The sequence below is a fragment of the Lysobacter olei genome, from assembly GCF_054777355.1.
On record NZ_BAAHAT010000005.1, the window covers coordinates 201893 to 259563 of the forward strand.

Consider the following 57671-nt stretch of genomic DNA (forward strand, 5'->3'; position numbering starts at 1 on the left):
ATGCCGTAGCCCGCGGCCGCAGCGGCACTTTCCGAGGTCACGCTGAGGGTGGTGGTACCACTGCCACCCGGGGCGAGGCTGAGGCTGCTGGCAGCCAGAGTGCCCGTCCAGCCGGTGGGCACCGATCCCGCCAGCGCAAAGTCAGTGCTCGCACAGGCAGCACTGTCGTTGTTCTGCAGATCGACGGTGTAGACCACGGTGCTGCCGGCAGGAACGGCGGCACTCGGGCCGCTCAGTGAAATGGACGGCTCGGCGCGGATGCAATTCGGGGAAGGTGCCTGAACTTCGTAAGCGCCGATATCACTTGCAGGGCCATAGGGGCGAGGCTGCAGCAAGAAATCACTGGTGACATCCGCCAGCGGCTGAACTCTGTCGATTACGGGACTGGCCGAGAGAGGCTCAGCGTGAAAGGTGGCCAAGGCCATGTCAGCCAGCTTGGGGTCCTGGCCGCAGGTGCCGCTGGCAGGGCAGTTGCGAGTGTTCCAGCCGAGGTTGTCCAAGACAAACCTGGCGCCTGGGGCGCCGCCGCCGCTAAAAAGAGAGAACACGCTCGGATCGCGGAAATAGGGAAAGCCGACCACGGTGTTGTTCTGGATGTAAATCTCGTCGGTCGAGTTCCCCTCGGTGTAGCCGATCTGCACATCGCCCTCGCCAGCAATCGTGTTGTGGCGCACGACTGCGATGTCGCCTCCTGTCATCGCCAACAGCAGGCTGCTGCCAGCAGCACGGCAGTTGTCGGCGTCGAGCATGTAGTACTTGCCCTTGAAGAAGGTGCAATGGCCGACCAGTACCGAGTTCTCGATCAGCGAATTGCCGCGGACCTTGAGTTGGTTACCGGCATTGGCGACCGAATGGATGCGACGCAGGGTGACGTGGGTCGTGTCGGCACCGTCCATGAAACGGAGGTCGAGGCCATCGGAGGTGTTGTGATGGACGAAAGCATCTTCGATCAACCAGGTGCCGGCGGTGTAGTAAGTGCCGAAGCCGTCGCCGTAGCCCCCCGACTGCGCGGCCCAGCAGGCCCACGGCTCGCCAGTCGCGAGGCGCTCACCGCAGCCATTCCAGCCGATCTCGATGTCGCGCATGATGATCTGGCCGGCGTTGGAACTGACGCTGCCGGAAGTGCCGACATTGCCGTCCCAGCCGGCGCGGCCGTTCTTGTTGATCTTGACGCGGTCGAGCGTCCAATCAGTGAGCCCGCCCGCATGGAAGCCGCTGTGGCCAATGCCATGGACGTTGACGTCATGCATCCACACATTGCTTGAAGCGCGCGCATACACTCCCATCCTTGCCCACTGACCGGTACCGGTGGCGGGACATGCGGCAACGGCTTGGGTGTGGCTGTAGACGCAGTCGCTCTGGTCGGTGATCTCGAGGTTGCCGATCTCAACGTTCGCGCTGCCATCCAGGTTGATGATCCTGCTGACACCTGCGGTGCCCCATAACCTGGGAGGCGAAGCGCTGGAACTTCCAAGTATCCGTGTCTTGTCAACAGCGTTGGTGCCACTCGGAATGGGCTGCATGTAGCAGACGCCAGGCGAGCACGTGTCGGCCTCCGGGGCGCCTTGGCCCATCATGTAGCTGCCGCTGCCGATAATCAGCGTGTCGCCGCCGGCAATTCGCGCCACGCCACTGGGCGGCAATGCATGAAATGGGTGCTGCCAGGCGCAATCCTGGGCAAGGCCCGTGCCAGGGTAGGGCGCGTCCACCAGGCCGTTGCACTCGGTCGCGTCACCGCCATCGACGCGTATGTAGTAAGTGGTTCCGCCATCAGCGGAGCTCGACGTTGCGGCGGCCAGGCACAGCAGCAGTGGCAATGCGAACTTCCTGCGTGGGGAAGTGCCGCGCAGTGCCCGCAGGCAGCGCTTCGCGAAAAATATGTCGCGGTCCACATCCTGTGGAGTGCCTCCCCCGGCACAGCCGCGTCGCGCGACTCTTGCTCTCATTTTTCTTGACGGCCAATCGCCAGGGGGCGTTCGCACGTGTAGCGTCGCACGCCGCCGTTCTCGCGACTCTCCCCCGGTCGGGCGTGCTTCGGATCGAATTCGTCATTGCAGCATTGATGTGTTGTTGGCCTGACGATGCGGTAGACACTACTCACCGCAAAAAACGGGCCTGCATGTTGGCAGGCCCGTTGCTTGGTTCATCGCGCGGTAACGTGAAAACCTGGACTAAGCGCCGATCTCATCCGGCCTTGCGCATCGGGACTGGAATCGACGCCAACGCCCCAGCGATGGCATCAGTCCGATGCTGCGGCGAATACGCCACGCCTTCGGCACGCACGAACTCCACGTCGGTGATGCCGAGGAATCCCAGCACGAAGCTCAGGTACGGCTCCTGGAAGTCGCTCGGTGCCCCGGTGTGCAGCCCACCGCGGCCGCTAGCCACGATCACCTTCTTGCCGCCGACCAGTCCTTCCGGACCGTTCTCGGTGTAGCGGAAGGTCTTGCCCGCCACCGCAACGCGGTCGATCCATGCCTTCAGCGTGGAAGGAATGCCGAAGTTATACATGGGCGCGCCGATGACAATGACGTCCGCGGCGAGGAACTGTTCCAGGATCGCAGCGGCGTCGGCAGCCTCTTCAGCATTGGCGCCAGCCAGTGAACCGCCGGTGAGGTGGGGCACCGGATTGGCGTCCAAGTCGCGGTAGTGGATGGCAACGCCGGGAACAGCGTCCTGCCAGCGGGCCACGATGGCGGCGCTCAGATCGCGGGTGACGGAGTTCGCGCCCAGGGCGCTGGAGTCGATGTGCAGGAGCTTCATGGCAGGCCTCGTTGGTGGGGGAGGGGCGGCCAGTGCCGCCTCGTTGGAACCCACCTTAGGCCGTTGCGAATCTGGGATAAACCTGATCCAATGTCACGAAACGTTCTGAATATGGAACTCTCGCCGTGAACGACCTCAACGATCTGTACTACTTCGCAGCGGTGGTCGACCATGCCGGCTTCGCAGCGGCCGAGCGCGCACTGGGCATTCCGAAGTCGCGACTCAGCCGCCGCATCAGCCAACTCGAGGCCGACCTCGGCGTGCGCCTGTTGCAGCGGTCCACGCGAAGGTTTGCGGTGACCGAAGTCGGGCAGAGTGTGTACCGCCACGCGCAATCCATGCTCGCCGAAGCACAGGCCGCCCGCGAGGTGGTTGATCGACTCAGCGCCGAGCCGCGTGGCGTGATTCGTGTCAGCGTTCCCGTGGCGCTGGCGCAACACCAGATGCCCAAGCTGCTGCCCGAGTTCCTGGCGCGCTACCCGCAGGTGCGCGTGCAGATGCACGTAAGCAACCGCCGCGTGGACATCATCAACGAAGGCATCGACGTCGCGTTGCGCGTGCGCTCCAAACTCGACGACGACGGCAGCCTGGTGATGCGCAGCTTTGGCACGACGCAGGAGTTGCTGGTCGCCAGTCCCGGCTACCTCAAGGGCATGGGCCGGCCGAAGGTGCCCGAGGACCTGTCCGAGCACGTCACCCTCAGCGTCAGCGAGGATGAGGCCCGCCAGCGTTGGGAGTTGCATGGGCCCGACGGCGAGGTGCGCCGCGTCGAGCTGCGCCCACGCGTGATGGGCTTCGATTTCCCGATGATGATGGCGCTGGCGGAGCAGGGCGTTGGCATCACCCTGTTGCCGGAGACGGTCTGCCACGAAGCGGTCCGCAGCGGTGCGCTGGAAGTGGTGCTGCCAGAGTGGCGACTGCCCCAGGGCATCATCCACGCCGTGTTCGCCTCGCGCCGAGGGCTCCTGCCGGCCGTCCGCGTGTTCATCGACTTCCTGGCCGAGAAGGTGCCCGGCCTGATCGAGGCCGTGCGCCTGGAATGTGGCGATGTCACGGGGATTCCGTGCCCGGGCGTGACCCGGCCGGGTGCCGTGGAAAAGTCGAAAAAGCCGCGCAAAGGCTAGGGTTGGCGCGCGCCACGTGCGAGAATACGCGCCGCGTGCGCGTGTCCAGGCGCACGGCTTGCTTCCCGGACAGGTGGCCGAGTGGTTTAAGGCAGCGGTCTTGAAAACCGCCGAAGGTTAATCCCTTCCGTGGGTTCGAATCCCACCCTGTCCGCCAGTTTGCTGCCCATGGCGGCTGGCTGGGAATGTTTCTCTATGTGATTGAAGAGTCGTCACGACTCCTTCACGCTGTCCACGCTGGTGCCGTCCCCCGAAGCGGCAATCGGGGGCCACTAAGGATAGTGGACTCCCGAACCAGCACCTCATCGCCCCCCGGACAGTGTCGCTCTTGCGCACTGTCCGGGGGTTGCTTAGTCTCCCCCCACAATCCATCAGCGGGGTTAGGGATGACCATCCGTGTTTTCATCGTGGACGACCACGCGCTCGTCCGGGCCGGCATGCGCATGATCCTGTCGGCCGAACTCGACATCGACGTTATCGGGGAGGCGGACAGCGGAGAGTCCGCGCTGCCGCAGATCCGGAGCTTGACCCCGGATGTCGTGCTTTCTGATCTGCACCTGCCTGGCGCCAGTGGGCTTGATCTCACCGAGCGTCTGGTGCGGCTGGAGTCGCCACCCAAGGTGATCGTCGTTTCAGTGCTGGACGATGGGCCGCTGCCTCGTCGCGTGCTGGAGGCGGGCGCGTCTGGCTATGTCGGCAAGGGCGGCGATCCGCGTGAGTTGGTATCGGCCGTTCGCGCCGTGGCCATGGGCAAGCGCTTCCTTGCCAGTGCTGTTGCACAGAACATCGCGTTGGCGGGTCTGGGCGTTGATTCCGCGCTGGAAAGTCTGTCTCCGCGAGAGACAGAAGTCGCGTTGTTGCTGGCGCAGGGACTGAAAAACGAGGAAATCGCCCGGCAATTGTGCTTGAGCGGCAAGACGGTCAGCACCCACAAGCAGCGCCTGTTCGAGAAGGTGGGGGTTCGCGATACCGTGACCTTGGCGAGGCTATTGCGCCAGCATGGTTTCCTCGATCCGGCCGAGGCGATGCCCTGACCGAGTTTGCAGTGCGGACGCGCTCGCCCCCTTGGCGGCGGCCCGGGTCACTTGAGCTGACTTCGCATTGACGGCTGGGCGGATCGTCCATCGCAACAAGAAAGGGCCGCGATCAACGCGGCCCTTTCTCATGACGCAAATGCGGGGTTGGCAGGGCGTCAGGCCTTGCCTTCCTCCGACTTTTCCACCTTGCCTTCGTCGTCAGGCGCAATGGCTTCTGGCGCCTCATCGGCCGGCGGCACGGTGTCGAAGAGTCCACCCGTCTGCTGCAGCGTCGACGGTTTCGCAGCGGCTGGTTCGGCGACCGGCTCAGCCGCGTCAGCCGCCGCTGGGGTGGTCGCCGTGTTGGTCACCGGTGCCACTTCCGACGAGGACAGCGTGGCCGTGGCATCCACCGCTTCGACCACAACCGCTTCGATCGGCGTCTGCACGAAGGCCTCGGGCTGGACAACCGTCGGCTCGACAACTTCCGGCGCGACGACCACCGGTGCCACCACTGCTGCCGGCACCGCCGCAACCACTTCCGGCTCAGCCATCGGGGCGTCGGTCTGAGGAATGGCGACCGTGTGGGTCGGGGCGGCTTGGGCCTCGGCCGTGGACTCGGCCGGTGTTGGCTCCATCGGCGCGGCAGCCATTGCAGCGGCCACCGACGTTGCGGCGACGGCTGCCGGGGCCGGGGCCGGGGTCACAGCCTTGGCCGGAGCGTCCACGACATCGTCGAAATCGAACTCCGGCTGGGAGCGGTCAGCGGCGATGGAGATGGACTCGCCGCCGGCACCGGTGTCGGTGTCGTCTTCGTCCCCCATCAGGAATTCGTCGTGAGCGGCGTCCTCGTTGCCAGCGGCGGCGCCCTCAGCGCCACGGCGGCGACGGCGACCACCACGACGGCCCCGGCGACGGCGACCTGCGCCTTCTGCGGATGCCTCGCCTTCGGCGGTCGGAATGGCAATGGTATCTGCCACCGCTTCGATAGCCGTCGTGACTTCCGTGAGCTTGACCGACTCATCACCAGTCACCAGCGCGGTGGCCGCGCCAGCCACGGCGGCTGCTTCGACCGCCGGTTCGGCCTTCGGGGCTACCGGCTTCGGTGGCTCGTTGCGCGGCGGACGCTGGCCCTGCGGTTGGCCGTCCTGGGGCTTGCGCTCCTCGGCCTGCGGCTTGGGCTGCTTGGGGGCGTTCTGCTGCTTCTGCTGGCCCTGCTGCTGGCCCTGCTGCTGCCCCTTCTGCGGCTGCTGCTTCTGGCCCTGCGGTTGGTTGGCCTGTGCGTTGGCGTTCCCGCCCTGCGGGTTGCGACGCTGCTCGTCACGACGACCCTCGCGGCCCTGCTTGCCGCCGCGCTCGCCACGCTCGCCGCCACGGCCGTCACGCTGGTCGCGGCCTTGCTTGCCGCCACGCTCGCCACGGCTGTCGCCGCGGCCACCACGGTTGTCGCGACCGGCAGTGGGTGCCGGCTCAACCGTGATCGGCTGGCTGCCGCGGAAGAAGCGCAGGATGCGCTCCACCACGCCAATGGAATGCGTCGGTGCGACCACCGGTGCGGGCGCGGGCGCAGCGACCGTCGGCGCGGGGGCCGGGGTCTCACGCGGCTCGCGCAGCGGAGCAGGACGGTCGTGCTTGACGTTGGTCACCGCCGGCGCCGCCGGGATGTTGAGGTTGGCCTTGGTCAGCGCGTGCGTCGGCAGCTTGCGCGGCGTGCCACGGTGGTAACTCGGCTTGTTGCTTTCCTCGCCCAACTCGTTCTCGCGGATGCGCGTGACTTCGTAGTGCGGGGTGTGCAACTGCTCGTCCGGCACGATCACGATCGGCGCGTCGTGGCGCTTCTCGATTTCGCTCAGCGCACGGCGCTTCTCGTTCAGCAGGTAGCTGGCGATCTCCACCGGGGCCTGCACCAGCACCTGGCCGGTGTTGTCCTTCATGGCGTGCTCTTCGGCCAGTCGCAGGATCGACAGCGACAGCGATTCGACGCTGCGCATGCGGCCATGGCCTTCGCAGCGCGGGCACACCAGCTGGCTCGATTCACCCAGCGACGGACGCAGGCGCTGACGGCTCATTTCCAGCAGGCCGAAGCGCGAGATGCGGCCGATCTGCACGCGCGCACGGTCCTGCTTCAGCGCATGCGCCAGGCGGTTCTCCACCTCGCGCTGGTGCTTGTTGGACGACATGTCGATGAAGTCGATCACCACCAGGCCGCCCAGGTCACGCAGGCGCATCTGGCGGGCCACTTCCTCGGCGGCCTCCAGGTTGGTGTTGAATGCGGTTTCCTCGATGTCGCCGCCCTTGGTGGCGCGCGCCGAGTTCACGTCCACCGCGGTCAGCGCCTCGGTCTGGTCGATGACCAGCGCGCCGCCCGACGGCAGACGCACTTCACGCTCGTACGCGTTCTCGATCTGCGATTCGATCTGGAAGCGGTTGAACAGCGGCACGTCGTCCGTGTAGTGCTTGAGCTTGCGCTTGTTGTGCGGCATCACCTGCTCGACGAACTCCAGCGCCTCGGCGTACATCTCCGGCGTGTCGACCAGAATCTCGCCGATGTCCGGGCGCATGTAGTCGCGCAGGGCGCGGATGATCAGGCGGCTTTCCTGGTAGATCAGGAACGGCGCCGGCTTGCTCAGCGCGGCGTCGGTGATGCTCTTCCAGACGCTCAGCAGGTAATCCAGGTCCCACTGCAGCTCTTCGGCGTCACGGCCCACACCCGCGGTGCGAATGATCACGCCCATGTCGTCGGGGATGTTCAGCGCGTCCATGGCGCGCTTCAGCTCGGCGCGGTCCTCGCCCTCGATGCGGCGCGAGACGCCGCCGGCGGTCGGCGAGTTGGGCATCAGCACCATGTAGCGGCCGGCCAGCGAGATGAAGGTGGTCAGGGCGGCGCCCTTGTTGCCACGTTCTTCCTTGTCCACCTGCACGACCACTTCCTGGCCTTCGCGCAGCAGTTCCTTCAGGCCGGCCTTGTTGTGGTCCACGCCCGCCTGGAAGTAGTCGCGGGAGATTTCCTTCAGCGGCAGGAAGCCGTGGCGGTCGCCGCCGTATTCGACGAAGGCGGCTTCGAGGGAGGGCTCAAGACGGGTGATCTTGCCCTTGTAGATGTTGGACTTCTTCTGTTCCTTGGCCGGCTGTTCGATGTCGATGTCGTACAGGGTCTGGCCGTCGACAATTGCCACACGCAGTTCTTCCGCCTGCGTGGCATTGATTAGCATTCGCTTCATTGTTGCGTTCCTCGCGCGCTTCACCCCACCCGAAGGCAGGCACGCGGAACGCCATGGCGTTTCGCCTCTGGAACTCCGTTCCCCCGTCGCGGCGTTGCGTCCTGCAAAGCGGACTGCACCTTGCGCGCCGACGGAACCTAAAATTTCCAGCGCTTCCACACCACGGCATGCCGCGGGAGCGCTTCTTGTTGCATTCCAAGTTACGGGCCGGCGACGCGAGCGTCGCACGGGGCGGCCGGCGACAGCGGGCGGCCGGAGCCGCTTGCGTCGCACGGGACGTGTTCACTTCCACCGGTATGACCCGGAGGGCGAGGGCGGGTTCCGCCGGGCCGACGCTGCTAACATGGCTGCCCCGAGGGCAGTGGTCAGGCACGGACCGGAATCGCCGGGAGGGGCTTTCGGCCCCAGACTGCCGCAGTTGGCCGGCGCGCATTTGCCCGGCTCTGCAACTCCCTGCGAAATCAAAACCTTATCTCGCTTCGCGAGTGTATCAGATAACCCCTGCCGATGACCCATCCCAAGTTCCCCAAAGTCCCGGTCGCTGAGGCCGGCGAGGCCCGTGCTGCCGCCCGCATGGTGCGCGTGCCCGAGGATCGTGAAGGTCAGCGACTGGACAACTTCCTGCTGGGGCAGCTCAAGGGCGCGCCCAAGTCATTGATCTACAAGCTGGTCCGCTCCGGCCAGGTGCGGGTCAACGGGGGGCGCGGCAAGCCCGAGCGCAAGCTCGCGGGCGGCGACGAGGTGCGCATTCCGCCCTTGCGCCTGGCCGAGGAAGGGGAGAAACCGACACCGCCCACGGGCTTTCTGGACGCGATGGAAGCCTCCATCGTGTTCGAGGACGCTCGCCTGCTGGCCATCAACAAGCCCTCCGGAGTCGCCAGCCATGGCGGCAGCGGAATCAGTTTCGGCGCCATCGAGACCCTGCGCGCGCTGCGTCCGGGGCAGACGCTGGAATTGGTCCACCGCCTGGATCGCGATACCTCCGGGCTGCTCATCGTGGCCAAGAAGCGTTCGGCCCTGAAGGAGATGCAGGGGTTGATGCGCGAGGAGGGCGGGATCGCCAAGCGTTACTTGGCGCTGCTGGCCGGTCGCATGCCCGATGGCGTCATGACGGTGGACGCGCCGCTGCACATCGGCCTGCGCCAGGGTGGCGAGCGCCACGTGCAGGTGCACCGGGATGGCAAGGCGTCGCTGAGCCACTTCAAGGTCCTGGAGCGCCGTGGCGGCCAGTCCTACTGCGAGGTGCGGATCGAGACCGGGCGCACCCACCAGATCCGCGTGCACGCCCAGCACATCGGCCACCCGGTGGCGGGTGACGACAAGTACGGCGATCCGGTCGTCAACAAGCGGTTGCGTGAGCAGGTGGGGCTGAAGCGCTTGTTCCTGCACGCGTCCACGCTCGAATTCGCGCTGGATGGCGGCAAGGCACCTTACGCGCTGACCGCACCGCTGGCACCCGAGTTGCTGGATGTGCTCGATCGGCTGGCATGAGGGCCGGCCGGGCGCGCCCGGCGACCGTTCCCCGCACCATGACAAGCCGCCGGAAACGTGCCGGCCACGCAATGAGGCTCTAAAGGCGCCGGGGACGGCGCCCGCGATGCGTGTTTAGAGGCTGCCGCCCTCGGTGCCCGGGCAGTCTTCGGGCATCTCCGCCGGCGGTGTGAACTTCACCGGCACCTGCAGCTTGGACGTGGTCGGCTGGCCATTGCGCGTGGCGGCCTTGAACTTCCAGTTGCGCACGGCGGTCTGCGCCGCGGCGTCCAGCGCCTCGACCTTGCTGCTACGCGCCACCTGGATGCCGGTCGGCGCCCCGTCCGGCCCCACCGTCACCAGCAGCTCCACCGTGCCGCCCACCTGCGAGCAGGCCAGGTCGAGCGGGTAGTCAGGCGGCGGGGTGTCCACGGCCATCAGGGCGGTGGGCGGAATGAAATTCTCGTCGACCTGGTGCGACGGGCGCTGGCACGCGGCCAGCAGTGCCGAGAAGGCCACCAGGCCCGCGACGGCGGCGTTGTTGGCGAACTTGCGGTTCATGGCTTGCCTCCTTGGTGTGGCCTTGTCGCCGCCCCCTGCCGCTCAGTCAGCAAGGGCTTCGGCCTTGGCCGCGCAGATGAAGTCGTTTTCGCTCAGCCCACCCACGTCATGGGTGGAAAAACGCACCACGCAACGGTTGTAGTGTACGCCCAGGTCCGGGTGGTGGTCCTCGCGATGGGCGACGAAGGCCAGCGCATTCACGAAGGCCATCGTCCGGTAGTAGTCCTCGAAATGGAACGTCTTCACCAGGGCGTGGCCGTCCTCGGCGAGTTCCCAGCCGGGCAGCTGCGGCATCAACTCACGGACGCTGGCGGGCGGCAGGCGGTGCTCGACGCCCTGGCGCGGGATGCAGTGGGCGTTGGCGAGGGGGACGAGGTCGTTCATGCGGGCTCCTTGCAGCGTGCGCCATGTGAACCAATCACATCGCGCAGGGTCATAGCGGATCACGGGTGACATACCGGCCACCGGACGCCGTTAGAATAGCCGCATGATCCAGATTTCCGAATCCGCACAGACCCACTTCCGCAAGCTGATCGAACGCGAGTCCCTGCCGGGGCTGGGCGTGAAGCTGTCGGCGGTGCATCCGGGCACGGCCAAGGCCGATGTCCGACTGGAGTTTGCCGAGCCCGCCGACCTCGGCGGCGACGAGTGGGCGGTCGACTGCGAAGGCTTCACCCTGTGGCTGGACGCCGCCAGCGTGACGTTCCTGGACGGGGCGGAGATCGACTACGAAACCCAGGCCACCGGCGGCCAGCTGCAGATCCGCGCGCCCAAGATCAAGGGGCAGGCGCCGACGGCCGGCGCGTCGCTGGTCGAGCGCGTGCAGTGGGTGGTGGAGCACGAGATCAACCCGCAACTTGCGATGCACCGCGGCAACGTCGCCGTGCAGGAGGTGACGGCCGAGGGCGTGGTGGTGCTGCGCTTCGGTGGCGGTTGCCACGGCTGCGGCATGGCCGACGTGACCCTCAAGCAGGGCATCGAGAAGACGCTGCTCGAGAAGGTGCCCGGCGTGACCGCGGTGCGCGACGCGACCGACCACGACACCGGCGCGGCCCCGTATATCAGTCGCGAAAGCGCGACGTGACGCTGGCGCGGCGCCGTTGACGAACTCCGCCGCCGCATTCATCGAAGCCCTGCATCGCAGGTGGCGGCTCAACGCGCATCGCACTCGGCCACCCGGGGAGTTTCCTGACGGCTGGCGTACTTGGCTGGAGTCGATGACCCAGCGCGTGGGCGCGGTGACCGGCGCGCGCGTGGAGGACATCGTTGGCATCCTCGTCGCACGCTCACTCCCAGCGCCACGCGGGCGCGATGCGCTCTTGAACCGCTGGCAGGCGTTTTCGACGCTGTGGCGGCAGCAGTGGCAGGCGGCGCCGCGCGAAGAACGTTACGTGCGCTGGGCGGCTGCCACGTTTTCGGTTCTGGTCAACCTGTTCTTCGCCTTTGCACTGATTTGGCTGATGTACCTGCAGTTCCTGGGGCTGGAGCCCCCGCCGCAGGGCGAGGACGTCGTGCAGGTCGAATTCCTGGGTGCGGGTACGCCGGAAGAGGTAGGGGGCGGAAGTTCGCCCGAATCGCCTGTCGATGCGCCGAGTGAGGCCGGGGCGGTCCCGTCGCCCGAGCCCGTGCCCGAGGTGGCCCAAGCATCCGATACCGAGGCGGCCACCGAGGCGTCGTTGCCCGAAGCGCCTGCGGTGGCCATCGACCGGCCCATTTCCGCTCCTGAGCTGGCGGGCACGCCGTTGGCGGTGCCCGAACGCGACGTTGCCACCCCGTCGGTGTCGGCTGCGCCCCAGGCGCAGGCCGTGGCGGTGAGCGAGCCCACGCCGGATACCACGGACGTGTTCGTCCTGCCCCCGACGCGATCAGTGGTGGTCACGCCCCGGCTTACGCCGCGTGAGCAGGAGACCAACACGCCGCAGATTCAGGAGCGCGATGTCACCGCGCCCGTGCGCGCCAATGTCCCGATCGTCGAAACCCAAGCGCCGAGTACGCGCCCGCTGTCGGCCCGCATGCCACAAGTGATGGAGCGCGACGTGGCGGCGCCGGTGCGGGCACCTACGGCACGCGAAATCGCGACGCGCTCGCCGTCCGTGCGGGACATCGCCCTGCCAACGCAATCCGTTCGAGAGCGTGACGTGCGGGCGCCGGCGATGGCCCCAACTGCGGCGGCCGCTCAGCAGGCGCCTTCCACCGCTCGCGTGCCGGCTAGTGCGCCCAACCGCGCCGCAGCCACCTCGACTGCATCCGCGACGTCTTCCTCCAGTCCGGCCGCGTCGGCTGCCGCACCGGGCGCCGCTCCAGCCGCGCGCGCGCCGTCGGCTTCATCGTCGGACCAGCCGGGCGCCGGCCCGAAAACGCAGCCTGCACCGGGCGCCTGGGCTACCCCGGCCCGTGGCGATGACTGGGGCGCATCAGCGCGTAATACGCCAGGGGCGCAAAGAGGCGTAGCGCCGGGCGTATTCAATGCCGATGGCAGCGTGCGGGTGCCCGAAGGGCCGGGCTCGGCGTCTCCGGGGATGCCGCCGGGCACCGTCACCCAGGAGATTGCCAATCTTGATCGCGCGGGCACCTGGCTCAAGCGCAAGCCAACGGATTTCGAGCCGACGGCGTTCGACAAGTACTGGGTGCCCAACGAAACGCTGTTGGCGGAATGGGTGCGAAAGAGCATCAAGGAAGTGCTGATCCCGATTCCTGGCACCAGCAAGCGCATTCGCTGCGCCGTGGCGCTGCTGGCGCTGGGCGGGGCCTGCGCGATCAGTGATCCCAACCTCAACGAACAGCCGGCGACGGCCCGTCCCCCGCCTGACGTGCCCTTCAAGCCCCACTTGCAGGACGACAATGGCAGCGTGCGGCCTGGCATGCCGCCCGGAGGTTGATGTCCAAGGGTGGAACAATCGGTTGCCAGCACACGCATTGATGAGGGTGGTGACGGCAACCAGACTGTGACCCATCGCGCGGGCCCCCGACGCCTCCACCCCGGAGCCGACCCCGTCGCATCGTCGCTCGAGGTGCCAACATGGGCCATCTGTATCTGTTGCTGGGCCGCGCCGGCCTGGCGTTCCTGTTCGTGCTGTCTGGTCTGGGCCGGCTTGTGCATTACACGGAGGCCCAGCAGTCGCTGGAAGGGCTCGGGCTGCCCGCGGCGCTGCTGCCGGTGGTGATCCTGCTGGAACTCACCGGTGGCCTGGCGATCCTCGCGGGCGTGTTTACCCGGATCGTTGCCGGCGCCCTGGCAGGGTTATCACTGCTCGTCGGGCTGGTCCTCTATGGCGACTTCACCGACCAGGTCCAGTTCATCGAGTTGAGCAAGCATGCCGCGGCGGCAGGCGGCCTGCTGATGCTGGTTGCCACCGGCGGTGGTGATTTCAGTGTGGACACGTGGCGCCGGAAGCCACCACCGCCTGCCATGGATGACTGCGTGATCTGCGGCTAGCGCGCACGGGTGTCCATTGCCCCAGGTCAGGTGCAGCACACCGCCGATCTGCGGATGGCTGAAACGACAAGAGCCCGCGAAGGCGGGCTCTTGTGCGTCGGCGTGACGGGCAGGATCGCCCGTGCCGGATTTACTGCAGGCCTTGAAGGTCGCGCAGTTCGCCCTTGCGGGACGCGAAGTAGGCGCCCAGGTCGGCAATCTGCTGGTCCGTCAGGCCCTTGGCCTGGCCCGACATCAGTGCGTGCTCGCGGTCGCCGCTGCGGTACTGGGTCAGGGCATGGGCCAGGTAGTCAGCGTACTGGCCGGCCAGCTTGGGGTAGCTCGGGTCGATCGGGGCGTTGCCTTCGGCGCCGTGGCAGTCAATGCAGGACTGGCCGGACGCACCCTTGGTCTTGGCCAGTTCTTCGCCGGCGGCCACATGGCCGTCGGGGAGGCCAGCCGAAGAGGACTTCGCGGCTTCGGCGGCATGCGCGCCTTCGGCGGGAGCGTGTGCCTCTTCCTTCTTGGCGCAGCCGACCACGGCGACGCTGGCGAGCAGGGCAATGGCGAGGGCGCCTCGTGCAATGCGATGGGTCGTCATGTGCGTCAGCTCACTCACTTCAGGGTGGAAAGGAAAGCGGCGATGTCAGCGATCTGCTGGTCGCTGAAGCTTTGCGCCTGCGCCTGCATGGTCGGGTGCTTGCGGCTGCCCTTCTTGTATTCCTGCAGTGCGTTGCCCAGGTACTCCGGCGACTGGCCGCCGATCTTGGGCACGTGGAAGTTCGGATAGGCGTTCTTGTAGCCGGTGATGCCGTGGCAGCCCATGCAGGTGTAGGCGAGGGCGCGGCCGGCTTCGGCGTTGCCCTTGACTGCGGCGGGAGCAGCGGCAGCGGCGGGCGCCGCGGCGGGGGTGGCTTCGGGCGCGGCTGCGTCCTGGGCCATGGTCGCGAAGGCGACGGTGGTGAGGGCGAAGCAGGCGGCGATCGTCAGCGGTCGCATCATGTCGTAGTCCGCAATCTCGTGTGGCTGGCAGGGTTCAAAGCTGGATGGGCGGGGCCCATGGCCGCGCACAAGCGCTGAAGTATAGCCGCTACCACTGGTTTGACTGAAGTCATGGCGAAAGGGTCGCCACATCGATCCATGGCGACGGTCACCATGACCTTCGGCGCATGGTTTCGACGAAAGGGTGATTTACCTTGATACAACACCGGCACAAGCGCCGGTCCCATCCCCCCATCAAGGTCAGCCACCATGCGTCACAACAACCTTTTCCATGGAACCGGACTGCTGCGCGCGGGTGCGCTGGCGTTGGCTTGTGCATTGGCGCTGAGCGCCTGCAAGGGCGGCAATGGGGACGCCCAGGCCAAGGCCCCCGACAAGAACGAGGTGGAGTCCGTGCCGGTGGAAGTGGCCAAGGCCACCCGTCGCTCGGTTGCCGCCAGCTACACCGGCACGGCTCCGCTGGAAGCGCGGGGCGAGTCGCAGGTGGTGGCCAAGACCTCGGGCGTCGCGCTGAGCGTGATGGTCGAGGAAGGACAGCACGTACGCGCCGGCCAGGTGCTGGTGCGCCTCGACGTGGCCCGGGCGTCGCTGCAGGCGGCGCAGAGTGCGGCACAGATGCACAAGCTGCAGAACGAATTCGCCCGCGCCCAGCAGCTGATGGCCCAGAAGCTGATCAGCACGGCCGACTACGACCGCATCCGCTTCGACCTTGAGAACGCGCGTGCCGTGAACCGACTGGCGAACCTGGAGGTTTCGTACGCCAACGTGGTGGCGCCGATTTCCGGCGTGGTCGCGTCCAAGTCGATCAAGCCGGGCAACTTCGTCCAGATCAACACGCCGATCTTCCGCATCGTCGATACCTCGCGTCTCGAGATGGTGCTCAACGTGCCGGAGCGCGAGTTGGCCACGCTCAAGGCCGGCTTGCCGGTGCAGCTCAAGGTGGATGCGCTGCCGGGCCGCAACTTCCAGGGCACGGTGGACCGCGTAGCGCCGGTGGTGGATTCCGGTAGCGGCACGTTCCGGGTGATCTGCGCCTTCGACGGCGAGGGCATGCTGCAACCGGGCATGTTTGGCCGCATCTCCATTGCCTATGACAACCGCGCGGATGCCTTGGTCGTCCCAAGGACGGCGCTGCTGGAAGGCGAAGCGGAAACCGCGGTCTTCATGGTCAAGGCAGGCAAGGCACAGCGCGTGCCGGTCGAGTTGGGTTATGTCGACGGCGAATGGGTGGAAGTGCGCAAGGGCGTGCAGTTGGGCGACCAGGTGGTCGTGGCCGGCAAGAACACCCTGCGTGACGGCACCGCCGTGAGCGTGATTGGCCAGCCGACCGCCAAGCCGGTCGCCAGCGCCAAGCCAGTCGCCACCAAGAAGTAAGCGGAGACCCTTCCCGTGACGCAGCCTTCGGACGCGCGCTCTTTCGATCTGGTCGAGTTCTCCACCCGCCGTCGCGTGACGGTGGCGATGGTGACGCTGACCTTCCTGCTGTTCGGCCTGATCGCGTTGAGCGGGCTGAAAGTGAACCTGTTGCCAGACCTCAGTTATCCCACGTTGACGGTGCGCACCGAGTACACCGGTGCCGCGCCGGCCGAGATCGAAACGCTGATCTCGGAGCCCGTGGAGGAGGCCCTTGGCGTGGTCAAGGGGTTGCGCAAGCTCAAGTCGGTCTCCCGTGCGGGGCAGAGCGACGTGGTGCTGGAGTTCGCGTGGGGCACGGACATGGACCGTGCCAGCCTGGACGTGCGCGACAAGATGGAGATGCTTCAGCTGCCGCAGGAAGCCAAGCCGCCGGTGCTGCTGCGTTTCAATCCTTCCAATGAGCCGATCCTGCGGCTTGCGCTGTCGGCCAAGGGTGCCGGCGAGGCGGATCGCGAGCTGGTGATGCTGCGTCGCTACGCCGACGACGACCTGAAGAAGAAGCTCGAGCCCGTGGGCGGTGTGGCGGCGGTCAAGGTCGGCGGCGGTCTGGAAGACGAAGTGCAAGTGGAGGTCGATCCGCGCCGCCTGGCGCAGATGGGCCTGTCCGTCGACACCGTCATCAACCGCCTCAAGCAGGAGAACGTCAACGTCTCCGGCGGCCGCCTGGAAGAGGGGTCGCAACGCTACCTGGTGCGCACGGTCAACCAGTTCGCCAGTGTCGAGGAAATGCGCGAGCTGCTGCTGACGGTGCGCAGCGCCGGCAACAACGCCCAGCAGGACGCGATGCTGCAGATGGCGCGCGTGGCGGCGGCCACCGGTTCGGCCGATGCGATGGCGGCCGCTGCGGCCGCGCAGAGTGCGTCAGGCGGTGGCGGCAGCGCCGCTGCAGGCGGCCTGCCCGTGCGCCTGAAGGACGTGGCGGACGTGCGCCAGGGCTTCCGCGAGCGTGAGGCGATCATTCGCCTGGCCGGCAAGGAAACCGTCGAACTGGCCGTCTACAAGGAAGGCGATGCCAACACGGTCTCCACGGCCGATGCGGTGCACGCGCGCCTGGACGCCGTCCGCAAGTCGCTCCCGGCCGACGTGGAGCTGACGGTCATCGAGGACCAGTCGCAGTTCATCCGCAACTCGGTCAATGAGGTCAAGAAGGATGCGGTGATCGGCGGCGTACTCGCCATCCTGATCATCTTCCTGTTCCTGCGCGATGGCTGGAGCACCTTCGTCATCAGCCTGTCGCTCCCGGTGTCGATCGTCGCCACGTTCTTCTTCATGGGCCAGTTCGGGCTGGGCCTGAACGTCATGTCGCTGGGCGGTCTGGCCTTGGCCACCGGCCTGGTGGTGGATGACTCCATCGTGGTGCTGGAGAGCATCGCCAAGGCGCGCGAGCGCGGGCTGGGCATCCTCGACGCGGCCATTACGGGTACGCGCGAGGTGGGCATGGCCGTGGTGGCCTCCACCCTGACCACCATCGCCGTGTTCCTGCCGCTGGTGTTCGTCGAAGGCATCGCGGGCCAGCTGTTCCGCGACCAGGCCCTGACCGTCGCGATTGCGATCGCGATTTCGCTGGTGGTGTCGATGACGCTGATCCCGATGCTCAGCTCGCTGAAGGGGCGTGCGCCGATGGCATTCCCCGAGGAGCAGGCGCACCCGCGCTGGAACCCGGAGAAGCGCTGGCAGAAGCCGGTCGCGGCCACCGGCCGTGGACTGGGCTGGGCGGTGCGCAACGCGTTCTTCGGCCTTGCGTGGCTGGTGATCCGCGCGTGGCGAGGTGTCGTGGCGGTGGTGGCCCCGGTCATGCGCAAAGCCAGCGACCTGGCAATGGCACCCTACGGCCGCGCGGAAAAGACCTACCTGCGTCTGTTGCCCGCGGCGCTGCGCAATCCCACGCTTGTGCTGGCGGGTTCGGCCGTGGCGTTCGTGCTGGCGCTGGCTGCGCTGCCGCTGCTGGGTACCGACCTGATCCCGCAGCTGGCCCAAGACCGCTTCGAGATGATGGTGAAGCTGCCGCCGGGCACGCCGCTGGGCGAAACCGACGCCGTGGTTCGTGATGTGCAGCGTGCCCACACGAAGGAACCGGGCGTGCGTGCGATGTACGGCGTGAGCGGTACCGGCACGCGTCTGGACGCCAGCCCCACCGAGAGCGGCGAGAACATCGGGCGGCTGTCGATCATCATGGAAGGTGGCGGCAGCGAGGCCGTGGAAGCGGCCACGACGGCTCGCCTGCGCGAGACGATGAAGGCGCACCCGGGGGCCCAGGTGGATTTCCGCCGTCCCGAGCTCTTCAGTTTCTCCACCCCGTTGGAAATCGAGCTGCGCGGGCAGGACCTGGAGGAAATCCGCGCCGCCGGACAGAAGCTGGCCGGACTGCTGCGCGCCAACCCGCACTACACCGACGTGAAGTCCACGGTTGAGCAGGGCTTCCCCGAAGTGCAGATTCGCTTTGACCAGGAGCGTGCGGCGGCACTGGGCCTGACCACGCGCCAGCTGGCCGATGCGGTTGTGCGCCAGGTGCGAGGCGAAGTGGCCACCCGTTACAGCTTCCGCGACCGTCGCATCGACGTGCTGGTGCGTGCCCAGGAAAGCGAGCGTGACTCGGTCGAGAACATCCGGCGCCTGGTGGTGAACCCGGGCAGTGCGCGTCCGGTGACGCTGGACGCCGTGGCCGACGTGGTCGCCACCACCGGCCCCAGCGAGATTCACCGTGCCGACCAGGTGCGTGTGGCCGTGGTCTCGGCCAATCTGGACGGCATCGACCTGGGCACCGCGGTCAAGGAAGTCGGCGCCATGGTCGCGGCCGACCCGCTCGGCGCCGGCATCGGCATGCACGTCGGCGGGCAGGGCGAGGAACTGGCGTCGTCGATGCGCTCGCTGCTGTTCGCCTTCGCGCTGGCGGTATTCATGGTCTACCTGGTCATGGCTTCGCAGTTCGAATCGCTGCTGCACCCGTTCGTCATCCTCTTCACCATTCCGCTGGCGCTGGTGGGCGCGGTGCTGGCCCTGCTGGTGACCGGCAACTCGATCTCGGTGGTGGTGTTCATCGGCTTGATCCTGCTGGTGGGCCTGGTGACCAAGAACGCGATCATCCTGATCGACAAGGTCAACCAGCTGCGTGAAACGGGCGTCGCCAAGCGCGACGCGCTGGTGGAAGGTGCCCGTTCGCGCCTGCGCCCCATCGCCATGACCACGCTGTGCACCCTGTTCGGCTTCCTTCCGCTGGCGATTGCGGTGGGTGAGGGTGCGGAAGTACGTTCGCCGATGGCGATCACGGTGATCGGCGGCCTGCTGGTGTCGACGTTGCTGACCCTGCTGGTGATCCCTGTCGTCTATGACCTGCTGGATCGCCGCTCCGAGGAGTACTGGCTGGAGCGCGGCCGCCGTGCCCGCCAGGCCCGTGCCGAGAACGAAGGCGCCATCGCGGCGGATGCGGGGATGGCCGGATGAGCATCGCCGAACTCAGCATCCGCCGCCCCATCACCACGGTCATGTTCTTCGTGACCCTGGTGGTCGTAGGCCTGCTGGCGGCCATCCGGCTGCCGCTGGAGGCTTTTCCCTCAGTCTCCTTCCCGGTCATCTTCATGCAGATGCCCTACCAGGGCTCCACGCCGGAAGAGGTGGAGCGCACCCTGGTGCGGCCGACGGAAGAAGCGCTGGCAACACTGCCGGGCATCCGCAACATCCAGAGCACCGCGACCGCGAATGGCGCCAACATCATGGTGCTGTTCAGCGACTGGGAGCGCGACGTCAAGATCGCCGCTTCTGAAGCACGCGAGCGCATCGACGCGATCCGCAACGACCTGCCGGATGAGCTGACCCGCATCTTCGTGGGCAATGCCAGCACCGACGACGAGCCGGTACTGGCCATCCGTCTGGCCAGCCAAACGCTGGACCTGTCCAAGTCCTACGACCTGATCGACCGCGAGCTCAAGCGTCGCATCGAGCGCGTGCCGGGCGTCGCGCAGGTGCGCGTTTCTGGCGCCACGGCCAATGAAGTGGAAGTCGCGATCGACCCGCAGCGGCTCAGCGCGCACGGGTTGTCACTGGATGACCTCAACAAGCGACTGCGCGACTTGAACTTCTCGGTGTCGGCCGGTCAGGTCACCGATGGCGGTCAGCGCCTGCGGGTGCAGCCCGTGGGTGAACTGCAGTCCCTGGACCAGCTGCGCGACCTGGTGCTCTCTGGCAACGTCCGCCTGGGCGACGTGGCCGACGTGCATCTGAAGCCCGCACGTAACGACATGGGCCGGCGCCTCGATGGCCGGCCGGCCGTGGGTCTGGACGTGTTCAAGGAACGCAGCGCCAACCTCGTGGAGGTCTCACGCCAAGTGCTGGCCGAGGTCGAGCGGATCCAGGCCGAGCCCTCCATGCAGGGCATCCAGGTCAAGACCATCAACGATCAGGGCGCGGTGGTGACCGACTCGTTGGTGGAGCTGGCCGAGGCCGGCGCCATCGGCCTGTTCCTGTCGGTGATCGTGCTGTACTTCTTCCTGCGGCATTGGCCGTCGACCTTGATGGTGTCGCTGGCGATTCCGATCTGCTTCATCATGACGCTGGGCTTCATGTACTTCGCCGGCGTCACGCTCAACATCCTGTCCATGATGGGCCTGCTCCTGGCCGTGGGCATGCTGGTGGACAACGCGGTCGTCGTGGTCGAGAGCATCTACCAGGAGCGCGAGAAGAACCCCGGAAACCCGCGCCTGGCCTCGATCCTTGGCACGCGGCACGTGGCGATCGCGCTGTCGGCGGGCACCCTGTGCCACTGCATCGTGTTCGTGCCGAACCTGTTTGGCGAGCGCAATGTGCTGGCCATCTACCTGTCGCAGATCGCCATCACCATCTCGGTGTCGCTGCTGGCGTCGTGGCTGGTCGCGGTAAGCCTGATCCCGATGCTGTCCGCGCGGTTGAAGACGCCCCCGGCGCTGACGTCGCGCACGGGCGTGATCCACCGCCTGCAGGAGCGCTACGGCCGTCTGCTGCACTGGAGCCTGGTGAATCGCGGCAAGAGCCTGTTGGCCATTCTGCTGATGGTCGTTATCAGCCTCGCCCCTGTGATGTTCACCAAGTACAACATGTTCGGCGGTGACGAAGAGGCGGAAACCGAGATCGGCTACCAATGGAATGGCAGCTACACCGTCGAGCAGATGTCGGCCGAGGTGGCGCGCGTGGAGGACTTCCTCGATGCGCGTCGAAAGGACTACCACATCACCCAGATCTACTCGTGGTTCAGTGAGCAGGGCTGGGGCGGCACGCGCGTAACCTTCGACGAGAACTACAAGGGCGAGCTGAAGCCGCTGGTAGACCGCCTAAGCCGCGACCTGCCCAAGTCGGCCCGGGCTCGGCTGATCGTCGGCCAGCAGGGCGATGGTGGTGGCGGTGGGCCGCCCAAGAGCGTCCAGTTCCGCCTGGTCGGCGACTCGACGCAAGTGCTCAACGACATTGCCCAGGACATCCTGCCCGTGTTGGAGAGGCGCCCGGAACTGCGTGACGTGCGTGTCGACACCGGCGATCGCAACCAGGAAGTCCAGGTCCGCATCGATCGCGAGCGCGCGGCCTCGTTCGGTTTCACCACCGAGCAGGTCGGCACCTTCGTGGGCATGGCGTTGCGCGGGGCGCGCTTACGGGACTTCCGCCAGGGTGACACCGAGGTTCCGGTCTGGGTTCGATTCGCCGGCGCCGAGCAGTATGGTGCCAAGGAGTTGTCCTCCTTCACGGTGCGCGCGGCCGACGGTCGCCAAGTCCCGCTGCTGGCGATGGTCGACGTGATCCCGGGCGAAGCCGCAAGCCAGATCCGTCGCATCAACCGCCAGACCACCTTGACGATTGAAGCTGCGCCGGACGGCAAGACCACCATGCCCGAGGCACGCAAGGCGGTTGAGGATACGCTGAAATCTGTCACTTTCCCGGCCGGTTACAGCCACACCTTCGAGACCCTGCAGTTCTTCGACGAGAGCCAGATGGTCACGCAGATGATCTTCAACCTGCTGATCGCGCTGGTGATGGTCTACGTGGTGATGGCGGCCGTGTTCGAGTCGCTGCTGTTCCCGTCCGCGATCATGTCCGGCGTGCTGTTCTCGGTGTTCGGTGTGTTCTGGCTGTTCTGGTTGACCGGCACCGAGTTCAACATCATGGCCTTCATCGGCATCCTGGTGCTGATGGGTGTGGTCGTTAACAACGGCATTGTCATGGTCGAACACATCAACAACCTGCGCCGGCGTGGCCTGTCGCGTACCGAGGCACTGGTGGAGGGCAGTCGCGAGCGCCTGCGTCCGGTGCTGATGACCATGGGCACGGCGATCCTGGCGATGATTCCGATCGCGATGTCCCAGGGCACTGGTGATGGCATTGCCTACGCGCCGATGGCGCGCGCCATTGCCGGCGGCCTGGCGTTCTCCACGGTCGCCACGCTGCTGTTCCTGCCCACTGTCTACGCCATTCTCGATGACATGGGACACGGCGCAGGCGGGATGGTGCGTCGTGCCCAGCGCCGAAAGGGTGATGCCCCGCTGGGCAGTTCGGTCGCCGCTTTGGCCGCGGAATAGGCCGGTTGAAAAAGATCGCCATGGCAACACCCGCTGGAAGGAGTCGGGGATGAAAACATCAGGGCCAAAATTTGTACGCCTGCTCGCTGGGCTGGTACTGGCCGCACCCTTCGTGGTTGCGGCTGCGGAGTCACCGGTGCAGGACCTGAAACGGCGCATGGAGGCGCCGGCGGAAGTCCTGGTACTTGGGACGACCCACCTTGGCAACGTGGATGGCGTGACGTCGAGCCACGTGGATGGCCTGGTCGAGGTGCTGAACCGCTATGCCCCCAAGGCCGTGGTGGTTGAGGCGCTGCCCGCGCACACGATCGAGGCCATGCAGGTGCAGGCGGACCTGCACCCTGAGGTCCTGGACGCGTTTGTCGGAAAGCGCTTTCTGAGCCTCGCGTTGGAGAGCCAGCGCCAGCTGAATCTGGACGCGAAAGCCGCTCGTAAAGCGCTGGGTGCGGAGTGCGGAAGTGCGCTTTCGGTCACGCCCACGGCGAACGAACGATGCATGCGGTTGGCCGCGGCTGCATGGGACAAACCCTGGACCGACTATCTGGCGTGGCGCCACGCATCGCAGTGGCCTGAACACCGCCCGCAGGGTCCGCTGGGTGAGCGGGTCACGTCCCAAGCCAGGTCAACCAACGAAAACGAGCTGGTCGGTGCTCGCGTTGCTCACCAGTTCAAGATACCGCGGGTCTTCGGCATGGACGACCACCCGGGCGCGGACGTCTACGGGCCGGTGTTCGAGGCCCTGATACCGGCGCTGGGAGACTCCAAGGCCTATGCCGCCTTCAAGACCAATGCGCGCGTCATCAAGGAGGTCAAGGCGCGCACGGATCAGGCGATCGCTGCACACGATCTGCTGCCCCTGTACCGCTGGGTCAATAGCCCTGAATACAGTGCGTTGACGCTGGACGAGGAATGGCGCCTGTTTGTGGACCGAGATCTGCCCCGCAGACCCGGTCAGGCGCGGATCGCGCTCTGGGACGTGCGCAATCTGGCCATGGTGTCAAACATCCTGCGTGTGGTGAGCCAGCACCCGGGTGAGCGCGTGCTGGTCATCGTGGGCGTCAGCCACAAGCCGTTCTTCGATGACTACCTGGAGCGCTCGATCGGCGTGCGCGTACGTCAGCTGGACGAGTTTGTCGAAGAGACGCCCCAAAGGACCGCGACGCGCAGCCATTGACGCTGCCCGGCACCTTGGTTCCGGTGCGGCCCGGCCCAGCCGACCATCCGCGTCAGGCCATGGTCACCCGCCAAACAGCGTCCCCAGCATCTTCAGGCCGCCCGTCCACACGCCAATCGCCGTGCCCAGGCTGGTCAGGAAAAAGTTAAGCAGCACCCGTGCGACGCGGTTCTTCCACCAGCCGCTCACGTGCTGCACGTCATCTCGCAGCGCCATGAAATCGGCATAAGTGGGCTTGCGCAGCCAGACTTCGGTCAACGCACTGAGTGTGCCCGAGGCGAGGGCAGGGTGCAGCGGCGTGATGGGCGAGGCGACGAACGCCACCAGGATGCTGAGCGGATGGCCGCCTGCCACCGCGCAACCGATCGCTCCGAGGGCGCCGGTGGCAACCACCCACTGCAGCAGCAGGTCCGAGCCCACGTCCAGCCCTCCCTGGTAGAAACCCCAGGCAAACCCGCCGAGGACAAACACGGCAAGGGCAATGGTAAACCACGGGATGTCGCTCTTTTTCGGCAGCGCCTCGAGTTCCTCGCGGACTGCGTCGGGCGCGCGGTGCTCGTCGCGCAGGTGGCGCGCGAGTCCCTGCAGGTGGCCCGCGCCGACGACGGCCAGCACTTCGCGCGATTCGCCATGGCTCTCGCGCAGGCGCGCAGCCATGTAACGGTCGCGCTCTGCGATGACCGCGTCATAGAGTTCCGGGCTGTCGGAGGCGAACTCGCTGAAGCTGGAAGCGAGGATATCGCCCTGCTTGAGCTTTTCGATGTCGTGGTCGGCTACTTCCTCGTCCACGAATAGACCGGCCAGCAGCCCGCCGCCCATCTTGGCGCGCTGCCAGAACCCAAGCCGGTCGGCGGCGCGTTTGAAGGTCAGGCCGACCTCGCGATCGATCAGGTGCACCGGGAGTTCGCGTTCACGGGCCTCCAGTACGGCACGCTTGAGTTCGGCGCCTGGCTCGATGCCGAGTTGTTCTGCCAATCGACGTTGGTAGGCGGCCAAGGCCAGGTTGGCGGCGAACAGCGCGGTCTTGCCGTTGCGGATGACCTGCACCAGGTCCATCTTTGCCAAGGCGTCCGGATCCATCATGGACTGCAGGCGCTGCGGGTCCAGCTCCACGGCCACCGCATCGAAGTGGCCGGATCGCACCGCATCAACCACGGCATCCACGCTGGCCCGCGAGACATGTGCGGTGCCCAGCAATGTGTAGCGCACGCCGTCGCGCTCGACGATTTCGTGCGGCTGGTCGCGCCAGTCGCTGGGGACCAGGGCTTCGTTTTCCGGGGAAGTCACGGTGGTATCAGTCACGGTAGCGCTTCAGCAGGTCGCCGTAGGCGTCGATGCGACGGTCGCGCAGCAACGGCCAGATGCGGCGCACGTGCTCGCTGCGTCCCATGTCGACCTCGGCCATCAGGATTTCGGCATCGGTGGTGCTGGCCTCGGCGATGAACTCGCCCTGCGGGCCGAGCACGTGGCTCGTGCCCCAGAAATCGATGCCGGCCGCATCCATCGGCGACTGTTCGTGGCCGATGCGGTTGCACGACAGCACGGGCAGGCCGTTGGCCACGGCGTGGCCACGGTGGCTCAACACCCATGCACCGCGCTGGCGGTCCTTCTCGGCCTGCTCATCGGTCGGATCCCAACCGATCGCGGTGGGGTACAGCAGCATCTCGGCGCCGGCCAGCGCCATCAGGCGCGCACCTTCCGGGTACCACTGGTCCCAGCACACCATCACGCCCAGACGGCCCACCGAGGTGTTGATCGGCTCGAAACCCAGGTCGCCGGGCGTGAAGTAGAACTTCTCGTAGAAGCCCGGATCGTCCGGGATGTGCATCTTGCGGTACTTGCCAGCGGTCGAGCCGTCGGCATCGAACACCACCGCGGTGTTGTGGTAAAGCCCAGCGGCGCGCTTCTCGAACAGTGAACTCACCAGCACCACCTTGTGCTGCTTCGCCAACGCGCCAAGACGCTCGGTGCTCGGGCCGGGGATCGGTTCGGCCAGGTCGAATTCGTTGACCGACTCGTGCTGGCAGAAATACGGCCCGTTATGCAGTTCCTGCAGCAGGACCAGCTTGGCGCCACGCTTGGCGGCCTCGGCCACGCGGTCCTCGATGTTGGCGAGGTTCGCCTCGCGGCTGCCGTGGTCTCGGTCCTGGATCAGGGCGACGGGGAGGGTGGTGGGCTTGGCCATCGGGAGAGGTCTCCGGTGCGGGGCGACAGGCGCGTCAATGCGGCGCCTATTGTGCCGGGTCGGGGATGAGGGTGCTGCTGACGATGCGCCCGGAAGGGGCGCATGGGTGGGGGCTAACGAACGGAAGGCGAGGGGACCTGCGCACCTCGCTCTTCCGGGATCAGGCGGCCAGGCCCGCCGGCAGTTGCATGGTGATGCAGTGCAGGCTGCCGTTCTGCCAGATCAGCGGGCGACACGGGACCGCCACGATCTCGCGATCCGGGAAGGCCTTCTGCAGCACCGCCACCGCATCTGCATCCGCCCTGTCACCATAGGCCGGCATCAACACGGCGCCGTTGATGATGAGGAAATTGGCGTAGCTCGCGGCAAGTCGGCGACCGTCGTCCAGAATCGGCTCGGCCCAAGGCAGTTCGAACAGGCGATAGGGCTCGCCGGCCCGCGTGCGCAGCGCCGCCAGTTCCCGGCCCATTGCCTGCAACTCTTCGTAATGGGCGTCGGTGGGGTCGCTGCAGCCCTGGTAAACGATGGCATCGTCCGACGCAAAGCGGGCCAGGGTGTCGATGTGGGCGTCAGTGTCGTCGCCTTCCAGGTAGCCGTGGTCCAGGCACAGCACGCGGTCCTGGTGCAGCCAACCGGCCAGCTTGGCGGTCAACTCTTCGCGCGGGTGGCCCGGGTGGCGCTCGCTCAAGCACTTCCAGGTGGTGAGTAGCGTGCCACGACCATCGGTCTCAATGGCGCCGCCTTCCAGTGCAAAATCAATGCGTTGGCGCGTACTGTTAACGAAGATTCCCTGTTCGTCGAGGTGCTCGACCAGTTCATCGTCCTGGTTGGCTTCGTACTTGCCGCCCCAGCCGGTAAAGCGGAAATCGAGCAGGGTGAACCCGCCACCATCGCGTTTGAGCGAGATGGGGCCGGAGTCGCGCAGCCAGGTGTCGTCGTAGGGGGCGGTGATGAACGTGACCCGGCCCATGTCGATCCGTGCGGACGACAAGCGGGCGCGTGCGTACGCCTCCACGTCATCGTCGGCCACGCACACCAGCGCCGGCTGGAAGCGGGTGATGGCCGCGACCAGGGCGATGTAGGTCTCTTCGACCTCCCCAAGGCGATCAGCCCAATCGGTGTCGGCGTTGGGCCAGGCAATCAGGACGGCGGACTGGGGTTCCCATTCCGCGGGGAAGCGCAGGGCGTTGTTGGTCATCGGTTCTCGGGATCAGCGGATGGGGGGCTTCGGGCCGACCTCGGTCGCGTCCGACTTCACGGCGACGGCATCGATGACCTTGGACTTCTCGAAATAGACGACGAAATTGGGGTAGGTCCAGCGGTTGATGGTCGGCCATTGGCGCTTCTGGCCGCCGCGCGGCTCAAGCTTCTCGCTCGGGGCGCCGTACTTGGCTTCCACCTGGGCCATGGTCATGCCGCGGGCGGGCATGGCCGCCTTGTTTTCCTCGCTCACGCGCTCGATCAGCAGCGTGTCGCCGGTGGTCACGGTGGTGGCCTGGTCGCTGGTCACGGCGACAGCAGTGTCCTGGGCGACGGCGGCGCCCGCCAAGCCCAGCAGGGTGAACAACGAGGCAGCTACGATGCGGGTGTTCATGGTGGCACTCCCTACCTGATGGATTGGCTGATGTGGACCGGCCGATTGTACGCACAGCAGCGGCGGGCGCGGCAGCGTGCGGGCGTCACGCTATCAGTCTCTGGTGATGGCGCGGTGCACGGCCCATAACGCAGAAAGCCGCCTTGCGGCGGCTTTCCAGTCGTGATGCCTGCCTGCTGCGGACATGCCGGGCAGGGGGCATCCCGGCTCTTAGCGCTGACGCGCCTTGAAACGCGGGTTCGACTTGCAGATCACGAAGACCTTGCCACGGCGGCGAACGACCTTGCAGTCGCGGTGACGGGTCTTCGCCGACTTCAGGGAGGACAGGACCTTCATGACAGACCTCGGCAAACGGGAGTGGGATAAATCAGCCCGCTATTCTAGCTTGGGTTTTTCAATATGTTCAAGTGGTTGGAGTTTTGGGGTTGTGGGTGGGCGCCGGGGCGCACGGGGTTGCTGCTCGGCTCCATCGGCGCATCCTGCGCCGAGTCGCCGGCGCAGGCCACCCATGGCCTGCTTTTCGCAACCCCATGCCCCCCGGCATCCGCCATGCCGTCCAGTGGTGGAGGGGGAAGCAAAAAAGCAGGGGTGGTGGGGTGCATAATCTCCTTCATGAACGAGACTCCTATCCCTGTACTCACCATTGATGGTCCCTCCGGCTCCGGCAAGGGGACGGTCAGTCGGCTCGTTGCCCAGAAGCTGGGGTGGCATTACCTCGATTCGGGCGCGCTGTACCGTGCGGTGGGCGTGGCCGCGGGTTGGGGCGACATTGATCTTGCCGACCCTTCGGCGCTCGTTCGCTGCACATTCGATACCGATATCGCTTTTATCGAAGACGAGGACACGCGGGAATTGCGGATCATCGTGGATGGCGTCGACGCCACCGATGAGTTGCGTACGGAGACCGCGGGTGCCGCCGCGTCGGCGATCGCCGCCGTGCCGGAGGTTCGGGCCGCCCTGAAGGACCGTCAAAGGGCCTTCCGCCGCGCCCCGGGCCTGGTGGCGGATGGGCGCGACATGGGCACCGTCATCTTCCCCGATGCCGCCTTCAAGGTGTTCCTGACCGCCAGCGCCGAAGAGCGGGCGGAGAGGCGGTATAAGCAGTTGAAGGATAAAGGGGTTTCCGTTACATTTGACGGTCTGCTGCGGGAGATCCTTGCCCGCGACGCCCGCGATGCCAGTCGCGCGGTGGCCCCTTTGCGGCCGGCCGATGACGCCGTCCACATCGACACCACCGGCCAAGGCATCGACGAAGTCGTACGACGCGTGCTGGCCATCGTGCCGGCGCGCTGACGTTCTACTTCACGCCACAGGCGACTTCCTTCGCGGCAGAAGGTCCGATCCGCAATTCCGCGGACGGTTCAATCCAACCAACACATGGTGCAGCGTCATCGCACCACATCAATGGGTGGGTCGACCACGGCTTGCTTGACCATCAATCCAGATGGCCTGCCAACCGGTGCGGCCCGTGTGTTCAACCGAGTATTACTCCAATGACCGAATCATTTGCAGAACTGTTCGAGCAGAGTCAGCAATTCCTGACCAAGCTGAAGCCGGGCGCCATCGTCGTCGGTACCGTTGTCGACGTCCGCGGCGACGTGGTCGTGATCAACGCCGGCCTGAAGTCCGAAGGCATCGTGCCGATCGAACAGTTCCGTAACGACGCCGGCGAAATCGACGTGGGCATCGGCGACCAGGTGAAGGTTGCCCTCGACTCCATCGAGAACGGCTTTGGCGAAACCGTCCTGTCGCGCGAGAAGGCCAAGCGCGCCATGGTGTGGGACGAACTCGAGGAAGCCCTCGAGAAGAACGAGACCATCACCGGCCGCATCAGCGGCAAGGTCAAGGGCGGTTTCACCGTCGACATCAAGGATGTCCGCGGCTTCCTGCCGGGTTCGCTGGTCGACGTGCGCCCGGTGCGCGACTCGACCTACCTGGAAGGCAAGGAACTCGAGTTCAAGCTCATCAAGCTGGACCGCAAGCGCAACAACATCGTCGTCTCCCGCCGCGCGGTGGTCGAGAGCGAGCATTCGGAAGAGCGCGAGCAGCTGCTCGAGAAGCTGGTCGAGGGCGCCATCCTCAAGGGTGTCGTCAAGAACCTCACCGATTACGGTGCGTTCGTTGACCTGGGCGGCATCGACGGCCTGCTGCACATCACTGACATGGCGTGGAAGCGCGTGCGTCATCCGTCCGAGGTCGTGGAAGTCGGCCAGGAGCTGGACGTCCGCGTGCTCAAGTACGACCGCGAGCGCAACCGCGTCAGCCTGGGCCTGAAGCAGCTGGGCGAGGATCCGTGGGACAACATCGCCCGTCGCTACCCGGCCAACACCCGCGTGTTCGGCAAGGTCTCCAACGTCACTGATTACGGTGCGTTCGTCGAGATCGAGCCGGGCGTGGAAGGCCTGGTGCACGTGTCCGAGATGGACTGGACCAACAAGAACGTCAACCCGTCCAAGATCGTGCAGGTCGGCGACGAGGTTCAGGTCATGGTCCTGGACGTCGACGAGGAGCGTCGCCGCATCTCGCTGGGCATGAAGCAGGTCACCAGCAACCCGTGGGAAACCTTCTCCGTGCTGCACAAGAAGGGCGACAAGGTGGAAGGCCAGATCAAGTCGATCACCGACTTCGGCATCTTCATCGGCCTGGACGGTGGCATCGACGGTCTGGTGCACCTGTCGGATATCAGCTGGAACACCACCGGCGAAGACGTGGTCCGCAACTACAAGAAGGGCGACACGCTGGAAGCCGTGGTGCTTGCCGTTGATCCGGAGCGTGAGCGTATCTCGCTGGGCATCAAGCAGCTGGAGCAGGACCCGATGGGTCACTTCGTTGCCTCCAATGCCAAGGGTTCGATCGTCAAGGGCATCGTGAAGGAAGTCGACGCCAAGGGCGCCACCGTCGAGCTGGAAGGCGGCATCGAGGGCTATATCGCAGCCCGCGACATCGCCCGCGAGCGCATCGACGACGCCTCGCAGCACCTGAAGGTCGGCCAGGAAGTCGAAGCCAAGATCATCGGCAACGACCGCAAGGGCCGCTCCATGCAGCTGTCGATCAAGGCGAAGGACTACGCGGAAGAGGCCGAGGCAATGGCCGATTACAACCGTCAGTCCGCTGAGGCTTCGAGCGGCACCACCAAGCTGGGCGCGCTGCTGCGCGAGCAGCTGAACAAGGGCGAGTAATCTGCCCTGAGCAGTACCGGAGGCGGCCCGACCACGGTCGGGCCGCCTTCCGCATGTTGTGTGATCCAACCTTGCGAGCACCGCGAACTCCATGACCAAGTCCGAACTGATCGAGATCCTGTCGCAGCGTCAGGCGCACCTGAAGGGTGACGACGTGGATCTGGCGGTGAAGGCCTTGCTGGAGATGATGGGCGGCTCGCTGTCGTCCGGGGAGCGGATCGAGATCCGCGGCTTCGGCAGTTTTTCCCTGCATTACCGCCCGCCGCGCCTGGGCCGCAACCCGAAGACGGGTGAGTCGGTGGCGCTGCCGGGCAAGCATGTCCCGCACTTCAAGCCCGGCAAGGAACTGCGCGAGCGCGTCAGCGATGTCGTGCCACTGGACGAGCAGGCCTGATCCAGCCCCCGCAGGGTCAAAAGGCGCCGCGGTTAGCTGAATGAGGGGCGAAAGGTCGGCTAAGCTAGCCTGACTGTCCAGGCCACGGAGTTCGGCATGCGATTGATTCGTTTCCTGGTGGCCTTGGCCTGCTTGCTGGTCGGCGCGACGTTGGGCGCGCTCAACCGCCAGTCGGCGATCGTGGATGTGGGCTTCGCGACGGTGTCGACCACGCTGGGCGTGGCATTGATCGTGGCCCTGTTGCTTGGTGTGCTCGCAGGTGGTCTTTCGGTCACGTTTGGCGTGGTCATGCCGCTACGTCGTCGCTTGACGCGCGCCACGCGTCTAGCGCCGGCCAAATCCCCATCCCCCGAGGCCTGACAATGGCGTTCATCAGCGAGTGGTTCTGGTTCTTCCTGTTGTTGCCGTTGGCCGCGGCCAGTGGCTGGGTGATCGGCCGCCGTGGCGGTGAGCGCCACAGCAGTACCCAGATCAGCCGGCTGTCAACGACCTATTTCCGCGGCCTGAACTACCTGCTCAACGAACAGCCGGACAAGGCCATCGACCTGTTCCTGCATATCGCGGAACTGGACAAGGACACGTTCGAAACCCAGGTGGCCCTGGGGCATCTGTTCCGCCGTCGCGGTGAGGTCGATCGCGCGATTCGCCTGCACCAGGCGCTGGCCCAGCGCCCGGGCCTGAATGACGCCCAGAAGATCCAGGCGCTGCTGGCCTTGGGCGAAGACTACATGCGCGCCGGTTTGTTGGACCGAGCAGAAACGGTGTTTGGCGATCTGGCTGCGCTGGATGCGCGCGCTCCGCTGGCGCTGCGCCACCTGATTGGCATCTACCAGGCGGAACGGGACTGGGACAAGGCGATCGAGAACGCGCGCCAGTTCGAAGCGGCCACGGGCGAATCGATGGGCAAGCTGATCGCCCAGTTCGAATGCGAGATCGCCGAACGCCACCGCTCGGCGGGCGACATGGGGGCCGCCCGTGCAGCCGTGGTACGCGCCTACGAAGCCGACGCCAACTCAGTGCGCGCGGGAATGATCGAGGGCCGGATCGAAACCGAAAGCGGGAATGATGCGGGTGCCATCCGTGCCTTTGAACGCGCTGCACGCGTTGATCCCGATTACCTACCTGACATTCTGCCTTTGCTGCTTGCCTGTTACGAACAGGTAGGGGATACGCCCGGAGCGCGGAAGTTCCTCGCGGAAATGACCGAGCACTACCGCGGCATTTCCCCTGTGTTGGCATTGACGCGGATGGTGGAGGCCGATGACGGCGTGCCCGCGGCGCGTGCCTATCTGGCGCAGCAATTGAAGGACCGGCCTTCGGTGCGAGGTGAGGCGGCACTGATCGATCTGTCGCTGGCAGAAGGCGCCGATCCCACCGCGACCTTGAACGATCTGAAGCACATCACGGATCAGCTGCTGGTTCGCAACCCGAGCTACCGCTGCAATCGCTGTGGGTTTGGCGCCCGCAGCCACCACTGGCAATGCCCGAGTTGCAAGGAGTGGGGTTCGGTCAAGCCACTGCTCAATTACGCGGTGGTTTGAGCCGGATGCTTTATGCGGTCATTGCGGCTTGGTTGATTGGCACGGTCGGCACCGCGTTGGCGATCCGCTACGCTCACGCCCGCGCCCTCATGGACCAGCCAGGAGACCGTCGGAGCCATGAAGTGCCGACGCCTCGCGGCGGTGGCGTGGCGATCGTGGCCGCGGTCGTGGCCGTGGGCATTGGCCTGCTGGTCGCTCGTTGGGGGGGCGAAAGCGAACAGTTGAGCCTGGTCTTGCCGTTTTTGGCGGGATGCGGGCTCGTGGCGGCGATAGGGTGGGCGGATGACCATCGGCCGCTCCCGGCATTCGTTCGATTATTGATGCACGTCCTGGCCGCCGGTATTTTCGCCGGGGCGTTGTGGGTGGAGACGAAACAGCCCGCATTGGCCCTTCTGGGTTTCGCCGCCCCACTGGTCCTGACGAACGTCTGGAACTTCATGGACGGGATCAATGGCATCGCTGCCACCCAGACGGTGGTGGTCGCCGTATTTTTCTCCCTGGCGCTGTCGGGTGCCTGGATGGCATTGGCCTTGGTCACGGCCGCCGCGACCTGGGGATTCCTGCCCTACAACTTCCCTCGGGCGCGAGTGTTCATGGGGGACGTGGGCAGCGGCGCCATCGGCTTTGCCCTCGGCTGTCTGGCGACGGCGGCGGCGTGGCAGGTGCTGGCGTCAGCGCCGTCGCGGGTTTCGGTCTTGTTGCTCGCCATGCCGTTCTCCGCGTTCCTTGTTGACACGACCTTGACGTTGGCGGGGCGCATCCTCCGCGGGGAGCCCTGGTGGACGCCCCATGTCCTGCACGCCTACCAAGGCGCCGCGCGCAAGGTGGGCCATGGGCGGGTAACGATGGGGTTCCTAGGTTGGACAATGCTCGCCTGCGGGCTCGCATTGCTGACTTGGTCGCGATCAGAATTTTTCGTCATCGCCACCGTTACCGGCTGGTATACCCTTGGCGCAATTCTGTGGCTGCTGCTTCAGCGGTGGGCCCGGGCACAACCTCTCGTTGTCAGGAGCAGGAACCGCGCATGAGCGCATGGCGTGATCGTTGGGCAGGATGGGCGCCGAGACTGGCGGTGGTAGCACACGATCTGACGATGGTGTGGGTGGTTTGGCAGGTTCTGCATCGTTTGCGGTACGCGACGATGGCGACGCCCTTGTCGATGCCGTTGTGGTCCACCGAAATCACCTTGGTACTCGTCGCGCAGGGGCTGGTCTTCTGGCAGGTCGGCCTTTACCGCGGCCTCTGGCGTTTTGCCAGCCTCCCCGACCTCGTCAATATCGTCAAAGCGTCTGCGCTGGGCCTGGTGACCATCGGTGTCACGCTATTTCTCTACAACCGCGGCGAACTCATTTCCCGGGCCGCATTGCTGCTCTATCCCCTCGCGCTGACCGGCATGCTGGGCACGCCCCGGATCCTCTTCAGGAGTTGGAAGGACCACAGCAGTGAGCGCGCGCTGCGTGAGGATGCCGTGCGCACGCTGATCTTGGGCGCAGGGCAGGCGGGCGAAGCCCTCGTCCGTGACCTGCGACGGTCGGGTCATTACCAGCCCGTCGGTTTCCTGGACGATGCGGCCCGCTTGCGGGGGACCCTGGTCCACGGTGTCCCGGTATTGGGACGATTGGACGAAGTGTTCCGGATCGCCCGCGAGACCGCCGCGCGGCTGCTGGTCATTGCTATTCCTTCCGCTGAAGCATCCACGGTGCAGCGTGTCGTCGCCGAATGCGAAAAGTCCGGTATTCCGTTCCGGATGGTCCCCAACCTGCACGATGTGCTGGAAGGACGCGCCTTGCCTGGCCAACTGAAGGAAGTGGCCATTGAGGATCTGCTCGGCCGCCAGCCGGTGCTGCCCGATTGGCGCGCCATCCGCGAGTGGCTGGGCGGTCGTTCCGTCCTTGTCACCGGCGCCGGGGGCTCGATTGGTTCGGAACTCTGCCGACAATGCGCGCGCCACGGTTCCCGGCGGCTTGCGCTGGTGGAGATCAATGAGCTCGCGTTGGTCACCGCTCATTCCGCCTTGCGCCGGGACTTCCCCGACGTCGAGCTGATCCCGATCCTGGGCGACTGCGGGGACCCGGCGGTCATGCGCCACGCCATGGAGCTTGTTCGTCCAGATACGGTCTTCCACGCCGCCGCATACAAGCATGTGCCCTTGCTCGAAGGGCAGATGCGCGAAGCCGTGCGCAACAATGTGCTGACGACCGAGACGGTCGCGGCGGCCAGTGTCGACGCCGGTGTGGGGACTTTCGTGCTGATCTCCACCGACAAGGCCGTCGACCCGGTCAATGTCCTGGGGGCCACCAAACGCCTGGCGGAAATGACCGCGCTGGCGCTGGCGCACGGGCAGCCGACGCGTTGCGTAACCGTGCGTTTCGGCAACGTGCTCGACTCGGCCGGCAGCGTGGTTCCGTTGTTCCGCGAACAGATCCGTCGCGGCGGCCCGGTAACGGTGACCGACCCGGACGTGACCCGCTTCTTCATGACCATTCCCGAGGCGTGTGTCCTGATCCTGCAGGCCTCGGCGATGGGCACCCACGAGGCTATCTATACGCTGGATATGGGGGAGCCGGTCGCAATCCGGGTACTGGCCGAGCAGATGATCCGACTGGCGGGAAAGCAGCCGGGACGCGATGTCGCCATCATGTACACGGGATTGCGTCCAGGCGAAAAGCTGCATGAGACGCTGTTCCATGCGGATGAGCGCTATCGCGCCACATCACACCCCAAGATCCTGCTCGCCGAGCCGCGGGACGTGCCGTTCGCACAGGTGCGAAAGGCGCTTGTCTCCCTGCGTGACGCGAGCCGCGACTACGACAACCCGATGCTGGGTGAGTTGCTGCGTGCCGCCGTTCCGGAATTCACGCCCATGGCACCGAGTTTCGATATCACCGGTGGCGCTTCGACCGTGATTCCATTCCCCGGACGAGGGGGCAGGGCGTAATCCTGCTCCAGTTGAACTGTCAGATTTCGTCCGGTTTCCAGGAGATCAACGGAAATACCAAAGGACCCAGAGCGCCCAGCCCGCGAGGACGGCGGCCAGAACGAAGGCCGCGGTGCCAGCGTTCTCCAGCCGCCGGGCCCAGCGCAGCGCCGCGGCATCCCTGAGCACGCGAACGTCGCGCAATGTCTTGAATTCAAGAGGCGGAAAGCGCCCCTGCAGCCTTGAAGCGCGGCCAAGCCGGAACAGCGAAGCGCCCAATGCCGCGGCTGGAATGGCCAGCGCAAAGCCCAGCGCCGCGAGCAGGGCCCTCAGCCACTCCCGGGTCGCCAACGGGTCCGCGCCTGAAAGCTGCGTGTCCAGCCCTTGCAACCAGGCGTGCAACTGCCACAGCAACAGGGTCAGCACTGAAAGCACGGCCAAAAGGGCCCACATGCTTCGTCTGCGATATCCCTTGTCTGCGTGGTGTATTTCCATCAGCCTTCCCTCATTCATTCATGACCATCTGATCCAATCGGGATCACCATGTCCAGACCATCGGTCAGCTATTACGACGCAACCGTCCAAAGAATTCCCGGGCAGTTCCCACGCTTTGGGGGTTCAGCCGAGGTGGATGTCTGCGTCGTCGGGGGCGGTTTCGCCGGGTTGAACACAGCGCTTGGCCTTCTTGAGAGGGGCCAGCGCGATGTCCTGCTTTTGGACTCGCACCAGATCGGCCACGGGGCATCCGGGCGGAATGGCGGTTTCGTGTTCGGTGGGTATTCCCGCGGCGAGGATGCTTTGCTCCGTGACCTGGGGCCGGAAAAGGCGCGCGAGCTCTACGCCGGCACGCTGCAGGGCGTCGAAACAATCCGTACCCGCATCGCTCGCCACGGCATTGCGTGTGACCACCGCGAGGCTGGCGTGCTGTGGGCCAACTGGTTTCGGGATCCAGACGTGTTGAGTGACCGACAGCGCTTGCTTGGACAGCGCTTTGGCGCGAGTTGGGAATGGGTGCCCCGGGACGAGCTACGCCAGCGCATCAACACCAATCGCTACCACGATGGTCTGTTCGAGCCAGCGGCCTTCCACTTCCATCCGCTGAAGTACGCCTTGGGGCTCGCAGCCGCCATCCAGCGGCTCGGCGGTCGCGTGCATGAGTCCTCTCCCGCCACGCGCTTGTCGCCGGATGGCGCAGGTTGGAGGATCGACACGGCCAGTGGGTCGGTCAAGGCACGTCATGTGGTCCTGGCGTGCGGTGGCTATCTCGCGGGCCTCGTGCGACGCGTGGACGCCGCAGTGCTGCCCATTGCAACGTACGTCATGGTGACTGAACCGCTGGGCGGCCGGATGCGGGACATCCTCCAGACCGACGCCGCGGTTTACGACACGCGGTTCGCATTCGACTATTACCGGCCACTCCCTGACACCCGCCTGTTGTGGGGCGGCCGGATATCCATCCTGGACCGTTCGGCGAATGCTGTGGAGCGATTGCTGCGCCGCGACCTGCTCAAGGTGTTTCCGCAGTTGGACGGGATCCGTGTTGACCACGCGTGGTCGGGGCTGATGAGCTACGCGCGGCACCAGATGCCGCAGATCGGCGAAATCGCTCCGGGCCTGTGGCTGGCCCAGGCCTTTGGCGGGCATGGGGTCGCCCCCACGACGCATGCGGGTGACGTCGTGGCCTCTGCCATCGCGGAAGGCGACACGCGATGGAAAGCGTTCTCCAACTATGGACTGGTCTCCGCGCTGAAGCCTGCCGGGTTCATGGGCGCGCAGTTGAGCTATTGGTGGGCAGAGGCCCGCGATGGCTGGAAGGATTGGCGCGAACGCATGGCGGGCGCCTGACATGACAACGGCGCCACCGGGGCGCCGTTGTCGAATCCGCATGCTTCGCGGTTCGCGTTACAGGGACTCGAAGATCCCCGCCGCGCCCATGCCGGTGCCGATGCACATCGTCACCATGCCGTACTTCTGCTGGCGACGGCGCAGGCCGTGGACGATCGTGGCGGTGCGGACCGCGCCCGTGGCGCCCAGCGGATGGCCTAGGGCAATGGCGCCGCCGAGCGGGTTGACCTTGGCCGGATCCAAGCCGCAATCGCGGATTACCGCCAGCGCCTGAGCGGCGAAGGCTTCGTTGAGTTCGATCCAGTCCAGCTGATCCTGGGTCAGGCCCGCCTGCTTCAAGGCCTTCGGGATCGCGGCGATCGGGCCGATACCCATCACTTCCGGACGCACACCGGCCACCGAGAAGCTGACAAAGCGCGCCAGCGGGGTCAGGCCGTAGTCCTTGATGGCCTGCTCGGAGGCCAGTAGCACCGCACCGGCACCGTCGGACATCTGCGAGCTGTTGCCGGCGGTCACGCTGCCGCCAAACATGCCATTGCGGAACACCGGCTTGAGCTTGGCCAGCCCCTCGATCGACGAGTCGGCGCGCGGGCCTTCGTCCAGTTCCACTAGCGCCTTCTTCAGGCGGATGGTGTTGCCGGCGAGGTCCGGGATGCGCGAGATCACCTCATACGGGCTGATCTCGGCCTTGAACTCGCCGCCCTGGATGGCGGCAATGGCCTTCTGGTGCGAGGCGAGGGCGAACGCGTCCTGCTCCTCGCGGGACACCTTCCATTCCTCCGCGACCTTCTCGGCCGTGATGCCCATGCCGTAGGCGATCGCCACGTTCTCGTCCTTGGCGAACACCTGCGGGCTGAGCGCGACCTTGTTGCCCATCATCGGCACCATCGACATCGACTCGGTGCCGCCGGCCAGCATCAGGTCGGCGTGGCCCAAGCGGATCTGGTCCGCCGCCATGGCCACGGCCTGCAGACCCGAGGAGCAGAAACGGTTGATGGTCTGCGCCGCGATGGTGTTGGGCAGGCCGGCCAGCAGTGCGCCGATGCGCGCCACGTTCATGCCTTGCTCGCCCTCTGGCATGGCGCAGCCGATGATGGCGTCATCGATGCGGTTGACGTCGATGCCCGGGGCCTGCGCGACCACCGACTTGAGCACGTGGGCGAGCATCTCGTCGGGCCGGGTGTTGCGGAACACCCCACGCGGGGCCTTGCCCACCGGGGTGCGGGTGGCGGCGACGATGTAGGCGTCTTGAACTTGCTTGGTCATGTCTGTGTGTCCTGTGTCGTCGTCGCTCAGTTGCGCAGCGGCTTGCCGGTCTTGAGCATGTGGGCGATGCGCTCCTGGGTCTTGGGCATCTGCGCCAAGGCCACGAAGTGCTCGCGCTCAAGCTTCAGCAGCCACTCCTCGTCCACGATCGAACCGCGGTCCACCTCGCCGCCGCAGAGGACGGTGGCGATGCGGGTCGCGATCTCGTAGTCGTGCGGGGAGATGAAGCGGCCTTCCAGCATGTTCACCAGCATCATCTTGAAGGTGGCGATGCCGACGTCGCCCGCGACGCGGATGGCGCGGGCGGGCAGGGGCGGACGGTAGCCCGACTCGGCCAGCGCGCGGGCCTGCTGCTTGGCCACGTACAGCAGTTCGTGGGCGTGGAAGACCACCACGTCGCTGTCGCGGGCCAGCTTGAGGTTGCGCGCCTCGAACGCCGAGGCCGACACCTTGCCCATGGCCACGCTCTCGAACGCCGTCTTGAGTTCGGCGAACACGTCACCGTTCGGGCCGGCCTTCTCGGAGGCGCGTACCGCGAACTCCTTCAGGCCGCCGCCGGCCGGCAGCAGGCCCACGCCGGCCTCGACCAGCCCGATGTAGCTTTCCAGTGCCAACACGGTACGGGCCGAATGCATCTGGAATTCGCAGCCGCCGCCCAGCGCCAGGCCGCGCACCGCGGCCACCACCGGCACCTGCGCATACTTGATGCACTGGCTGGCCTTTTGGAAGTCGGCGACCATCGCCTCGAACTCGGCCACCTTGCCGGCCTGCAGCAGGCCCAGCGCGCCGGCCAGGTCGGCACCGGCGGAGAACGGCTCCTTCGGCTGCCAGATCACCAGGCCCTTGAACTTCTGTTCGGCGATGGCGATGGCCTGCTGGATGCCCTGCAGCACCTGGTCGGAAACGGTGTGCATCTTGGTCTTGAAACTGACCACGGCGATGTCGTCGCCCTCGTCGGCCCACAGGCGGATGCCGTCGTTCTCGAACACGGTGACGCCCTGCGAGAACTTCTCGCCCAGCAGCGGGTCGGGGAAGCGCTGGCGCTGGTACACCGGATTGGACGAGCGCGGCACTATCGTGTTGCGGCCCGGGCTGAAACTGCCGGCCGTGCCATGCACGCCCTCGCGGCCATCGAACACCCAGTTGGGCAGCGGCGCGTTGCTCATGGCTTCGCCTTGGACGATGTCCTCGGCGATCCAGTCGGCGACCTGCTTCCAGCCGGCGGCCTGCCAGCTTTCGAACGGGCCCATCGACCAGCCGTAGCCCCAGCGCATGGCGAGGTCGACGTCACGCGCGGTGTCGGCGATCGACTCCAGGTGGAAGGCGCTGTAGTGGAAGGTGTCGCGGAAGCAGGCCCACAGGAACTTGGCCTGCGGGTGCTCGCTGGCACGCAGCGCGGCGAACTTCTTCGCCGGGTCGCGCTCCTTGAGCAGGGCGGCGACCTCGGCGTCCTGCTCACCGGCCTGGGCGCGGTAGTCCTGCGCCTTCAGGTCCAGCACCAGGATGTCCTTGCCACGCTTGGTGTACACGCCGGCGCCGGTCTTCTGGCCGAGTGCGCCCTTCTCGATCAGCGCCAGCAGCCACTTGGGCGCCTGGAAATAGCGGTGCCACGGATCCTCGGGCAGGGTGTCGGCCATCGTCTTGATGACGTGGGCCATGGTGTCCAGACCGACCACGTCCGCGGTGCGGTAGGTGGCGGACTTCGGTCGGCCGATGGCGGGGCCGGTCAGCGCGTCGACGGTGTCGAAGCCGAGGCCCAGCTGTTCGGTGTGGTGCATGGCCGCCAGCATGGAGAACACGCCGATACGGTTGCCGATGAAGTTCGGGGTGTCCTTGGCGATCACCACGCCCTTGCCGAGGGTGGTGGTCAGGAAGGTCTCGAGGTTCTCGAGCACCGAAGCGTCGGTGGTGCGGGCCGGGATCAGTTCGGCCAGGTGCATGTAGCGCGGCGGGTTGAAGAAGTGCACGCCACAGAAGCGGTGGCGCAGTTCTTCCGGCAACACCTCGGCCAGCTTGTTGATGCCCAGGCCCGAGGTGTTGGACGCCAGCACGGTATGCGCCGGCACGAACGGGGCGATCTTCTTGTACAGGTCCTGCTTCCAGTCCATCCGCTCGGCGATGGCCTCGATGATCAGGTCGCAGCCCTTGAGCAGTTCCAGCCCTGTCTCGTAGTTGGCCGGCACGATGCGCTCGGCCAGCGCCTTGTCCGCCAGCGGAGCAGGGCTCAGCTTGGCCAGGTTGGCGATGGCCTTGGTGACCACCCCGTTGGGGTCGCCTTCCTTCGCCGGCAGGTCGAACAGCACCGTGTCGACGCCGGCATTGGTGAGGTGGGCCGCAATCTGGGCGCCCATCACACCGGCGCCCAGGACGGCGGCGCGGCGTACAAGTAGTTTGTTAAACATTACTTGCAACTCCTTGGAATAAAACACAATTCAGTTGTCGAATTGGTGGGGTGGAATGCGTCGCCCGCGGTGGGCTGGCGGGTTCAGCTCTTGAAGCCCGCCGCGCTGAAGCGGATCAGTTCCCGGGCGGCGCGCTCGCGGTGCGCGGCTTCGGAAACGCCCGCGGGACGCTTGATAAGTCCGAAATCCGCCATGGCGTAGGTCAGCGCGCCGGCCAGGAAGTCCAGGCGCCAGTACAGCTCTTCCTTGCTCAGACCCGGCACGGCCGTGGCGATGGCCTTGGCGAATTCGCGCAGCACGTGGCCATAGTGGTCGGACAGGAATTTGCGCAGGTTGTCGTTCTTCTCGGCGTACGCGCGCGCGACCACGCGGACGAAGGCGCCGCCACCGTGGCGATCCTGCGCCATGGCCAGGGCCGGCTCGACGAAGGCCGCCAGGATCGGCTCCAGTTCGCCTGGATGCTGTTCCAGCGCGGTCTTGAGCGCGCCGAGGCGGTTGACGCTCATCTCGTCCATGCGTCGACGGAACACCTCGTTGACGAGGTTTTCCTTGCTGCCGAAGTGGTAGTTGACGGCCGCGATGTTCACGTCCGCCAGGCTGGTGACCTGCCGGAGCGAAGTGCCTGCGAAGCCGAACTGGGCGAAGAGTTCCTCGGCGGCGCCGAGGATCCGGTCCTTGGTGGAGAAGTGGGCGGACGTAGCCATGTGCACATTCCTGAATCAAACGCTTGTTTGATGCTAGCCCCGCGCGGGCGGTGCGTCAATGCAAACGTGTTCGCCGGCTGCAAAATGCCACCGCGATCCGTTAGAATTACCTCAGCCTCGTTGGCTAAACCCGCGATTTGTCGCGGGTTTTTCTGTTATCCTCGGGCGCGAACCCATTCAAGTTCAGCGGCCCGCCTACCCGGAGACTTCCCATGGCGCTGGAGCGCACCCTGTCCATCATCAAGCCCGATGCCGTTGCCAAGAACGTGATCGGCGAGATCTACACCCGCTTCGAGAAGGCCGGCCTGAAGGTCGTCGCTTCCAAGATGAAGCAGCTCTCGCGCGCCGAGGCCGAAGGCTTCTACGCCGTGCACCGTGAGCGTCCGTTCTTCAACGCGCTGGTCGAGTTCATGATCTCCGGCCCGGTGATGATCCAGGTCCTGCAGGGCGAGAACGCCATGCAGAAGAACCGCGACCTGATGGGCGCCACCAACCCGAAGGAAGCCGCCGCCGGCACCATCCGCGCCGACTTCGCCGACAGCATCGACGCCAACGCCGTGCACGGTTCGGACAGCGTGGAGAACGCCGCGATCGAGATCGCGTACTTCTTCCCGGCCACCGACGTCTACGCCCGTTGATTGACCGGTTGGTCGGCGGGTTCCCCCGCCGGCCAACATTGCAGGAACCGCCATGACCACCCCGCGCGCCACCATCGACCTCAAGCTTGCCGATGCTCCCGATGCACCGGCCTCGCAGGCCGCTGCGCCGGTGGAAGTGGACGTGACGGGCAACATCGTGACCCGTTCGAAGAAGGACAATCCCGCGGCCGTCCCCGTCGGTGGCAAGCGCAACCTCTTCGACATGGATCGCGCCTCGCTCGAGCGCTTCTTCGAGGAAACGCTGGGCGAGAAGAAGTTCCGCGCGCACCAGGTGATGAAGTGGATCCACCACCGCTACGTCACCGACTTCGCTGACATGACCGACCTGGGCAAGGCGCTGCGCGCCAAGCTCGAGGCGCATGCCGAAGTGCGCGTGCCGCAGGTGATCTTCGACAAGGCCTCCACCGACGGCACGCACAAGTGGCTGCTCGGCATGGACCCGAAGAACGCCATCGAGACGGTTTACATCCCCGACAAGGGGCGCGGCACGCTGTGCGTATCGTCGCAGGTGGGCTGCGCGCTCAACTGCCAGTTCTGCTCCACCGCCACCCAGGGCTTCAACCGCAACCTGACCACCGCCGAGATCATTGGCCAGGCGTGGGTCGCGGCGCGCCACCTGGGCAACGTGCCGCACCAGCAGCGCAAGCTCACCAACGTGGTGATGATGGGCATGGGCGAGCCGCTGGCCAACTTCGACAACGTCGTGCGCGCCATGAGCATCATGCGCGACGATTTGGGCTACGGCCTGGCCAACAAGCGCGTCACCCTGTCCACCGCGGGCATGGTGCCGATGATCGACCGCCTGGCCGTCGAGAGCGACGTGTCGCTGGCGGTGTCGCTGCACGCCCCGTTCGACGAGTTGCGCACTGAACTGGTGCCGCTCAACAAGAAGTACCCACTGGACCAGCTGATGGACGCCTGCGTGCGCTACGCCCGCGGCAAGAAGTCGTCCGTCACTTTCGAATACACCCTGATGAAGGGGGTCAATGACCAGCCGCAGCATGCCCGCGCGCTGGCCCGCCTGATGCGCCAGTTCGACAATGCGGTGCAGATGAATGACGCGGCCAAGGTCAACCTGATCCCGTTCAATCCGTTCCCGGGCACGCGCTTCGAGCGCCCGGACGAAACCGCGGTGCGCAGCTTCCAGAAGCTGCTCAACGAGGCCGGGCTGATTGCCCCGGTGCGCCGCACGCGAGGCGACGACATTGATGCGGCCTGCGGCCAGTTGAAGGGGCAGGTCATGGACCGGACCCGGCGCCAGGCCGAATTCCGCAAGCAACTCCAAGCGCAGGGAGTGGACGATGCGGCCTGACGGTCGCCGCGTCCGTGACCTCCAATCGCCGGCCGCGATCGGGCTGGCCCTGCTCTTGTCGATGGTCGCCGGCTGTGACCGGCTGAATTTCGTCAAACCGGATCCGAGTCGCCGTGGCTTCGAACGGACGGCGCCGGAAGTCACCTTGCGGCGGCAGCCTGCCGATTCGCTGGGGCTGTTGCAGCGCGGGCAGCAGGCGTTGTTGGCCGGCGACCTGGACGGCGCCGAGGAGGCAGGCCACAAGGGGGCCCGGCTCGATCCCCAATCCCCCCAGGCGCAGACCCTGCTGGCCATGGTGGCGGACAGGCGGGGGCAGACGGCCAAGGCCGGCAAGCTTTACCGACGCGCCCTTGAGCTGGCGCCTGACTCGGGTGTCATGTTGAACAACTACGCTGCATGGCAATGTGCAGCGGGGCGGGCGGCCGAGGCGTTGCCCATGTTCGAGCGGGCAGCGGTCGCGCCCGGGTATCCAACACCGGCTACTGCGCTTGCGAATGCGGGGGTATGTGCGGCGAGGAGTGCGATGCCGGAGCGGTCGGAACAATTGCTTCGGCAGGCACTCGCGATGGATGCAGTCAACGTCGTCGCTTTGGCGGCAATGGCCGAGGGTGAGTTCCAGAAAGGGCGGTACTTCGAGGCCCGGGCATTTTCCGAGCGGCGCCTCGCAGCCGCACCGGCGGACCGGGGTGCCTTGGAGCTTGCGTCACAAATTGAGCAAAAACTGGGCGACAACGTGGCGGCGGCCAAGTACGTTCAGCGGATCAGGCTGGAGTTCCCGGACGCGGCGAACTCCGTTTCAGGGGATGGCACCAGACGATGAAACAATCGGGGCAGGTTGTGGCTGATGTTTTCACGGGTTGTGGCGAACAGCTGAAGCGGGCGCGCGACGCCGCCGGGTTGACGGTCGATGCCGTCTCCGGAAGCAGTCGCATCCCGGTCAAGGTGATTCAGGCCATCGAGGCCGAAGACTGGGAGCGGTTGGGGGCTCCTGTGTTCATTCGTGGCCAGTTGCGCAGCTATGCGCGCCTGCTCGGGATTGATCTGGAAGCGCAACTCCAGCAGGCGCAGGTTGCGAGCACGTCCTTGCCGCCACTGGTCAGCCACACCCACACGCCGTATCTGCGGCGCCTGGCCGAGCAGGCAGGCCGTCGCGCCGTCTACATCGCGCTGACCGTGGTGATTGTCGCGCCGGTCATTTTTGCGTCGCGCAGCCACCTCGGGGGCGGATCGGCGGGCACGGTGAAGTCGCTGGACAGCTACGCGGTGCCTTCCGCGCCGGCAACCACAGCGACGCCTCCCACGCCCGCCCAGCGCACCCCGGTCATTGCCTCCATGGCCACCATGACGCCATCGGCGCCAGCCGCATCCAAGACGCTGGAACTCGTGCTCACCGACGAGAGTTGGGTGCAGGTGTCCGGGGGCGATGGCAGCACCCTGGAGAAGGGGGTGCTCAAGGCAGGCGAGCGCCGCAGCTATTCGGTCGGCGAGTTGGGGCGTGTCGTACTGGGCAATTCCGCGGCCGTGCAGGTGCTGCACGAGGGTCAGCCGGTCGATCTGAAAGCGTTCAGCCGAGCGAACGTGGCGCGCTTTACGCTATCCTCTGACGGTTCCCTCGCGCCGGTGGTCGACTGACCCGCGTCGCGGGTCATTCAAAACCACTTGGGCCCCAGCCGTCTGGCGGGGCGAGACAGCATGGCGATCGACGAGCTTCTAGACGAACACGAACAAAGTGAACGCGTCCGCGAATGGCTGCGCCGCAACAGCGGGGCGCTGATTGGTGGTATCGCCCTCGGGCTTGCGGCGATCGGCGGTTGGAAGTGGTGGGAAAACCACCAGGCCCAGCAGAAATTGCAGCAGGCCGACGCCTACCAGGCGGCCGTCAGCGCCGTGAAGGCCGGCGACAAGCAGGCGGCCAGCAAGACCAAGGGGCTGGAAGGTACCTATGCGGTTCTGGCCGCACTGGAACTCGCCAAGTCGCAGGTCGAATCGAGTCAAATCGACGCCGCGGTGGCGACGTTGCGCGCGGTCAAGACGACCGATGCCGCGTTGACTGAGGTGGTGAACGAGCGGCTCGCCCGCCTCCTGATCGACACCAAGAAGGCCGATGAGGCGCTGAAGCTGCTGGGCACGCTGGACACGCCGACCGCCCTTGAGGTGCGTGGCGATGCGCATGCGGCGCTGGGACAGCCTGACAAGGCCCGTGAAGCCTACAACCAGGCCCTGACCAAGCTCGCGGTGGGTTCGCCGCAGCGAAGCCTGCTGGAACTGAAACTGTCTGAAGTCGGCGGCGTCCCCACTGCCCGCGAGGCCAATTCCTGATGAATTCCAATTTCCGCATGGATCGCCCGGGCTTGAACGCCGTCGTGCGCGTTTCGCTCGTGCTGGCCTGCGCCGGCGCCCTCGCCGGTTGTTCCACCGTCAAGGGCTGGTTTGGCGGCAAGAAGGGCGACGACAAGCCCAACGAGCCTCTGGCGCTGACGGACCTCACCCCCTCGGTGACGGTGTCCAAGCTGTGGTCCGCCAACGCGGGCAAGGGCGAGGGGCGTGTGGGCGTGGGTCAACGCCCTGCGGTGGCCGACGGGCGTGTCTACGCCGCGGCCGTTGAAGGTGGCGTGCGCGCATTTGACCTCCAGACCGGCAAGTCGGTCTGGACGTACGAGTCGAAGAAGGCGCTGACCGGTGGCCCGGGTGCGGGCGACGGTCTGGTCGTTGTGGGTGGCCTCGATGGAGAGGTGATCGCACTCGACGCGGCCACGGGCGCGGAAAAGTGGCAGGCCAAGGTCACGGCCGAGGTCGTCGCGCCGCCGGCCGTGGGGCAGGGTCTGGTCTTCATCCGTTCCAACGACGGGCGGGTGACGGCATTGGATGCCGCCACCGGCGAGCGCCGCTGGTTCTGGAACCGTGACCTGCCCACGCTCACCGTTCGCGGCAACGACGCGCCTGCGCTGGGTCCTGGCGTGGTCTTCGTCGGCAACGACGATGGCACGATCGCCACCTTGGCGATGGCCGACGGCCGCCCGCTGTGGGAGCAGACGGTGGCCGAGCAGGACGGACGCACCGAACTCGACCGGATGGCCGACGTGGACGGTTCGCCCCTGCTGGACGGCACGACCCTCTACGCGACCAGCTACAAACAGCAGACCCTGGCCATCGACGGCCCCAGTGGTCGCCCGATGTGGGTCAGCAATCACGGTGGCGCCGGCTCGCTCGGCAACGCCTCCGACCGCCTTATCGTGTCCTCGCCCACGGGCACGGTGTACGCGCTGGACAAGGCGGGCGGCAGTGCACTTTGGCAGCAGGCCGGCCTGGCCCGCCGCAGCCTGACCGCGCCGGCGGTGCAAGGCGATTACGCCGTGGTCGGCGATTACGACGGCTACCTGCACTGGCTGCGGCTGGACAACGGCGAGTTCGCCGCCCGTGCCCGCATGGGCGGCTCCACCCTGCGCGCCACCCCGGTGGTGGTTGACGGTATCCTCGTCGCGCAGAACGTGGATGGCGAGCTGACCGCTTTCCGCCTCGGCCAGTAAGGGCCTGCCGGGTGAAAGCCCGGCCCCAAGCCCCGGTCCTGTGTAGGGCCGGGGTCGTTTCGTTTTTGATCGGGTAGGTTTCGATGCTTCCGCTCGTCGCGCTCGTTGGTCGTCCCAACGTCGGAAAATCCACGCTGTTCAATGCGCTGACCCGCAGTCGGGACGCGCTTGTGCACGACCAGCCGGGCGTCACTCGTGACCGCCACTACGGCGTGTGCCGCCCCGAGGGCCAGCGTCCCTTCATGGTGGTCGACACCGGCGGCATCGCGGGCGAGGGCGAAGGCCTGGCCGGCGCGACCACCCGGCAGGCGCGCGCCGCGGCCGAGGAGGCCGACCTGGTCCTGTTCGTGGTCGACGGCCGCGAAGGTGCCTCCGCGCTGGACGACGAGATCCTGGCATGGCTGCGCAAGGCTGCCCGCCCGACCATGCTGATCGTCAACAAGACCGACGGCCTGGATGTTCAAGGGGCCATCGGTGAGTTCGCCCGCTACGGCATCAGCGAGGTGCATGCCACTTCGTCCGCGCACCGCCAGGGCATCGACACGCTGATCGAGCGTGTGCTGAAGAAGTTGCCGGAAGAAGGCGCTGCCGAGGCGCTGGACGAGGATCCCAATCGCATCCGGGTGGCCTTCATTGGCCGGCCGAACGTGGGCAAGTCGACTCTCGTGAATCGCCTGCTGGGCGAGGAGCGCATGATCGCCTCCGACGTGCCGGGCACCACCCGTGACTCGGTCGCCATCGACATGGAGCGCGACGGCCGCCTGTACCGGTTGATCGACACCGCCGGCCTGCGCCGCAAGGCCAAGGTGGAAGAGGCGGTCGAGAAGTTCTCCATCATCAAGACCCTGCAGGCCATCGAGCAATGCCAAGTGGCCGTGGTGATGCTGGACGCGGGCGAGGGCGTGACCGATCAGGACGCCAGCGTGCTCGGCTACGCCCTGGATGCGGGTCGTGCCCTGGTCGTCGCGGTCAACAAGTGGGATGGCCAGACCGATTACCAGCGCCAGCAGGCCGAGGCGCTGCTGGTTCGCAAGCTCGCCTTCGTGGAGTGGGCGGAAGCCGTCCGCATCAGCGCCAAGCACGGCTCGGGCTTGCGCGAGCTGTTCGCGGCGATCCACCGTGCGCACGCTTCCGCGACGCACGAGTTCGGCACCAGCGAAGTCACCAAGGCGATGGAAATCGCCTATGAAACCAACCCGCCGCCGGTGGTGCGCGGGCATGTCGCGAAGTTGCGCTTCTGCCACCCGGCAGGCATCAATCCGCCGACCTTCGTGGTGCACGGCACCCGTCTGCGCACGCTCAGCGACTCGTACAAGCGCTACCTCGAGAACTTCTTCCGCAAGCGGTTCAAGCTGGTGGGTACCCCGGTGCGGTTCGTCTTCAAGGAAGGCACCAATCCGTACGAAGGCAAGAAGAACGTGCTGACCGAGCGCCAGATTGCCAAGAAGAAGCGTCTGATCCGGCACGTGAAGCGCCGCGGCAAGTAAGGGTACGGCAAGCAAGTGCAGGGCAAGTAAGCGCGGGGACGTACGTAAAGGCGGATAATGGCGCCATGAGCGTCGAGACCATCACCCCCGCCGAAGCCCGCCTGCGGCAGCAGCGCGGCATCCTGCTGGTAGACGTCCGCGAAACGCACGAGCACGCGACCGGGCATGCAACGGGCGCCCTTCGCATTAGTCGCGGCGTGCTGGAAGCCGATCCGAGGGCGCTGCTTCCTGATACGGGCGCCGAGGTCATGCTGATCTGCCAGGCCGGCAGCCGTTCCTTGCGTTGCGCGGACGCCCTGGTGGGGGCCGGTTACGTGCGCGTGGCCTCGGTCGAGGGCGGCACCTCGCGGTGGATGGCCGAAGGCCTCCCGGTCACGGTCCCCGAGGGCGACCGCGACTTCTATGACCGCTATTCCCGCCACCTGCGCCTGCCGGAAGTAGGCGAGGCCGGGCAGCGCAAGCTGCAGGCCGCACGCGTGGCGGTGGTTGGCGCGGGCGGGCTGGGCTCGCCTGCCGCGTTCTATCTCGCGGCCGCGGGTGTGGGGCACCTCAGGCTGGCCGATGATGACGTGGTCGACCGCAGCAACCTGCAGCGGCAGATCCTGCACACCGAGGCGCGCGTGGGCGTGCCCAAGGTGGAATCCGCCCGACTGGCCCTGACGGCGCTCAATCCCAGCATCTCGGTTGAAGCGCTGCCCGAGCGCGTCACCAGTGAAAACGTGGAGTCGCTCATCGCCGACGCCGACGTCGTGTTGGATGGCGGTGACAATTTCCCGGTGCGCTACCTGCTCAACGACGCGTGCATCAAGCTGGGCAAACCGCTCGTCTATGGCGCGGTCCACCGGTTCGAAGGGCAGGTCAGCGTGTTCGATGCCGGTCGCCAGCGTGGCGTGGCGCCCTGCTACCGCTGCCTGTTCCCCGAGCCACCGCCGCCGGAAGCCGCGCCCAATTGCGCCGAGGCCGGTGTTCTGGGCGTGCTCCCGGGCGTGATCGGGATGCTGCAGGCCACAGAAGTGCTGAAATTGATCCTCGGCATCGGCGAGCCGCTCGCCGGCCGGCTGCTGCACTTCGACGCGCTGGCCATGCGTTTTCGCGAGACGCGCCTGACGCCGGACCCGGATTGCCCAGTTTGCCGTCCGGGCCTGCCGTTTCCGGGGTACATCGACTACCAGGCGTTCTGCTCGGCAGGCTGACTTCGGGCCAGTGGGCGAGTGTCAGGGTTCTCGAAGGCAACCCTGTCGTAGGGCGTTGCCTGGCCACCAGCGCCGGAACTGTCGGCGGGATGCGATAATGCGCGGCCGCACCTGTTCCCGGACCCTCGCATGACGGCTTCCCAAGCCCCCGCCCGCATCCTTGACGGCAAGCGCATCGCCGATGACCTGCTCGACAACCTCAAGGCGAGGGTGGATGCGCGTGTCGCCGCCGGCAAGGCGCGCCCGGGGCTGGCCGTGGTGCTGGTCGGCAACGACACTGCGTCGGCCGTGTACGTACGCAACAAGCGCCGCGCCGCCGAGAAGGTGGGCATCCGCGCCATCGATTTCGACCTGGCGGCCGACACCAGCGACGAGGAGTTGCTGGCGCTGATCGACCGGCTCAACGCGAATCCCGAGGTGCACGGCATCCTCGTGCAACTGCCGCTGCCCGACCGCCGCGACGCCACCCAGCTGATCCACCGCATCGACCCGCGCAAGGATGTAGACGGCTTCCACCCGGAAAACGTCGGCCACCTCGCCCTGCGCCAGTTCGGACTGCGTCCGTGCACCCCGCGCGGCATCACCACGCTGCTGGCCTACACCGACAAGCCCGTGCGCGGGCAGAGCGCCACCATCGTTGGCGTGTCCAACCACGTGGGCCGCCCGATGGCGCTTGAACTCCTGATTGCCGGCTGCACCGTGACCAGCTGCCACAAGTTCACGCCGCCGCCCGTGCTGGAAGCCGCCGTCCGCGGCGCCGACATCCTGGTCGTGGCCGTCGGCCGCCCCGGCCTGATCCCGGGTGAGTGGGTAAAGCCGGGTGCCGTAGTCATCGACGTCGGCATCAACCGCCTCGACGATGGCCGCCTGGTGGGCGATGTCGGCTTCGACGCCGCCGCGCAGCGCGCGAGCTGGATCACCCCCGTCCCCGGCGGCGTGGGCCCAATGACCGTCGCCACCCTGATGCAGAACACTCTGGAAGCCGCCGAGGCCCTCGACCCGGCGCAGTAAACCCGCAGGTGTCTCGCGTACCTTCCCGCACCGTCTCGTGCGGGCATTCGCGGTTCTTCACTAGCGGCGATGCGCGGTGAATGAAGCGCCCAAGCCGCTGACTCATTGAAGAGTCCAGTCGGCAGGCAGGAAAGGGTCCGATGTTGCGCGCCAGTGATTCGAGCGGGCGGGCTGGCTCGCCGCCAGCCGCCCGACAAGCAGCTCCGCTCGTGGAGCAACGCTGCGTCCCATCAGCGCACCAAATCCCTTCCGCATCCGGGCGCACTTGCTTCTCCCCCAAGCCCCCATCAAGGTTTGGAGCGGGTTGCGGGGTGGTTCGGGGACCAAGCGAATTCCGTGGAGCGACTGCCCGGACCACCCCGCAACCCGCCCAGAGCCGCCCGTAACCCGCCCACAGACACCCAAAAAAAGTTACAATGACGCGCTTCATCCTCCCCGGACCCGGCCATGCTGCGTATCCAGGCTGAAGCGCTCACCTTCGACGACGTCTCGCTCGTCCCGGCGCATTCGACCGTCCTGCCCAAGGACGTTTCCCTCGCCACCCGCCTTACCCGCGACCTGACCATCCGCCTGCCGATCGTCTCGGCGGCCATGGACACCGTGTCCGAGGCGCGCCTCGCCATCGCCATGGCGCAGCTGGGCGGCATCAGCATCCTGCACAAGAACATGAGCCTGCAGGCGCAGGCTGCGCAGGTGGCGTCGGTCAAGAAGTTCGAAGCCGGCGTGATCAAGGAGCCGTTCACCGTCGGCCCCGAGACCACCATCGCCGAAGTGCTGAAGCTCACCCGCGCCCGCAACATCTCCGGCGTGCCGGTGGTGGAAGGCGGCCAGCTGGTCGGCATCGTCACCAGCCGCGACATGCGCTTCGAGAAGAAGCTGGACGATCCGGTCCGCCACATCATGACCAAGAAGGACCGCCTGGTGACGGTGCGCGAAGGCGCGTCGGACGAGGAGGTGCTGGACTTGTTGCACAAGCACCGCATCGAGAAGGTGCTGGTGGTGAACGACGGCTTTGAGCTGAAGGGCCTGATCACCGTCAAGGACATCCAGAAGAAGCAGGACAACCCCAACGCCGCCTATGACAGCAGCGAGCGTCTGCTGGTCGGCGCCGCAGTCGGCGTGGGCGGCGACACCGAAGCCCGCGTGGAAGCACTGGCTGCGGCCGGCGTGGACGTGGTGGTGGTCGACACCGCGCACGGTCACAGCCAAGGCGTGCTGGACCGCGTGAAGTGGGTCAAGAAGCACTTCCCGCAGCTGCAGGTCATCGGTGGCAACATCGTTACCGGCGACGCTGCGCTGGCGCTGATGGATCACGGTGCGGACGCCGTGAAGGTCGGCGTCGGCCCCGGTTCGATCTGCACCACGCGGATCGTGGCTGGCGTTGGCGTGCCGCAGATCACCGCGGTGTCGATGGTGGCAGAGGCACTGCAGGACCGCATTCCCCTGATCGCTGATGGCGGCATCCGCTACTCGGGCGACATCGGCAAGGCGATCGTCGCAGGTGCTTCCACGGTGATGATCGGCGGCCTGTTCGCCGGCACCGAGGAAAGCCCGGGCGAGATCGAACTGTTCCAGGGCCGCAGCTACAAGAGCTACCGCGGCATGGGCTCGCTGGGCGCGATGGAGCTGGGGTCCAAGGACCGCTACTTCCAGGACGCCTCCGACGCCGACAAGCTGGTGCCGGAAGGCATCGAAGGCCGCGTGCCGTACCGCGGCTCGCTGGGCGGCGTCGTCCACCAGCTCGCCGGTGGCCTGCGCGCCACGATGGGCTATGTGGGCTGCGCGACCATCGAGGACATGCGCAAGAAGCCGAGCTTCGTGCGCGTGACCAACGCCGGTTCGCGTGAGAGCCACGTCCACGACGTGCAGATCACCAAGGAACCGCCGAACTACCGCGCCGGCTAAGGCGACACGAGAAGGGAGACGCCAGCGTTTCCCTTCTTCGTTTCTGGCAACCCGAACTCGCGGCCCGCGCCGCACGCTTCCGATACGAAACGGCCCCCATGACCGACATCCACAGCGACAAGATCCTCATCCTCGACTTCGGCGCGCAGTACACCCAGCTGATTGCCCGCCGCATCCGCGAGATCGGCGTGTACTGCGAGATCTGGGCGTGGGACCACGACCCGGAGGACATCGCGAAGTTTGGCGCCAAGGGCATCATCCTGTCGGGTGGCCCGGAATCCACCACGCTGCCGGGCGCGCCAGCCGCACCGCAGCAGGTGTTTGACAGCGGCCTGCCCATCCTGGGCATCTGCTACGGCATGCAGACCCTGGCCGCGCAGCTCGGTGGCGCTACCGAAGCCGCAGACCAGCGCGAGTTCGGCCACGCCGAGGTGCAGCTGGTGGCGCACGACGCGCTGCTCGGCGGCCTGAGTGACCACGACGGCGAGCCGCGCATCGACGTGTGGATGAGCCACGGCGACCACGTGTCGAAGGCGCCGCCGGGCTGGACCATCACTGCCACCACCGACCGCATCCCGGTCGCGGCGATGGCGAACGAGGACAAGCGCTGGTACGGCGTGCAGTTCCACCCGGAAGTGACCCACACCAAGCAGGGCAGCGCGCTGCTGCGCCGCTTCGTGGCCGACATCTGCGGCTGCAAGACGCTGTGGACCGCGGCGAACATCATCGAGGACCAGATCGCCCGCGTGCGCGAGCAGGTCGGCAACGACGAGGTGATCCTTGGCCTGTCCGGCGGCGTGGACTCGTCGGTGGTCGCGGCGCTGCTGCACAAGGCCATCGGCACGCAGCTGACCTGCGTGTTCGTCGACACCGGCCTGCTGCGCTGGAACGAAGGCGACCAGGTGATGGCGATGTTCGCCGAGCATATGGGCGTCAAGGTCGTGCGCGTCAACGCCGCCGACCGCTACTTCAAGGCGCTGGAAGGCGTCAGTGACCCGGAAGCCAAGCGCAAGATCATCGGCAACCTGTTCGTCGAGATCTTCGATGAAGAGTCGAACAAGCTCAGCAACGCCAAGTGGCTGGCGCAGGGCACGATCTACCCGGACGTGATCGAGTCGGCCGGCAGCAAGACCGGCAAGGCGCACGTGATCAAGAGCCACCACAACGTGGGCGGCCTGCCGGAGGACATGAAGCTCAAGCTGGTGGAGCCGCTGCGCGAGTTGTTCAAGGACGAGGTGCGCCGCCTGGGCGTCGAGCTCGGCTTGCCGCGCGAAATGGTCTATCGCCACCCGTTCCCGGGCCCGGGCCTGGGTGTGCGCATCCTGGGCGAGGTGAAGCCGGAATACGCTGAGCTGCTGGCCAAGGCCGACCACATCTTCATCGACGAACTGCGCAAGGCTGACCTGTACGACAAGACCAGCCAGGCGTTCGCGGTGTTCCTGCCGGTCAAGTCGGTGGGTGTGGTGGGAGACGCACGCGCCTACGAGTGGGTGATCGCACTGCGTGCGGTGGAAACCATCGACTTCATGACCGCGCACTGGGCGCACCTGCCGTACGAGTTCCTGGGCACGGTGTCCAACCGCATCATCAACGAGCTGCGCGGTGTGTCGCGCGTGGTCTACGACATCAGCGGCAAGCCGCCGGCGACGATCGAGTGGGAGTAGTCGGCCTGCTTGCGAGCCACTGGCTCGCAGGCCGACTACTGCCCGGCCATGGATGGCCGGGCCGGACGATCTGAAGATAAGTGCGCCGCGCCATAGATGGCAGAAGCAACACCGAACGCAGCGAGGCAGCGCGTGACTGACCCGGATTCAACGATTGTCATCGACGAGCGCTGGATGCGTCACGCGCTGTCCTTGGGCGAGCGCGCGGTGCAGCAAGACAACGAAATTCCCGTCGGGGCCGTGCTGGTGTCCGCCGATGGCGAGGTGCTGGGCGAGGGCTGGAACCGCAACATCACCGAGCAGGACCCCACGGCCCATGCCGAAATTGTCGCGATGCGGCAGGCAGGCAAGCGACTTGGGAACCATCGCCTGTTGGGGGCCACGCTTTACGTGACGCTGGAGCCCTGCGCCATGTGCGCAATGGCGATGATCCACGCGCGCATCGCGCGGGTCGTGTTCGGTGCATCGGATCCCAAGACGGGCGCTGCAGGAAGTGTCTTCGACTTGCTGGGCGATCCCCGGCACAACCACCAGGTCGAGGTTACGGGTGGTGTCCTGGCGGCTGAAGCCGGCACGCGCCTGACCAATTACTTCCGTGCCAAGCGCGGGCGGCCGCTGGTCTGATCAGAACTTGGGACGTCCGTGTGCGGAATGCGCGGGTCTCCGATTACAGGTGCATGTGCCATGCATGCGCACCGGCAAGGGGTTCATCCCCGTGCTCTTTAAATGCGCCGACGCGCCAATTCCTGGTCGAGCTCTTCGTCAAAACTGGTGACCGCCAGGCTGACCTCGCGCCACATCATGACGCTGGCGACCAACAGGCACAGGACGCCTACGACGGCCAACGCGGTGGGTACGGCGCCGAGCTTGAAGTCGAACAGCGTATCGGCTGCCAGCCCGAGGCTCGTGCCCACGAACGCCCCCAGCGCCAGATACAGCATCTGGCAGGTGCGCAGCACCAGGTGGGCGCGGATGCGGTGGCGGCGGATCTGCCGGTCGCGTTGTTCACGGTCCGGCGCATCGTCCTTCCACTCCTTGATCAGCGCACGCAGCCGGTCGACGACGCGCGCCAGGCGCGTATTGGCGGAGATCAGCAGCGAGCCAGTCGCGGCCATCAACAGGGCCGGGGCCAGCATCGCGGTCAGGATGGCGTGTTCGCCGAGCATCGACAGGTCCAAGGATTGCTCCGTGGGTGCAAGGGACAGTGCGATATCATGCGCCGTCCCATCACGTATCGCGAGCACACGTGGCCACATCACCCAACGAACACCGACTGATCTGGATCGACCTGGAGATGACGGGGCTGGATACCGATCGTGATTCCATCATCGAGATCGCGACGGTGGTGACCGATGGTGACCTCAACGTACTGGCGGAGGGCCCGGTCTTCGCCATTGCCCATCCGGTGGAACGGCTGGAAGCCATGGACGATTGGAACCGCAACCAGCACGGCAAGTCGGGTCTCTGGCAGCGAGTAGTGGAGCAGGGCGTCCCAATGGAAGAGGCTGAGGCGCAAACGCTGGCCTTCCTGTCGCAGTGGGTGCCGGCCAAGGCCTCACCGATCTGTGGCAACTCCATCTGCCAGGATCGGCGATTCCTGTACCGCTGCATGCCGAAGCTGGAGCAGTACTTCCACTACCGCAACCTCGACGTCAGCACGGTCAAGGAACTTGCGCGGCGCTGGGCACCTTCGGTGTTGGCAAGCGTGCAGAAGGCCGGCAAGCACACCGCGTTGGCCGACATCCATGACTCGATCGCCGAACTGCGGCACTACCGCGCCGCGATGGGGCGGTTGGGCGGTAACGCGGGCTGATCAGCCCTTCTTGGGCAGGTCGCCGTCGTCGGCTACGGAGCGGGCCAACAACTCCGCCAGCGGGCGGCCGTCGGCATCGTGGTGGTACACGTGCAGGTCGCGCTGGGGGTAGGGGATGTTCAGGCCCTTGCCGATGATCCGGTCACGCACGCCCTCGGTCAGGTCGCTGCGTACCCGGACCATGTCCTCGGTGGGCACCCATGCGCGCAGTTCGAGGTCCACGCTGCTCTCGGACAGATTCATCACCAGCACTTCGGGCTTGGGCTCCCGAAGCACCTTGGGATGGTCTTCGGCCAGCGCAAGTAATGCCTCGCGTGCGACGCGCAGGTCGTCCTCGTAACCCACGCCTACTTTGATATCGACGCGGCGCTTGGTGTTGGCCGTGAAGTTGATGATCGGCGCGGTGGTGATCAGGCTGTTGGGGACGATGACACTGCGATTGTCGACTGTGCGCATCCGGGTCTGGAAGACGCGCACCTGTTCGACGGTGCCCTCGATGCCCGCCGCCTGCACCATGTCACCCACATGGAACGGACGCTGCACGATCAGCATCACGCCCGAGGCGATGTTGGACAACGAATCCTTGAGTGCCAGGCCGATGGCAAGGCCGGCCGCGCCCAGCACCGCCATGACCGACGTGGTGGGCACGCCCAGTGACTGCAGGGCCGCGACGACCACGACGACGATCATCGCCGCGTAGGCGATGTTGCGTAGGAAGCCACGCAGGGTGGCTTCCATGTTGGCGCGTTCGAAGGCGCGGTCGAGGCCCTTGGACAGTCGCTTCGCCAGCCAGATCCCCAGCAGCAGGATCAGCACGGCGCCCAGCAGCTTCAGGCCCCAGCGCTCGGCCTCGGCCAGGAAGTTGATGCCTTCCAGCTTCTGCAGCGACTTCTGTACCTCGGCCTCCAACGCCATCCGCTCAGCCGCCGTTCTTGGCCTTGGCCAAGCGCAGCCAGGTGTCGACCACGGTGTCCGGGTTCAGCGACACCGACTCGATGCCCTGTTCCATCAGCCACTGCGCCAGGTCCGGGTGGTCGCTCGGGCCCTGACCGCAGATGCCGATGTACTTGCCCTTGGCCTTGGCGGCCGAGATGGCCATCGACAGCATCTTCTTGACCGCCGGGTCGCGCTCGTCGAACAGCTTGGCGACGATGCCCGAGTCGCGGTCCAGGCCCAGGGTCAGCTGGGTCAGGTCGTTGGAACCGATGGAGAAGCCGTCGAAGATCTCGAGGAACTCGTCCGCCAGCAGAGCGTTGGACGGCACTTCGCACATCATGATGACCTTCAGGCCGCCTTCGCCCTTCTTCAGGCCGTTGGCTTCCAGCACCTCGATGACCTTGCGGCCTTCGTCCAACGTGCGCACGAACGGGATCAT

49 protein-coding genes, 1 tRNA gene and 1 pseudogene (1 of these 51 cut by a window edge) are annotated in these 57671 nt (G+C 66.3%); 32 read left to right on the plus strand and 19 right to left on the minus strand.

Going from position 1 to position 57671, the window contains the following annotated elements; all coding sequences use genetic code 11:
• Positions 1–1817, minus strand: a 1817-nt coding sequence (locus ACYVBS_RS09295; protein WP_460823244.1) for a choice-of-anchor Q domain-containing protein, incomplete at its 3' end; no start/stop codon positions are given.
• A 367-nt stretch (positions 1818–2184) separates the two neighbouring features.
• Complete coding sequence (locus tag ACYVBS_RS09300) at positions 2185–2763, minus strand: FMN-dependent NADH-azoreductase (protein ID WP_460823245.1); 579 nt, start codon at positions 2761–2763, stop codon at positions 2185–2187.
• A gap of 125 nt (positions 2764–2888) precedes the next feature.
• On the opposite strand from ACYVBS_RS09300, the pseudogene ACYVBS_RS09305 reads away from it, so the two are divergent.
• The 3 genes and pseudogenes from ACYVBS_RS09305 to ACYVBS_RS09315 all read left to right on the plus strand — a co-directional run.
• Positions 2889–3809: pseudogene (locus ACYVBS_RS09305) on the plus strand (LysR family transcriptional regulator); the annotation flags it as partial.
• A 145-nt stretch (positions 3810–3954) separates the two neighbouring features.
• Positions 3955–4044 (plus strand) — tRNA-Ser (locus ACYVBS_RS09310).
• Between the two features lie 229 nt (positions 4045–4273).
• A complete protein-coding gene (locus ACYVBS_RS09315) occupies positions 4274–4921 on the plus strand; it encodes a response regulator (protein ID WP_460823246.1) in 648 nt (215 codons plus the stop codon).
• A gap of 158 nt (positions 4922–5079) precedes the next feature.
• Here ACYVBS_RS09315 and rne read toward each other — a convergent pair whose 3' ends face one another.
• Positions 5080–8124 carry a ribonuclease E gene (gene rne / locus ACYVBS_RS09320; protein WP_460823247.1) on the minus strand — a complete coding sequence of 1015 codons (3045 nt, stop codon included), beginning with the start codon at positions 8122–8124 and terminating at the stop codon, positions 5080–5082.
• A gap of 507 nt (positions 8125–8631) precedes the next feature.
• Between rne and ACYVBS_RS09325 the strand changes: the two genes are divergently transcribed.
• Positions 8632–9615, plus strand: a complete 984-nt coding sequence (locus tag ACYVBS_RS09325) for an RluA family pseudouridine synthase (protein ID WP_460823248.1) — start codon at positions 8632–8634, stop codon at positions 9613–9615.
• 114 nt (positions 9616–9729) lie between these two features.
• Here the strand turns inward: ACYVBS_RS09325 and ACYVBS_RS09330 are convergent, their stop codons facing one another.
• Together ACYVBS_RS09330 and ACYVBS_RS09335 are read right to left on the minus strand one after the other, a co-directional pair.
• Positions 9730–10155, minus strand: a complete 426-nt coding sequence (locus tag ACYVBS_RS09330) for an energy transducer TonB (protein WP_460823249.1) — start codon at positions 10153–10155, stop codon at positions 9730–9732.
• 42 nt (positions 10156–10197) lie between these two features.
• Positions 10198–10539 carry a 4a-hydroxytetrahydrobiopterin dehydratase gene (locus ACYVBS_RS09335; protein ID WP_460823250.1) on the minus strand — a complete coding sequence of 114 codons (342 nt, stop codon included), beginning with the start codon at positions 10537–10539 and terminating at the stop codon, positions 10198–10200.
• A 103-nt stretch (positions 10540–10642) separates the two neighbouring features.
• On the opposite strand from ACYVBS_RS09335, the gene ACYVBS_RS09340 reads away from it, so the two are divergent.
• The 3 genes from ACYVBS_RS09340 (at position 10643) to ACYVBS_RS09350 (ending at position 13591) form a co-directional block, all read left to right on the plus strand.
• Entirely contained in the window at positions 10643–11239 is a 597-nt protein-coding gene (locus ACYVBS_RS09340; RefSeq protein ID WP_460823252.1) for an NfuA family Fe-S biogenesis protein, read from the plus strand.
• A gap of 16 nt (positions 11240–11255) precedes the next feature.
• Complete coding sequence (locus tag ACYVBS_RS09345; RefSeq protein WP_460823253.1) at positions 11256–13034, plus strand: serine/threonine-protein kinase; 1779 nt, start codon at positions 11256–11258, stop codon at positions 13032–13034.
• 140 nt (positions 13035–13174) lie between these two features.
• The gene (locus ACYVBS_RS09350) at positions 13175–13591 is read left to right on the plus strand and encodes a DoxX family protein (RefSeq protein ID WP_460823254.1); all 417 of its coding nucleotides are present in this window, start codon (positions 13175–13177) and stop codon (positions 13589–13591) included.
• A gap of 130 nt (positions 13592–13721) precedes the next feature.
• Here the strand turns inward: ACYVBS_RS09350 and ACYVBS_RS09355 are convergent, their stop codons facing one another.
• Entirely contained in the window at positions 13722–14171 is a 450-nt protein-coding gene (locus ACYVBS_RS09355; RefSeq protein WP_460823255.1) for a c-type cytochrome, read from the minus strand.
• A 14-nt stretch (positions 14172–14185) separates the two neighbouring features.
• Entirely contained in the window at positions 14186–14569 is a 384-nt protein-coding gene (locus tag ACYVBS_RS09360) for a c-type cytochrome (protein WP_460823398.1), read from the minus strand.
• A gap of 252 nt (positions 14570–14821) precedes the next feature.
• Here ACYVBS_RS09360 and ACYVBS_RS09365 point away from each other — a divergent pair, with 252 nt between their 5' ends.
• The 4 genes from ACYVBS_RS09365 to ACYVBS_RS09380 are packed head-to-tail and all read left to right on the plus strand — an operon-like array spanning position 14822 to position 23698.
• The gene (locus ACYVBS_RS09365; protein WP_460823257.1) at positions 14822–15946 is read left to right on the plus strand and encodes an efflux RND transporter periplasmic adaptor subunit; all 1125 of its coding nucleotides are present in this window, start codon (positions 14822–14824) and stop codon (positions 15944–15946) included.
• 15 nt (positions 15947–15961) lie between these two features.
• Complete coding sequence (locus tag ACYVBS_RS09370; protein ID WP_460823259.1) at positions 15962–19429, plus strand: efflux RND transporter permease subunit; 3468 nt, start codon at positions 15962–15964, stop codon at positions 19427–19429.
• On the plus strand, positions 19426–22524 hold the full coding sequence (locus ACYVBS_RS09375; protein WP_460823261.1) for an efflux RND transporter permease subunit: 3099 nt from the start codon (positions 19426–19428) through the stop codon (positions 22522–22524). Before ACYVBS_RS09370 ends, ACYVBS_RS09375 begins: the two co-directional genes overlap by 4 nt.
• A gap of 49 nt (positions 22525–22573) precedes the next feature.
• On the plus strand, positions 22574–23698 hold the full coding sequence (locus tag ACYVBS_RS09380; RefSeq protein WP_460823262.1) for a DUF5694 domain-containing protein: 1125 nt from the start codon (positions 22574–22576) through the stop codon (positions 23696–23698).
• Positions 23699–23761: 63 nt separating this feature from the next.
• On the opposite strand, the gene ACYVBS_RS09385 is transcribed toward ACYVBS_RS09380, so the two are convergent.
• From ACYVBS_RS09385 to ykgO, 5 genes are all read right to left on the minus strand, one after another.
• A complete protein-coding gene (locus tag ACYVBS_RS09385) occupies positions 23762–24985 on the minus strand; it encodes a TraB/GumN family protein (RefSeq protein WP_460823399.1) in 1224 nt (407 codons plus the stop codon).
• 7 nt (positions 24986–24992) lie between these two features.
• A complete protein-coding gene (locus ACYVBS_RS09390; protein ID WP_460823263.1) occupies positions 24993–25883 on the minus strand; it encodes a carbon-nitrogen hydrolase in 891 nt (296 codons plus the stop codon).
• Between the two features lie 160 nt (positions 25884–26043).
• Positions 26044–27081, minus strand: coding sequence for an agmatine deiminase family protein (locus ACYVBS_RS09395; RefSeq protein ID WP_460823265.1), 1038 nt, complete (start codon positions 27079–27081; stop codon positions 26044–26046).
• Positions 27082–27093: 12 nt separating this feature from the next.
• Positions 27094–27477 carry a hypothetical protein gene (locus tag ACYVBS_RS09400; protein WP_460823267.1) on the minus strand — a complete coding sequence of 128 codons (384 nt, stop codon included), beginning with the start codon at positions 27475–27477 and terminating at the stop codon, positions 27094–27096.
• A gap of 210 nt (positions 27478–27687) precedes the next feature.
• Complete coding sequence (gene ykgO / locus ACYVBS_RS09405; RefSeq protein WP_005913193.1) at positions 27688–27813, minus strand: type B 50S ribosomal protein L36; 126 nt, start codon at positions 27811–27813, stop codon at positions 27688–27690.
• A 276-nt stretch (positions 27814–28089) separates the two neighbouring features.
• Between ykgO and cmk the strand changes: the two genes are divergently transcribed.
• The 7 genes from cmk to ACYVBS_RS09440 all read left to right on the plus strand — a co-directional run bounded on the left by cmk (position 28090) and on the right by ACYVBS_RS09440 (position 35529).
• The gene (gene cmk, locus ACYVBS_RS09410; protein ID WP_460823400.1) at positions 28090–28770 is read left to right on the plus strand and encodes a (d)CMP kinase; all 681 of its coding nucleotides are present in this window, start codon (positions 28090–28092) and stop codon (positions 28768–28770) included.
• A gap of 200 nt (positions 28771–28970) precedes the next feature.
• Positions 28971–30656, plus strand: coding sequence for a 30S ribosomal protein S1 (gene rpsA / locus ACYVBS_RS09415; protein ID WP_460823268.1), 1686 nt, complete (start codon positions 28971–28973; stop codon positions 30654–30656).
• Positions 30657–30747: 91 nt separating this feature from the next.
• On the plus strand, positions 30748–31050 hold the full coding sequence (locus ACYVBS_RS09420) for an integration host factor subunit beta (protein ID WP_460823269.1): 303 nt from the start codon (positions 30748–30750) through the stop codon (positions 31048–31050).
• Between the two features lie 96 nt (positions 31051–31146).
• Entirely contained in the window at positions 31147–31410 is a 264-nt protein-coding gene (locus ACYVBS_RS09425) for a hypothetical protein (RefSeq protein ID WP_460823270.1), read from the plus strand.
• A gap of 2 nt (positions 31411–31412) precedes the next feature.
• The gene (lapB, locus tag ACYVBS_RS09430; protein WP_460823271.1) at positions 31413–32591 is read left to right on the plus strand and encodes a lipopolysaccharide assembly protein LapB; all 1179 of its coding nucleotides are present in this window, start codon (positions 31413–31415) and stop codon (positions 32589–32591) included.
• 5 nt (positions 32592–32596) lie between these two features.
• Positions 32597–33619 carry an MraY family glycosyltransferase gene (locus ACYVBS_RS09435; RefSeq protein WP_460823272.1) on the plus strand — a complete coding sequence of 341 codons (1023 nt, stop codon included), beginning with the start codon at positions 32597–32599 and terminating at the stop codon, positions 33617–33619.
• Positions 33616–35529: a polysaccharide biosynthesis protein gene (locus tag ACYVBS_RS09440; RefSeq protein ID WP_460823273.1), complete on the plus strand. Its 1914-nt coding sequence runs from the start codon at positions 33616–33618 to the stop codon at positions 35527–35529. Before ACYVBS_RS09435 ends, ACYVBS_RS09440 begins: the two co-directional genes overlap by 4 nt.
• 45 nt (positions 35530–35574) lie before the next feature.
• On the opposite strand, the gene ACYVBS_RS09445 is transcribed toward ACYVBS_RS09440, so the two are convergent.
• A complete protein-coding gene (locus tag ACYVBS_RS09445) occupies positions 35575–36003 on the minus strand; it encodes a hypothetical protein (RefSeq protein ID WP_460823275.1) in 429 nt (142 codons plus the stop codon).
• Between the two features lie 48 nt (positions 36004–36051).
• On the opposite strand from ACYVBS_RS09445, the gene ACYVBS_RS09450 reads away from it, so the two are divergent.
• Entirely contained in the window at positions 36052–37353 is a 1302-nt protein-coding gene (locus tag ACYVBS_RS09450) for an NAD(P)/FAD-dependent oxidoreductase (protein WP_460823277.1), read from the plus strand.
• Between the two features lie 57 nt (positions 37354–37410).
• On the opposite strand, the gene ACYVBS_RS09455 is transcribed toward ACYVBS_RS09450, so the two are convergent.
• From ACYVBS_RS09455 to ACYVBS_RS09465, 3 genes are all read right to left on the minus strand, one after another.
• A complete protein-coding gene (locus ACYVBS_RS09455) occupies positions 37411–38619 on the minus strand; it encodes an acetyl-CoA C-acyltransferase (RefSeq protein ID WP_460823279.1) in 1209 nt (402 codons plus the stop codon).
• 26 nt (positions 38620–38645) lie between these two features.
• On the minus strand, positions 38646–41021 hold the full coding sequence (locus ACYVBS_RS09460) for a 3-hydroxyacyl-CoA dehydrogenase/enoyl-CoA hydratase family protein (RefSeq protein WP_460823280.1): 2376 nt from the start codon (positions 41019–41021) through the stop codon (positions 38646–38648).
• Between the two features lie 83 nt (positions 41022–41104).
• On the minus strand, positions 41105–41725 hold the full coding sequence (locus ACYVBS_RS09465) for a TetR/AcrR family transcriptional regulator (RefSeq protein WP_460823281.1): 621 nt from the start codon (positions 41723–41725) through the stop codon (positions 41105–41107).
• A 212-nt stretch (positions 41726–41937) separates the two neighbouring features.
• On the opposite strand from ACYVBS_RS09465, the gene ndk reads away from it, so the two are divergent.
• The 12 genes from ndk (at position 41938) to tadA (ending at position 55107) form a co-directional block, all read left to right on the plus strand.
• A complete protein-coding gene (gene ndk, locus ACYVBS_RS09470) occupies positions 41938–42363 on the plus strand; it encodes a nucleoside-diphosphate kinase (protein ID WP_036133688.1) in 426 nt (141 codons plus the stop codon).
• Positions 42364–42517: 154 nt separating this feature from the next.
• The gene (rlmN, locus tag ACYVBS_RS09475) at positions 42518–43696 is read left to right on the plus strand and encodes a dual-specificity RNA methyltransferase RlmN (RefSeq protein ID WP_460823401.1); all 1179 of its coding nucleotides are present in this window, start codon (positions 42518–42520) and stop codon (positions 43694–43696) included.
• On the plus strand, positions 43686–44516 hold the full coding sequence (locus ACYVBS_RS09480; protein WP_460823282.1) for a type IV pilus biogenesis/stability protein PilW: 831 nt from the start codon (positions 43686–43688) through the stop codon (positions 44514–44516). Before rlmN ends, ACYVBS_RS09480 begins: the two co-directional genes overlap by 11 nt.
• Entirely contained in the window at positions 44513–45328 is an 816-nt protein-coding gene (locus tag ACYVBS_RS09485) for a helix-turn-helix domain-containing protein (protein WP_460823283.1), read from the plus strand. The genes ACYVBS_RS09480 and ACYVBS_RS09485 overlap by 4 nt, the downstream gene beginning before the upstream one ends.
• 60 nt (positions 45329–45388) lie before the next feature.
• Positions 45389–46015, plus strand: a complete 627-nt coding sequence (locus tag ACYVBS_RS09490; RefSeq protein WP_460823284.1) for a YfgM family protein — start codon at positions 45389–45391, stop codon at positions 46013–46015.
• The gene (gene bamB / locus ACYVBS_RS09495; protein WP_460823285.1) at positions 46015–47223 is read left to right on the plus strand and encodes an outer membrane protein assembly factor BamB; all 1209 of its coding nucleotides are present in this window, start codon (positions 46015–46017) and stop codon (positions 47221–47223) included. The genes ACYVBS_RS09490 and bamB overlap by 1 nt, the downstream gene beginning before the upstream one ends.
• Before the next feature lie 83 nt (positions 47224–47306).
• On the plus strand, positions 47307–48710 hold the full coding sequence (gene der / locus ACYVBS_RS09500) for a ribosome biogenesis GTPase Der (RefSeq protein ID WP_460823286.1): 1404 nt from the start codon (positions 47307–47309) through the stop codon (positions 48708–48710).
• A gap of 65 nt (positions 48711–48775) precedes the next feature.
• The gene (moeB, locus tag ACYVBS_RS09505; RefSeq protein WP_460823287.1) at positions 48776–49903 is read left to right on the plus strand and encodes a molybdopterin-synthase adenylyltransferase MoeB; all 1128 of its coding nucleotides are present in this window, start codon (positions 48776–48778) and stop codon (positions 49901–49903) included.
• Between the two features lie 129 nt (positions 49904–50032).
• Positions 50033–50914, plus strand: coding sequence for a bifunctional methylenetetrahydrofolate dehydrogenase/methenyltetrahydrofolate cyclohydrolase FolD (gene folD, locus ACYVBS_RS09510; RefSeq protein ID WP_460823289.1), 882 nt, complete (start codon positions 50033–50035; stop codon positions 50912–50914).
• Between the two features lie 447 nt (positions 50915–51361).
• Complete coding sequence (gene guaB, locus ACYVBS_RS09515) at positions 51362–52819, plus strand: IMP dehydrogenase (RefSeq protein WP_460823290.1); 1458 nt, start codon at positions 51362–51364, stop codon at positions 52817–52819.
• 98 nt (positions 52820–52917) lie between these two features.
• Entirely contained in the window at positions 52918–54483 is a 1566-nt protein-coding gene (gene guaA / locus ACYVBS_RS09520; protein ID WP_460823291.1) for a glutamine-hydrolyzing GMP synthase, read from the plus strand.
• Between the two features lie 96 nt (positions 54484–54579).
• Positions 54580–55107, plus strand: a complete 528-nt coding sequence (tadA, locus tag ACYVBS_RS09525; RefSeq protein WP_460823293.1) for a tRNA adenosine(34) deaminase TadA — start codon at positions 54580–54582, stop codon at positions 55105–55107.
• A gap of 98 nt (positions 55108–55205) precedes the next feature.
• Here the strand turns inward: tadA and ACYVBS_RS09530 are convergent, their stop codons facing one another.
• The gene (locus ACYVBS_RS09530) at positions 55206–55661 is read right to left on the minus strand and encodes a DUF2721 domain-containing protein (RefSeq protein ID WP_460823294.1); all 456 of its coding nucleotides are present in this window, start codon (positions 55659–55661) and stop codon (positions 55206–55208) included.
• A 68-nt stretch (positions 55662–55729) separates the two neighbouring features.
• On the opposite strand from ACYVBS_RS09530, the gene orn reads away from it, so the two are divergent.
• Complete coding sequence (gene orn, locus ACYVBS_RS09535; RefSeq protein ID WP_460823296.1) at positions 55730–56296, plus strand: oligoribonuclease; 567 nt, start codon at positions 55730–55732, stop codon at positions 56294–56296.
• Here orn and ACYVBS_RS09540 read toward each other — a convergent pair whose 3' ends face one another.
• The gene (locus ACYVBS_RS09540) at positions 56297–57211 is read right to left on the minus strand and encodes a mechanosensitive ion channel family protein (protein ID WP_460823298.1); all 915 of its coding nucleotides are present in this window, start codon (positions 57209–57211) and stop codon (positions 56297–56299) included.
• Positions 57212–57215: 4 nt separating this feature from the next.
• Positions 57216–57671, minus strand: partial view of a phosphoenolpyruvate synthase gene (gene ppsA, locus ACYVBS_RS09545; protein WP_460823299.1) — the final stretch only. 1920 nt of this gene lie beyond the right edge of the window; only the last 456 of its 2376 coding nucleotides appear in the window; the start codon falls outside the window, past its right edge — the gene reads right to left on this strand; it ends in the stop codon at positions 57216–57218.

Coding starts and splice junctions, on each gene's coding strand:
- ACYVBS_RS09315 (WP_460823246.1), top strand. CDS start 4,274: ATGACCATCCGTGTTTTCATCGTGGACGACCACGCGCTCGTCCGGGCC.
- ACYVBS_RS09325 (WP_460823248.1), top strand. CDS start 8,632: ATGACCCATCCCAAGTTCCCCAAAGTCCCGGTCGCTGAGGCCGGCGAG.
- ACYVBS_RS09365 (WP_460823257.1), top strand. CDS start 14,822: ATGCGTCACAACAACCTTTTCCATGGAACCGGACTGCTGCGCGCGGGT.
- cmk (WP_460823400.1), top strand. CDS start 28,090: ATGAACGAGACTCCTATCCCTGTACTCACCATTGATGGTCCCTCCGGC.
- ACYVBS_RS09390 (WP_460823263.1), bottom strand. CDS start 25,883: ATGGCCAAGCCCACCACCCTCCCCGTCGCCCTGATCCAGGACCGAGAC.
- ACYVBS_RS09360 (WP_460823398.1), bottom strand. CDS start 14,569: ATGCGACCGCTGACGATCGCCGCCTGCTTCGCCCTCACCACCGTCGCC.
- tadA (WP_460823293.1), top strand. CDS start 54,580: ATGGCAGAAGCAACACCGAACGCAGCGAGGCAGCGCGTGACTGACCCG.
- ACYVBS_RS09335 (WP_460823250.1), bottom strand. CDS start 10,539: ATGAACGACCTCGTCCCCCTCGCCAACGCCCACTGCATCCCGCGCCAG.
- ACYVBS_RS09440 (WP_460823273.1), top strand. CDS start 33,616: ATGAGCGCATGGCGTGATCGTTGGGCAGGATGGGCGCCGAGACTGGCG.
- ACYVBS_RS09350 (WP_460823254.1), top strand. CDS start 13,175: ATGGGCCATCTGTATCTGTTGCTGGGCCGCGCCGGCCTGGCGTTCCTG.
- bamB (WP_460823285.1), top strand. CDS start 46,015: ATGAATTCCAATTTCCGCATGGATCGCCCGGGCTTGAACGCCGTCGTG.
- ACYVBS_RS09445 (WP_460823275.1), bottom strand. CDS start 36,003: ATGGAAATACACCACGCAGACAAGGGATATCGCAGACGAAGCATGTGG.
- ACYVBS_RS09450 (WP_460823277.1), top strand. CDS start 36,052: ATGTCCAGACCATCGGTCAGCTATTACGACGCAACCGTCCAAAGAATT.
- ACYVBS_RS09340 (WP_460823252.1), top strand. CDS start 10,643: ATGATCCAGATTTCCGAATCCGCACAGACCCACTTCCGCAAGCTGATC.
- ACYVBS_RS09480 (WP_460823282.1), top strand. CDS start 43,686: ATGCGGCCTGACGGTCGCCGCGTCCGTGACCTCCAATCGCCGGCCGCG.
- ACYVBS_RS09485 (WP_460823283.1), top strand. CDS start 44,513: ATGAAACAATCGGGGCAGGTTGTGGCTGATGTTTTCACGGGTTGTGGC.
- ACYVBS_RS09380 (WP_460823262.1), top strand. CDS start 22,574: ATGAAAACATCAGGGCCAAAATTTGTACGCCTGCTCGCTGGGCTGGTA.
- ACYVBS_RS09455 (WP_460823279.1), bottom strand. CDS start 38,619: ATGACCAAGCAAGTTCAAGACGCCTACATCGTCGCCGCCACCCGCACC.
- ACYVBS_RS09490 (WP_460823284.1), top strand. CDS start 45,389: ATGGCGATCGACGAGCTTCTAGACGAACACGAACAAAGTGAACGCGTC.
- ACYVBS_RS09395 (WP_460823265.1), bottom strand. CDS start 27,081: ATGACCAACAACGCCCTGCGCTTCCCCGCGGAATGGGAACCCCAGTCC.
- guaB (WP_460823290.1), top strand. CDS start 51,362: ATGCTGCGTATCCAGGCTGAAGCGCTCACCTTCGACGACGTCTCGCTC.
- ACYVBS_RS09375 (WP_460823261.1), top strand. CDS start 19,426: ATGAGCATCGCCGAACTCAGCATCCGCCGCCCCATCACCACGGTCATG.
- moeB (WP_460823287.1), top strand. CDS start 48,776: ATGAGCGTCGAGACCATCACCCCCGCCGAAGCCCGCCTGCGGCAGCAG.
- ACYVBS_RS09460 (WP_460823280.1), bottom strand. CDS start 41,021: ATGTTTAACAAACTACTTGTACGCCGCGCCGCCGTCCTGGGCGCCGGT.
- lapB (WP_460823271.1), top strand. CDS start 31,413: ATGGCGTTCATCAGCGAGTGGTTCTGGTTCTTCCTGTTGTTGCCGTTG.
- ACYVBS_RS09465 (WP_460823281.1), bottom strand. CDS start 41,725: ATGGCTACGTCCGCCCACTTCTCCACCAAGGACCGGATCCTCGGCGCC.
- der (WP_460823286.1), top strand. CDS start 47,307: ATGCTTCCGCTCGTCGCGCTCGTTGGTCGTCCCAACGTCGGAAAATCC.
- ACYVBS_RS09300 (WP_460823245.1), bottom strand. CDS start 2,763: ATGAAGCTCCTGCACATCGACTCCAGCGCCCTGGGCGCGAACTCCGTC.
- ndk (WP_036133688.1), top strand. CDS start 41,938: ATGGCGCTGGAGCGCACCCTGTCCATCATCAAGCCCGATGCCGTTGCC.
- ACYVBS_RS09435 (WP_460823272.1), top strand. CDS start 32,597: ATGCTTTATGCGGTCATTGCGGCTTGGTTGATTGGCACGGTCGGCACC.
- ACYVBS_RS09400 (WP_460823267.1), bottom strand. CDS start 27,477: ATGAACACCCGCATCGTAGCTGCCTCGTTGTTCACCCTGCTGGGCTTG.
- ykgO (WP_005913193.1), bottom strand. CDS start 27,813: ATGAAGGTCCTGTCCTCCCTGAAGTCGGCGAAGACCCGTCACCGCGAC.
- ACYVBS_RS09330 (WP_460823249.1), bottom strand. CDS start 10,155: ATGAACCGCAAGTTCGCCAACAACGCCGCCGTCGCGGGCCTGGTGGCC.
- rpsA (WP_460823268.1), top strand. CDS start 28,971: ATGACCGAATCATTTGCAGAACTGTTCGAGCAGAGTCAGCAATTCCTG.
- ACYVBS_RS09355 (WP_460823255.1), bottom strand. CDS start 14,171: ATGACGACCCATCGCATTGCACGAGGCGCCCTCGCCATTGCCCTGCTC.
- ACYVBS_RS09540 (WP_460823298.1), bottom strand. CDS start 57,211: ATGGCGTTGGAGGCCGAGGTACAGAAGTCGCTGCAGAAGCTGGAAGGC.
- ACYVBS_RS09425 (WP_460823270.1), top strand. CDS start 31,147: ATGCGATTGATTCGTTTCCTGGTGGCCTTGGCCTGCTTGCTGGTCGGC.
- rne (WP_460823247.1), bottom strand. CDS start 8,124: ATGAAGCGAATGCTAATCAATGCCACGCAGGCGGAAGAACTGCGTGTG.
- guaA (WP_460823291.1), top strand. CDS start 52,918: ATGACCGACATCCACAGCGACAAGATCCTCATCCTCGACTTCGGCGCG.
- ACYVBS_RS09420 (WP_460823269.1), top strand. CDS start 30,748: ATGACCAAGTCCGAACTGATCGAGATCCTGTCGCAGCGTCAGGCGCAC.
- folD (WP_460823289.1), top strand. CDS start 50,033: ATGACGGCTTCCCAAGCCCCCGCCCGCATCCTTGACGGCAAGCGCATC.